This window comes from Pelomonas parva (genome assembly GCF_043555835.1).
Lineage (GTDB): Bacteria > Pseudomonadota > Gammaproteobacteria > Burkholderiales > Burkholderiaceae_C > Pelomonas > Pelomonas parva.
On sequence record NZ_JBIGHV010000007.1, the window covers coordinates 55,478 to 110,998 of the forward strand.

Here is a 55,521-nt window from a genome sequence, read left to right on the forward strand (position 1 = left end):
GCGGGATGTCGAGGCGAGGATCAACTGAGGCATCAGGCATTCTCGCCGGCCTAAACTTAGGGGTATGAAACCGCGCGCCTTTGTTCCCGAGAAGCTCGACCTCGCCGCCTTCATCCACGACGGCGCCAGCCTGGCGGGCGAATGGCCGGCCGCGTCGCTAGAGCGCCTGGCCGAGTCCGCCGCGCCGGATGCGCCCGCGCAGGGCTGGCCGGCGCTGCACTGGCGGCTGCAGGGCGAGACCCGTCCGGTCAAAGGCGGCAAGGCCCAGGCCTGGCTGCAGGTGACGGCGCAGGTTGAGGTCGCCTTGACCTGCCAGCGCTGCCTGAAGCCCGTCCATGAACATGTCGACATCGGTCGCTGGATCCGTTTCGTCGACACCGAGGCGGAAGCCGCAGCGCTGGACGCCGACAGCGACGACGATGTGCTCGCTATGCCGCGCCACCTGGACGCCCGCGAGCTGATCGAGGACGAGGTGCTGCTGGCCTTGCCGCTGGTGCCGCGGCACGAGGTCTGCCCCGAGCCGCTGATCCACGTGGACGATGCCGACGAGCCCGCCGGCGAGGAAGGCGAGGGCGAGCGCCCCAACCCCTTCGCGGCACTCGCGGCGCTCAAGCGCGGCGGCAGCGCCTGAGGACATGAGCCGGCGAGCCCTGCCGGATGCGTTGGCGGGCCTGGCTTGGCGATCGGTGCATTCGCTGCTACACTCGTGGGCTTTTCTGCGGCCTGGGGCTCGAGCTGTGTTCGCGCTTGAGACATTTCCGGGGGTCGCACACCCAAACCCCGCAGATTTCGGAGAATTTCATGGCTGTTCAGCAAAACAAGAAGTCGCCTTCCAAGCGCGGCATGCACCGTTCGCACAATGCCCTGGTCACTCCGGGCATGGCCATCGAGCCCACGACGGGCGAAGTGCACCTGCGTCACCACATCAGCCCGACCGGGTTCTACCGTGGTCGCAAGGTGCTGAAGAGCAAGGCCGACGCGGCCTGAGCTTGAGCAGGCCTTTGAGAGGCCTGAGGTCCCGCGCCGCCCCCGCTGCGGTGCACACCAAAGAATCTGCCGACCCGGCCTGCGCCACGCGCAGTGCCGGGTTTGGTCTTTTCTGATCATCTTCTGTCTCGATGACCCACGCGACACTGCCCGATCCCGTCCGCCTCGCCGTCGACTGCATGGGCGGCGACCATGGGCCGTCGGTCACGCTGCCGGCCTGTCGTGCATTCCTCGACAAGCACCCCGGCGCCGAGCTCATCCTCGTCGGCAAGCCCGAGGCCCTGACCGCTGCCGCCGCCTGGCCGCGTTGCCGCGTCGTCGCGGCCAGCGAGGTGGTGTCGATGGAGGATTCCGTCGAGGTGGCGCTGCGGCGCAAGCGCGACTCGTCCATGCGCGTCGCCATCCAGCAGCTCAAGGCCGACCGTGACGGCAGCCCCGCGCTGGCCCATGCCTGCGTCTCCGCCGGCAACACCGGCGCGCTGATGGCCGTGGCCCGCTATCTGCTGAAGACGCTGGACGGCATCGACCGCCCCGCCATCGCCACCGTCATGCCCAACCAGCTCGGCCGCTTCACGACCGTGCTGGACCTGGGCGCCAATGTCGACTGCACGGCCGAGCACCTGCTGCAGTTCGCCGTCATGGGCAGTGCGCTGGTGTCCGCCGTCGAAGGCATCGAGGAGCCCAGCGTCGGCCTGCTCAACATCGGCGAAGAGGCCATCAAAGGCAGCGAGACCATCAAGCAGGCCGGTGAGTTGCTGCGCGCCGCGGGCGCGGCCGGCCAGCTGAACTTCTTCGGCAACGTCGAGGGCAACGACATCTTCAAGGGCACGACGGACCTGGTCGTCTGCGACGGCTTCGTCGGCAACGTCATGCTGAAGACCTCCGAGGGGCTGGCAACCATGATTGGCGCCTTCATCAAGGAAGAGTTCAGCCGCAACTTGCTGACCAAGGCTGCTGCCGTGCTGGCCTTGCCGGTGTTGAAGGCCTTCAAGCACCGCGTCGACCACCGCCGCTTCAATGGGGCTGCACTGCTGGGCCTGCGCGGCCTCGTCTTCAAGAGCCACGGCTCGGCCGACGCCTTCGCCTTCGAGCAGGCGCTGGCCCGCGCTTATGATGCTGCCCGCAACCGGCTGCTTGACCGGGTCCACGACCGCATCGTCGCCACGCTGCAAGCCAGAGCGACCGATGCCGGAGACAACGCGGCGAACTCCGTCGCGCAGGCTGCATGAGCCCTTCAGCAAATACCTCTCCCCGTTTTTCCCGCATCCTCGGCACCGGCAGCTACCTGCCCGCCCAGCGGCTGACCAACCAGGATCTCGCGGCCCGCCTCGCGGCCGACGGCATCGAGACCTCGGACGACTGGATCGTCGAGCGCACCGGCATCCGCGCGCGCCACTTCGCGGCGGCCGACCAGGGCGCCAGCGACCTGGCGTTCCCGGCCGCGCAGGCAGCGCTTGAAGCCGCCGGCATCACCGCCGACGAGATCGATCTCATCATCGTCGCGACGTCCACGCCGGACATGGTCTTCCCGTCCACCGCTTGCCTGCTGCAGAAGAAGCTTGGCGTGTACGGCTGCGCAGCGTTTGATGTGCAGGCGGTCTGCTCGGGCTTCATCTACGCGCTCAGCGTGGCGGACTCGATGATCAAGACTGGCGCGGCCAGCAAGGCGCTGGTCGTCGGTGCCGAGGTGTTCTCGCGCATCCTCGACTTCAAGGACCGCACCACATGCGTGCTGTTCGGCGACGGTGCCGGTGCTGTCGTGCTGGGCGCCAGTGACGAGCCGGGCCTTCTGGCCACCGAGCTGCATGCCGATGCTCGCCATTCCGACATCCTCTGCACACCCGGCACGGTGTCCGGCGGTCAGGTGCTGGGCTCGCCCTTGCTGAGGATGGATGGCCAGGCCGTGTTCAAGCTCGCCGTCGGCGTGCTGGAGAAGGTGGCCCGCTCGGTGCTGGACAAGGCCGGCATGTCCGATGCCGACATCGACTGGCTCATTCCCCACCAGGCCAACATCCGCATCATGCAGGGCACGGCCAAGAAGCTGCGCATGCCGCTGGACAAGCTCATCGTCACGGTCGACGAGCATGGCAACACCTCGGCCGCCTCGGTGCCGCTGGCGCTGGACGTGGCGGTGCGCAGCGGCCGTATCCAACGTGGCGACACCGTGATGCTGGAAGGCGTCGGCGGCGGCTTCACCTGGGGCGCCGCCCTCCTCAAATACTGACAAGCATGACTGTTCCTTTTGCTGTAGTTTTCCCTGGCCAGGGTTCGCAGGCCGTCGGCATGCTCGACGCCTGGGGTGACCATCCTGAAGTCCGCCTGACGCTCGAAGAAGCTTCCACCGCGCTCGGCGAGGACGTGGCCGCGCTGATCCACGCCGGCCCCAAGGACCAGCTGGACCTGACCACCAACACCCAGCCTGTCATGCTGACGGCCGGCATCGCCTGCTGGCGCGCCTTCGTCGCCGAGACGGGTACCGTGCCTGTCGCCGCCGCAGGCCACTCGCTCGGCGAATACACGGCGTTGGTTGCCGCCGGCGCGCTGAGCCTGGCCGATGCGCTGCCGCTGGTGCGTTTCCGCGCCCAGGCCATGCAGGAAGCCGTGCCCGTGGGCGTCGGCGCGATGTACGCCATCCTGGGCCTGGACGGTGAGGCCGTGCGCGCCGGTTGCGCGCAGGCCGCTGCCGAGACGGGCGAGGCCATCGAGGCCGTCAACTTCAATGACCCCAAGCAGACGGTCATTGCCGGCAGCAAGGCCGGTGCCGAGAAGGCTGCCGAGATCCTGAAGGCCGCAGGCGCCAAGCGCGCGCTGCCGCTGCCGGTGTCGGCGCCTTTCCACTCCAGCCTGATGAAGCCGGCCGCCGAGCGGCTCAAGGAAAAGCTCGCAACGGTGCAATTCCTGCCTGCGGCCTTCCCGGTCATCAACAACATCGACGTGGCCGTCACCGACAACGTCGAGGCGCTGCGCGACGCGCTGTACCGCCAGGCTTTCGGCCCGGTGCGCTGGGTCGAGGTCGTGCAGGCGCTGAAGGCCCGTGGCGTGAACCACCTCATCGAAGCTGGCCCCGGCAAGGTGCTGAGCGGCATGGCCAAGCGCATCGACGCCGAGCTGCAGGCTGCCTGCGTCTACGACCCCGCCTCGCTGGCCGAGGCCCGCCATCTGCTGGGAGGCGGCTGATGACTGAATCTGCAAGCAAGGGCGTCGCCCTCGTCACTGGCGCCAGCCGCGGCATCGGCCGCGCCATCGCGCTGGCCCTCGCCCATGAAGGCTGGCGCGTCATCGGTACCGCGACGACCGAGTCCGGTGCCGCCGGCATCACCGAGGCGCTCGCCGCCCATGGTGGCCGCGGCATCGCGCTGAACGTGACCGACGCCGCCGCCAGCCAGGCGGCCGTCGACGACATCGTCGCCAAGGAAGGCGGCCTGCACGTCCTCGTCAACAACGCCGGCATCACGCGTGACACGCTGTCCATGCGCATGAAGGATGACGACTGGGACGCGGTGCTGGACACCAACCTCAAGGCGGTCTTCCGCCTGGCGCGCGCCGCGACCAAGCCGATGATGAAGCAGCGCTCTGGCCGCATCATCAACATCACGTCCGTCGTCGGCGCCTCCGGCAATGCCGGCCAGGCCAACTACGCCGCCGCCAAGGCTGGCGTGGCGGGCCTGACGCGCGCGCTGGCCCGCGAACTGGGCAGCCGCGGCATCACGGTCAACTGCGTCGCGCCGGGCTTCATTGCCACCGACATGACCGAGGTGCTGCCTGAGGCCCAGAAGGCCGCGCTGCTGTCGCAGATCCCGCTGGGCCGCCTCGGTGCGCCCGAGGAAATCGCTGCGGCGGTCGTCTTCCTGGCGTCACCCGGCGGTGCTTACATCACCGGGTCCGAGCTGCACGTCAACGGCGGCATGTACATGGCCTGAGCCCGCCGGGCTGCCCCAAAGGCGAAACCGGAGTGCAAAGCACGAAGGTCATCCGAAAGTTTGGCCCGGGCGCCCTGATTTAGGGGTGCCCATCTAGAGCCCTTAGAATGCTGGGCTGTTTTCTGCAAACCCCTCCTGGAGGAGTGTCATGAGCGATATCGAAGCACGAGTCAAGAAAATCATCGCCGAGCAACTCGGCGTGGCGGAAGCCGACGTCACCAACGAGAAGGCTTTCGTCGCCGACCTGGGCGCCGATTCTCTGGACACCGTGGAACTGGTGATGGCCCTCGAAGACGAGTTCGGCATCGAGATCCCCGACGAAGAGGCCGAGAAGATCACCACCGTGCAGTTGGCGATCGACTACGCCGTCAAGCACCAGAAGGCTTAATCAGCCTGCCTCTCTCGCAACTCTGATCCGCACCGCATGACCCGTCGCCGTGTTGTCGTTACCGGCCTTGGCCTCATCAGTCCCGTCGGCAACTCCGTTGCCGAGGGTTGGGCCAACATCCTCGCCGGGCGTTCCGGCATCGCCACCGTCACCCGCTTCGACGCCAGCAACCTGGCGTGCCATTTCGCGGGTGAGGTCAAGGGCTTCAAGATCGAGGATTACATACCCGCGAAGGAAGCCCGGCACATGGATACCTTCATCCATTACGGGCTGGCGGCGTCCTTCCAGGCGGTGCGCGATGCCGGTCTGCCGACTGGTGACCAACTGACCGAAGAGCAGGCCGAGCGCATCGGCGTGCTCGTGGGTTCGGGGATTGGCGGCCTGCCGCTGATCGAGGAAACCAAGACCGAGCTGATGAACCGCGGCCCCCGCCGCATCTCGCCGTTCTTCATCCCGGCCTCGATCATCAACATGATCTCGGGTCACGTCTCCATCAACTTCGGCTTCCAGGGACCCAACCTGGCGATCGCCACGGCCTGCACGACGGGCCTGCATGCGATCGGCGAGGCCGGCCGCCTCATCGAATACGGTGATGCGGACGTGATGGTGGCGGGCGGGGCCGAAGGTGCGGTGTCGCCGCTGGGCATTGGCGGTTTCGCCGCAGCCCGCGCGCTCTCCACCCGCAACGACGATCCCGCGACCGCGTCCCGCCCCTGGGACAAGGATCGCGACGGTTTCGTGTTGGGCGAGGGTGCCGGCGTGCTGGTGCTCGAAGAGTACGAGCACGCCAGGAAGCGCGGCGCCAAGATCTACTGCGAGCTGGCCGGCTTCGGCATGGGTGCGGACGCGTATCACATGACCGCACCCAACGTCGACGGCCCCAAGCGCTCCATGCGCGCGGCGCTGCGCAATGCCGGCCTGAATCCCGACCAGGTCCACTACATGAATGCCCACGGCACGTCCACGCCGCTGGGTGATGTGAACGAGACCAATGCGATCAAGCTGGCCTTTGGCGATCACGCCAAGAGCATGGTCATCAGCTCGACCAAGTCCATGACCGGCCACCTGCTGGGCGGCGCGGGCGGCATCGAGTCGGTGTTCACGGCGCTGGCCATCCGCGACCAGGTCGCGCCGCCGACGATCAATCTCTTCAACCAGGACCCCGAGTGCGACCTGGACTACTGCGCCAACGAGGCGCGGCCGATGAAGATCGAGGTCGCCGCGAAGAACAACTTCGGTTTTGGCGGCACCAACGGCACGCTGATCTTCAAGCGGGTTTAGGTTCAGGCCCGCCCGGCGATGCGCCGCACGCCGCCTGTCGTCGTGCATTTGCAGCCTCAGCCGGCCGTGCAGGCTCTTGTGGCTTTGTTCGCTGCGCTGGCCTCGGCTGGGTTGGGTGCCTGGGCGATCAGCCATCACTCATCGGCCTGGCTGGTGTTGCTTATCCTGCCTCTGGCCTCCGCCTACGCCTGGCGCGCCGCTGCGGTGCTGCCGCGCCGCCTGCGCTGGGATGGCCAGGCCTGGTGGCTGGCCGACGCCGATCGCGATGAAGAGACCGCCGTCCAACTCACCGTGCTGATCGACCTCGACGCCTGGCTGCTGCTGCGCGCCAGCGCCGGTCCGCGCTGGCTGCCGCTGGCGCGCCGCCAGCAGCCCCACTGGGGTGCGCTGCGTGCGACGCTGTTTACTGCACCGGGTGGTGCCTTGCAGCGATGAGTGCGGACGCCGACGCGCTGCTGGTGCGCGAGGCCCAGGCGGGCAATCGCAATGCCTTCGACATGCTGGTGCTGAAGTACCAGCGCCGCGTCGAGCGCCTGTTGTCCCGCAGCGTGCGCGACCCTGCCGATGTGGCCGATCTCTGCCAAGAGACCTTCCTCGCCGCCTACCGCGCGCTGCCCGCGTTTCGTGGTGACAGCGCCTTCTACACCTGGGTCTACCGCATCGCGATCAATGCCGCCCAGCGTCACCGTGCGCGCCAGCAGCCGCTTGAGTCCCTGGACGACGGCGAGGGAACTTTCGGCACTCAGGCGCATCCAACCGACGATGCGACCCCCGAAGCCCTGCTCGCCAGCCGTCAGCTGGCGCGCGGGCTCAACGAGGCGGTCGAAAGCCTGGCGGAAGATCAACGCCGGGCGTTGCTGCTGCGAGAGGTGGATGGCTTGAGCTACGACGAGATTGCCGATTTGATGGACTGCCCTGCGGGCACCGTGCGCTCGCGCATCTTCCGCGCGCGGGAGGCGCTGGCCGCGCGCTTGCGGCCGCTGCTGAGCGGGGGAGGGTGGCGATGACCGGCGAATCACTGAACGGGGCCCTTTCCGCCGTCATGGACGGCCGCGCGACGCCCGCCGAGTGGGCGCGCGTGAACGCGGCCTGGGCGGCCGACCCGGCGCTGCGCGAGCGCTGGGCGACCTGGCATGCGGCCGGCGACGGCCTGCGTTCGGCCGAACTGCCGGCGCTGCATCGCCAGCCCCAGGCCTTGCTCGACGCGCTGCATGCGCAGATGCCCGCGCCTGTCGCCGCGCACCCGCGTCGGCGCGACTGGTTCGCTCCCGTCGCCGTGGCGGCCAGCTTCGTCGCGCTGGCCTTCGGCGTCGGTGCGCTGCGGCCGCCCGCAGAGCCGGAGCCCGTCATCGCGGCTGCACCCTTCACGGCACCGCGCGCGCAGGGGCTTAGCGGCCTGAGCTTTGCGCAAACCGTCTCAGGCCCTACGCTGCCGGGCGCGGCGCGGGAGCCCGGCTTGCCGCTTGATCCGGCGCCGGAGATCATCGACTGGGGTCTGGCGCTGGCAGAGCCGCCGGCCTCACAGCCCCGTCCCTGAGTCCCACCGTCGCATCCCCCTCTTCTTGTTCCGTCACTGCGCTGTTCAAACCTGGAATGCCATCTATGCCCGTTGAGAACCGTCTCATCCCCGCTTATGCCAACCGTCTGCTGTCGGGCACCGCGCTGGCGCTCGCACTGGCTTTCGCGCACGTGCCCGCCACGGCGCAGACCCGTGGCCTGCCGGACTTCTCCGAACTGGTGGACCGCGTCGGCCCCGCCGTCGTCAACATCCGCACCGCCGAGAAGGTCAAGGTGCCTGAAGGCCAGGCGGAGATGAACGAGCAGATGCAGGAGTTCTTCCGTCGCTTCGGCATCCCCGTGCCCAACCAGCGCCGCGGTGCGCCGCGCGGCGGTGGCACGCCGGACGAGGACGGCCCGATGCGCCGCGGCGTCGGCTCCGGCTTCATCCTCAGCGCCGACGGCTATGTGCTGACCAATGCCCACGTCGTGCAGGGCGCCGACGAGGTCATCGTCACGCTGACCGACAAGCGCGAACTGAAGGCCAAGCTCATCGGTGCCGACCAGCGCTCCGACGTCGCCGTCGTCAAGATCGAGGCCACCGGCCTGCCGTTCGTGCAAGTCGGTGACAGCAACAAGGCCAAGGTCGGCGAATGGGTCATGGCCATCGGCTCGCCCTTCGGCCTGGAGAACACCGTCACGGCCGGCATCATCAGCGCCAAGCAGCGCGACACCGGCGACCTGCTGCCGCTGATCCAGACCGACGTGGCCATCAACCCCGGCAACTCCGGCGGCCCGCTGGTCAACATGCGCGGCGAGGTCATCGGCATCAACTCGCAGATCTACAGCCAGAACGGCGGCTACATGGGCATCTCGTTCGCGATCCCCATCGCCGATGCCGTCCGCGTCGCCGATGAGCTGCGTGCCGGCGGCCGCGTCGTGCGCGGCTACCTCGGCGTGCTGCCTGACGACATCACCAAGGAGATCGCCGAGGCCATCGGCCTGGGCAAACCGCAGGGTGCCGTGATCCGCTCCGTCGTGGCCGGCAGCCCGGCCGAGAAGGCGGGCGTCGAGGGCGGCGACGTCGTCACCAAGGTCGACGGCAAGACCGTGGACAAGGCGGCCGACCTGCGCCGCCTGGTGGCTAACGTCAAGCCCGGCGCCAAGACGACGCTGACGGTATTCCGCCGTGGCGCGACCAAGGAGATCGTCGTCACCATTGGCGAAGATGAGCGCAGCAAGAAGCCGGGCAGCGAGGGCAGTGCGGAGGCTGCGGCGGCCGCGACGCCCAGCGCCGCCCTGGGGCTGAAGGTGTCCGAGCTGACCGAGGCGCAGCGCAAGGACCTCAAGCTCAAGTCCGGCATCAAGGTCGACGCCGCCACCGGCGCCGCCGCCCGGGCCGGCCTGCGCGAGGGCGACCTCATCCTGTCGGTCGACAACGTCGAGGTGACGTCGGCCAAGGTCTTCCAGGCCCAGATCGCCAAGGCCGACAAGACCAAGGCCTTGAACCTCGTCGTGCGCCGAGACGATGTCACCAGCTTCGTGCTGCTGAAGCCTGTCCCCTGAATCTGCGTGGATAACAGGGTCGCCCACTCGGGCTTTCCGCGATGCGGCAAGCCCGGCGGGGTGGCCGCCGAAGGTTGTCCACCGTTTGGGAAAGTTGGCGCCGGCTAACTTTTGTTTGGCCGGCTGGATTGTTCGCGTCGGCCGCTAAAATGCCGCCCAGATGCACCTTGAAAGAGGTGCCTGGCAATGCAATCGTGGGCTACCGGCAACGTTTGGATTTGATCCACAGGCCATCCACAAGTTCTTGTGGATAACCTGTGGTTAAAAATCCTTGTTGGCGGCCTGCAACGGGCTTGGAACCAATGCTGGTGCGGCTTCCCGGCCGACCCTTTTGGCTACAATGAAGTCCCAACAAGCAGTTGCCAAACCTTTTGTTGGAAGGCACGTCGCCTCTTCGACGTGCCTTTTTTTTGCCTACCGCCGCGCGGTTTCACCGCGCTTAACTTCGCTGCGCGAAGTTAGCGTGCGGCGCAACGGCTGACGCCGTTGTGTCCTGCTCCAGATCAGATGAACCACATCCGCAATTTCTCCATCATTGCCCACATCGACCACGGCAAGAGCACGTTGGCCGACCGCATCATTCAGCGCTGTGGGGGCTTGAGTGACCGGGAAATGGAAGCGCAGGTGCTGGACTCGATGGACATCGAGCGCGAGCGCGGCATCACGATCAAGGCGCAGACCGCCGCCCTTCAGTACCGGGCCAAGGACGGGAAGGTCTACAACCTGAACCTGATCGACACGCCGGGCCATGTGGACTTCTCTTACGAAGTCAGCCGCTCGCTGTCGGCCTGCGAGGGTGCGCTGCTCGTCGTCGACGCCTCGCAAGGCGTGGAGGCGCAGACGGTGGCCAACTGCTACACGGCGCTGGACCTCGGCGTCGAGGTCGTGCCGGTGCTCAACAAGATGGACCTGCCGAACGCAGACCCTGAGAACGCGCGCGCCGAGATCGAGGACGTGATCGGCATCGACGCCGATGACGCCATCCCCTGCAGCGCCAAGACCGGCATGGGCATCGACGAGATCATCGAGGCGGTGATCGCCCGCATGCCGCCGCCCAACGGCGTTGTCGATGCGCCGCTGCGCGCCATGATCATCGACAGCTGGTTCGACAACTATGTCGGCGTGGTGATGCTGGTACGCGTGGTCGACGGCACGCTCAAGAAGGGCGAGCGCATCCGCATGATGGCGTCCAACGCTGTCTACCCGGCCGACAACCTGGGCGTGTTCTCGCCCAAGTCGGAACCGCGCGCAGAACTCAACGCCGGCGAGGTGGGCTTCATCATCGCGGGCATCAAGGAGTTGCAGGCCGCGAAGGTCGGCGACACCATCACGCTGGAAAAGAAGCTGCCCAACAACCTGGGCCCCGCCGAAGAGGCGCTGCCGGGTTTCAAGGAAATCCAGCCCCAGGTGTTTGCCGGCCTCTACCCGACCGAGGCCAGCGAGTACGACCAGCTGCGCGACGCGCTGGAGAAGCTCAAGCTCAACGACTCCTCGTTGCGCTACGAGCCCGAGGTGTCGCAGGCGCTGGGCTTCGGCTTTCGCTGCGGCTTCCTGGGCCTGCTGCACATGGAGATCGTGCAGGAGCGCCTGGAGCGTGAGTTCGACCAGGACTTGATCACCACCGCCCCCAGCGTGGTCTACGAAGTGGTGCAGGGCGACGGCACGGTGATCGAGGTCGAGAACCCGAGCAAGATGCCCGAGGTCGGCCAGATCCAGGAGATCCGCGAGCCCATCGTCACCGTGCACCTGTACATGCCGCAGGACTATGTCGGCCCGGTCATGACACTGGCCAACCAGAAGCGCGGCAACCAGCTGAACATGGCCTACCACGGCAAGCAGGTCATGCTGACCTACGAGATGCCGCTGGCCGAGATCGTGTTGGACTTCTTCGACAAGCTCAAGAGCGTGTCGCGCGGCTATGCCTCGATGGACTACGAGTTCAAGGAGTACCGCGCGTCCGACGTGGTGAAGGTCGACATCCTGATCAACGGCGACCGGGTCGACGCGCTGTCCATCATCGTGCACCGCGTGCAGAGCCAATTCCGCGGCCGCGGTGTGGCGGCCAAGATGCGTGAACACATCCCGCGCCAGATGTACGACGTGGCCATCCAGGCGGCCATCGGCGGCAACATCATCGCCCGCGAGAACATCAAGGCGCTGCGCAAAAACGTGCTGGCAAAATGCTACGGCGGCGACATCAGCCGCAAGCGCAAGCTGCTGGAAAAACAGAAGGCCGGCAAGAAGCGCATGAAGCAGATCGGCTCCGTCGAAGTGCCGCAAGAAGCCTTCCTCGCCATCCTGCAAGTCGACGATTGATCCCTTTTCGCCCCCCTCCCCCCGCCTTGAAAACCTCCCTGATGAGCGCTCTGACCGGTGTTTTGTATGCGGCCCTGGTGGCCTATCTTGGCGGCTGGTACCTGGGCCGCTGGACCGGGAACTTCGCGCTGCTGCTGTTCGTGCTGACCTCGGTGACCATGCTGTACTGGCTGGCCGAGCGCTTTCACTTTGCGCCGGCGCGCAACAAGGCGGCGCAGGACCTGCTCGACAACGACGCCAAGCGCCGCCAGACGCTGGCCGCGCAGGGCATCAACCGCGTGGACGGCGACATCGAGCCGGCCCGCCAGCAACTGCTGCAGCAGCCCTGGTGGCTGGACTGGACCGCCGGCCTGTTCCCGGTGATCCTCATCGTCTTCCTGCTGCGCAGCTTCCTGTTCGAGCCGTTCAAGATCCCCTCCGGCTCCATGGTGCCGACGCTGCTGGTGGGTGACCTGATCCTCGTCAACAAGTTCCACTACGGCGTGCGCCTGCCGGTCATCAACAAGAAGATCGTCGCCAACAACGACGTCAAGCGCGGTGACGTGATGGTCTTCCGTTACCCCGAAGACCCGAGCACCGACTTCATCAAGCGCGTGGCCGGCATCCCGGGCGACGAGGTCGCCTACGTCAACCAGAAGCTCTACATCAACGGCCAGCTCGCGCCCACGCAGCCGGTGGACAACTTCTACGACGACAGCGGCAGCCCGCGCGTCTACCGCCCGCGCTTCAACGAGAAGCTCGGCGACAAGCAGCATCAGATCCTCGTGCGGCCCGACGCCCAGGCCTACTTCCGCGCCGACCGCGCCGATGGCCCCTTCCCGTTCCAGGAGAACTGCCGCTACACGATCGAAGGCGTGACCTGCAAGGTGCCGGCCGGCCACTACTACATGCTGGGCGACAACCGTGACAACTCGCGCGATTCCCGCTTCTGGGGCTTCGTCCCCGACGAGAACATCGTCGGCAAGGCCTTCTTGGTCTGGATGAATTTCGGTAATCTCAAGCGCATCGGTACCTTCTTCAATTGATGCCCCAGATGAACCGCTGCCGCCGCCCCATGCCGTTGTCCTCACGCCGCCAGCGCGGCCTCTCGCTGATCGGCCTGCTTTTCTGGGGCGGGGTCATCGCCGTCGTGGCAGTCGTCGCCATGAAGGTCTTCCCGACCGTGCTGGAGTACTACACGGTCAAGGGCGTGGTCAACCGCATCGCTGCCGGCAACCCGTCGACGGTGCCGCAGGTGCGCCAGGAATTCGACCGGGCGACCGCCGTCGAATACTCCATCCAGAGCATCAAGAGCGGCGACCTCGTCGTCACCAAGGACAGCAACGACAAGGTCGTCATCGAGTTCGCCTGGGACAAGGAGATCGACATCTTTGGCCCTGTCTATCTGCTGATCAAGTACCGAGGCACGTCCGGTTGACTGAGTTGTTGCTGGCGCCCCAACGATGAACGCCGCTGCGCTCGACGCCCTGCAACACCGCCTCGGCCACCGCTTCCAGCGCTCTGAGCTGCTGTCCCGCGCGCTGACCCACCGCAGCTACGGCGCCGACCACAACGAGCGCCTGGAGTTCTTGGGTGACGCCGTGCTCAGCCTGGCCGTCTCCAGCCTGCTCTACGAGCGCTATGCCGGCTCTGACGAAGGCGACCTGACCCGCGTGCGCGCCCACCTGGTTCGCGAGGACAGCCTGCACCGGCTGGGCCTGGCCCTGGGCCTGCCGGCCGTGTTGAAGATGTCCGACGGCGAAGCCCGCGGCGGCGGTGCGCAGCGGCCGTCCATCCTGGCCGACGCCGTCGAGGCCCTGCTGGGCGCCGCCTACATCGACGCGGGGTACGAAGCGGCCCTGGCCATCGTGCGCCGCCTGCTCGCCGAGACCATCGACACGGCCGCAGGCTCCGGCGACTTCGGCAAGGACGCCAAGACCGCGCTGCAGGAATGGCTGCAGGCGCGCCGCATCGCCGTGCCCAGCTACCGTATCGTCGCCACGCGCGGCCAGGCCCATGCCCAGACCTTCGAGGTCGAATGCGCGGTGCCGGCCCTGGACGTGGCCGAACTGGGCGAAGGACGATCACGCCGCACCGCCGAGCAGGAGGCCGCCCGCCGCCTGCTGGACCGCCTGCAAGCCAGACACACCGCCTAACAAAGGCCAGCCATGACCACCGACGCCGTTCTCCCCGCCGCAGCCCCTGCTGACGGCCCCGCCCAGCGCTGTGGCCTCATCGCCATCGTCGGCCGCCCCAACGTCGGCAAGTCCACGCTGCTGAACGCGCTGGTCGGCCAGAAGGTCAGCATCACCTCCGACAAGGCGCAGACGACGCGCCACCGCATCACCGGCGTGCGCACGGTCGACGAGGCGCAGTTCGTCTTCGTCGACACGCCCGGCTTCCAGACCAAGCACAACGCCGCGCTGAACCGCACGCTCAACCGCACCGTGCACGGCGTGCTGGCCGACGTGGACCTGGTGCTGTTCGTCGTCGAGGCGGGCCGCTTCGGCCTGGACGACGCCAAGGTGCTTGGCCTGCTGCCCGAGGACAAGCCGGTCGTGCTGATCGCCAACAAGCTAGACGCGGTGCACCGCCGCGCCGAACTGGCACCCTGGCTCAAGGGCATGCAGGAGCGCCGCAACTTCACGGAGTTCGTACCGCTGTCGGCCAAGAAGGAGGCCGACGTGACGCGCCTCTTCAAGATCCTCAAGCCCTATCTGCCCGAGCAGGGCTGGTTCTACGCCGAGGACGCGCTGACCGACCGCAGCGAGAAGTTCCTGGCCAGCGAGATCATCCGCGAGAAGCTCTTCCGCCTGACGGGCGACGAGCTGCCCTACACCTCCACCGTCATCATCGACAAATGGGAAGACGAGGGCGAGCTGCGCCGCATCAGCGCCAGCATCGTCGTCGAGCGTGATGCCCACAAGGGCATGATCATCGGCCAGGGCGGCGAGCGCCTGAAGCGGATCGGCTCGGAGTCGCGCCAGGAGCTGGAGCACCTGATGGACGGCCGCGTGTTCCTGGAGCTGTGGGTCAAGGTGCGGTCCGGTTGGGCAGACACCGAAGAGCATCTGCGGTCCTACGGATACGAATGACGCGATGCGGCTGACGCGGCCGCCGGCGCTCCAGTCGGCCTACGTGCTGCACCAGCACGACTGGAGCGAGTCCAGCCTCATCCTGGATCTGTTCACGCGCGAGTCCGGCCGCGTTGCGGTAGCCGCCAAGGGCGCCAAGCGGCCCTACTCACAGCTGCGTGCGGTGCTGCTGCCGCTGCAGCGCATCTCGGTCTCCTTGAGCAAACCCGCCAAGGCCGACGGCGGCGAGGTGCAGACGCTGCGCACGGCCGAGTGGGGCGGGGGGGCGACGATGCCGGCCGGCGCCGCGCTGTTCTCCGGCTACTACCTGAACGAGCTGCTGATGAAGCTGCTCGCCCGCCACGACCCGCATCCGCGCCTGTTCGACGCCTACGCCGACACGCTGGCCGCGCTGGCGGAGGGCGACGCTGCGCTGCGCGCCTTCGAGCTGAAGCTGCTGCTGGAGCTGGGCCTGCTGCCCGACCTCAGCGTCGTCGCGACCACGCAGGCGGCCATCGACCCTGCTCGTCGCTACCAGCTCTCGCCTGAGTCCGGCGTCATCGCGCCTGCTGGCGATTCAAGCCTGCCTGGCACGCTGCTGATCCAGCTCCAGGCCGCGCTGCTGCACGGCAGCATGGCGGCGCTGCGCCAGGCCTGCGCCGCCGAGCCGCAAGGCCTGAAGACGACGCTGCGCGGCCTGCTCCACTACCATCTCGGCCACCAGCCGCTGCGCACGCGCGCGCTGATGGTCGACGTGCAACAACTGCTGGATTCATGAACCCCTTTGCCCACGCTGGAACCCGCTGCGCCCTGTCGGTCAACGTCAACAAGGTCGCGCTGCTGCGCAACACGCGCCACCTGGGCATCCCCAGCGTGCTGCGCGCGGCCGAGCAGTGCCTGCTGGCTGGCGCTCAGGGCATCACCGTGCATCCCCGGCCCGACGAGCGCCACATCCGCCCGGGCGACGTGGATGATCTCGCCGCCTTCTTGCGCGACTGGCCCCAGGCCGAGTTCAACATCGAAGGCAACCCGACGCAGAACCTGATGGACTTCGTGCGCCGACATCGCCCGCACCAGGTCACCTTCGTGCCTGACTCCGAAGAGCAGTTCACGTCCGACCACGGCTGGACGCTGCCGCAGGACGCCGAGCGACTGAAGCCGCTGATCCGTGAAGCCCAGGACCTGGGCGTGCGCGTCAGCCTGTTCATGGACCCCAACCCGGCCGCGATGGCGCATGTGGCCGAACTGGGCGCCGAGCGCATCGAGCTGTACACCGAGACCTTCGCCAGCGCCTTCGGCACCGAGCGGCAGGCTGAGGTGCTGGCAGGCTTCACGGCCACGGCCGAGGCCGCGCTGAAGGTGGGCCTCGGCATCAATGCCGGCCATGACCTGAACCGCGACAACCTGACGGCCTTTCTGAGCGCAGTGCCGGGTGTGCAGGAGGTGTCCATCGGCCACGCCCTGATCGCCGACGCGCTGGAGCTGGGCTACGGCGAAGCGGTGCGGGCCTATCTGCGCGCCATCGCCACGGCGTACACATGAGCTTCCTGCGCCGAGCCCGTCCGGACGACGCGCCCCGCCTCGCCGCGCTAGCCCAGTGGGTGTGGATGGACAGTTATGCCTCCGACGGCGTCGAGAACCGCTTCCTGCCTTTCATCGCTGCGTCGTTCACGCCGGCCGAGTTCGAGAGCTTGATTGCTCATCCTCAGCAAGCGATCTGGTTGCTGGAAGAGGGGGCCGCGTTGCAAGGCTTTGCTCAGCTCCGCCGCAGCGTGGCTGCGCCTGTCTATACCGCTTCGTCCGTCGAACTGGAGCGGCTCTATGTCGCGCCTCCCTGCACTGGTCGCGGGCTGGGGCCGCGATTGCTGCGGGCCGCCCGCGAGACCTGGCCGGCCGAGGCCTTGTGGCTCAGCGTCTGGGTCGGCAACAGCGGCGCTCAGCGCTTCTACGCCCGGGAAGGCGGCCAGGACATCGGCCAAACCGACTTCATGCTTGACGGCCAACCCATCAGCAACCGCGTCATCGCCTTCTCATGATTTACGGCATCGGCACCGACCTCTGCGACATCCGCCGCATCCGCGAAACCCTCGCACGGCGCGGCGAGCGCTTTGCCGAGAAGGTGTTGGGCCCGCATGAGCTGGCCGTGTTCCGCGAGCGCCACGCCAAGGTGGCCGCGCGCGGCGAGTCCTATCTGGCGACGCGCTTTGCCGCCAAGGAGGCGTTCTCCAAGGCCATCGGCATGGGAATGCGCATGCCCATGACCTGGCGCGCGATGGAGGTCGTCAAGGCCCCGAGCGGCAAGCCCGAGATCGCGCTGCATGGCGAGCTGGCCGAATGGTTTGCTGCCCGGGGCCTGAGCGCCCATGTGACGGTCAGCGACGAGCAGGACTACGCCGTCGCCTTCGTCGTCGTTGAGACGACGACGAAGGCCTAACGCCAAAGTCTTACGGCTTCTTCTTGGCCGGCGTCTTGGCGGCGGCCGGCTTGGCCAGCGACTCGCCCTTGGACACGACGACCATGTCCATGTCCATCAGCATGCGGCCGTTGTCGGGGCCGTTCATCGTCATCTTCATATCCATCGCGAGCCGGCTGGCCAGGGGCAGGCGGTCGGCCAGGCGCAGGGACGCCGTGCCCTTGCCGCTGCCGCCGATCTGCATCTGCAGCGTCTTGGCCGGCTCCGCTGCCGCGCCGGCGCTGTCGGAAGCTGCCGAGGCGGCCGATGCCGGGGCGCTCGGCAGCGGCGCGCTGATGTCCATCTTCAGGTCCATGTTCAGGTCGAAGTGCGCCACGCCGCGGTCCACGCGGGCCAGCGTGTAGCGCACATTGCCCTGCATCGCGCCGGCGCCGCCCGGCAGAGGCACGGGCAGGGCCATGGTCACCGGCACGTCGACGCTGTCGCCCACCTTCAGCGGGCGCTGGCTCAGCGCCTTGAAGAGCTGCAGGCTCTCGTTGATCATGGCGCTGCCCTGCGCCTTCATCGCTTCGGCCAACTGCGGCGAGGAACTTTGCACCTGCTGGAAGTCGAAGCTGAAGTCCTTGGGGTTGAAGCGCGCGCTGTAGCTCGCATTCATGGCCTGGGTGTCGGGCATGGGGATGGCCTTGCCGCCCATCTCCATCGAGCCGCCCTTGGACGCGATGGACACGGTCAGCGGCAGCCAGCCTTCGGCGTCGGCCTGCTCCACCTTCATCGTCTGCTCCATCTGCGTGGAGAACTTCATGGGGCCCATCTGGCTCATGCGTTGCGCCGCTTGCGCGATCTTGGCGCGCTGCTCATCGGTCGCCTCGGGCGCGGCTTCCACGCGCATCTTCATGACCGCCTTCAGGTCGATGAGCTGGCGCTGGTGCTGCCCGGCGCGCGGCGTCGTGTCGAAGCTGATGGCGGCGGGCGCAGGCGCCGCCTGGGCGGCGATGTTGAAGCCGAGCAGGGTGCCGAGCAGGGTCAGGCGAAGCGGGGAAGCCAGGTTAGCCAGGGTCAAGGGGAACTCCGAAAAATGCCGCCACGTTGGCGGCCGGCCGGCATGGTAGGTGCAGGACAGGCGGGCTGCGGCAGGGAGGCGGGTAATTTCACCCGGGCCGGTGCCGCTCAGCCGCGGCCCTGGAACAGCAACCGCTCCGCCAGCTGCCGCCGCGCCGGGGGCTGGGCCGGCAGGCGGTCCAGCATGGCGAGGACGGACTCGCAAGAGGCAGCGCCACCGCCAGCGGGTGCATCGGCCCACAGCCGCCCCAGCATGCCCAGGGCCGAGCTGCCGACCGAGCGGGTCAGCACTTCCAGCTCGATGGCATTCGGCGGTTTGGGCAGCCAGCGCGGCGGCTCGCTGTTGGCCACCTCCAGCAGCCACTGGGCCTCGTGCGCCTGGGCGTCCAGCGGCAGCAGCCGGCGGGCGGCCAGGTGGCCGTCAAGCAGGTCCCGGCAGGCGGCTCGCGCGCCAGGCTGGGGTGGCGTGCGCAGTGCCCGCAGCTGGTCGCCGACGATCTGCACATAACGCCGTCGCAGCACGGCGTCGGTGCCGCTGATCAAGGCCGGCATCTGGCGCGCCAGCAGCGGCAGGGCAGCCGCCTGCACGTCCTCGTCCGCCGCGCCGGCAGCGCGAGCCTCATGCATGCGCTGGGCCACGGCGGCGATGGTGCCCTCGGTGCGCCGCTCGAGCGCCTCCCAGACCGGATGCATGCGCAGCGCGTCGTCGAAGTCGGCCAGGCTGGCATTGGCGGGTGGCATGGGAATGGCCAGCGTGCGCGGCGACGGCGCGATCAGTGCATGCGCCTGCAACTCCTCGCGGGGCACGAACCACATGCTGCGCGCCGAGGTGCGCAGCGTCGTGTCGATCATGGACTCCGGCAGACCCAGCTCGCGGTAGGTCTTGGCCAGGTTCTGGTTGGCCAATTCCTCGAAGACCGGGTTGTAGGTGCCGGTGGAGGCGCGGTGGAAGCCCAGCTGCCCCTCCGGCGCCAGCTGGCGTGGGCTGCCGGCCAGGAAGACCAGCGTGCAGGCGCTGGCGCAGGTGCCCACGGCGCGGGCCTCGTGGCGGTGTGCCTTCATCGCGCTGGCCATGTGTTCCGCCTCGCGCACGCGGCCGCCGGGTGACGACAGCTCCACGCGCTTGAGGCCGCGGGCGGCCTCGCTGGCGAGCAGCGCGCGCAGGCGTTCACCGTCGCCCATGCCGATGACACCGTCCAGGCGCAGGCTGCGGCCGTCGGCAGAAAAACTGAACTTGGCCTGGCCGATGGGGTCGATGCCGCGCGCCATCTGCCAGTACTCGCCGACGTTGGGCAGCAGGCCGAACAGCACCGAGGCCAGCAGTTGCAGCGCGCCCAGCACGAGCGTGATGCGGGCCAGCCAGCCCCACAGCACCGAGCCGTGGTCGCGCAGATAGGTCGTCGCCGCGCGCCAGGTGCCGACGATGCACCAGGTGTCCAGCGCCAGCAGCAACGGGAAGCCGACCAGCATGATGATGGCGCTGACCTGCAGCGAATCGCCCTTGACGCTGATCCAGCTCATCAGCCCTGTCAGCAAGAACGCGAGCGGCGCCGCGACGAGGAAGTTGTTGAGCCAGTAGCTGCGCACCAGGCTCTGCTCGCCGCGCCAGTGGCTGCCGAAATAACCTTTTCTGGGCGCCGAAGTGACCCGCGCGCGCGGGCGAGCTGCGGTGCGCGGCCGGTGCGAGGCCTGCTGCCAGGCGGCGGGCGCCGGCTCCGCGCTGGGCGTCGGGGCGGCGGGGGCGTTGTGGTCGACCTGCGTGGGGTCGACGTAGGGGCGGGGCTTGCGAGCGTCGGTCATGGCCGCCGCAGCTTAATGAGGAAAACGGTGCCGGCCGACGTTGCTATTCACGGCGGCGAGGCGGGCTCAAGCAGAAGGCAAAAAAATGCCGCCCGGCGCGGGCCGGGCGGCATTCATCGGCGCAGGTCGTGATCAGGCCTCGAAAGGCAGCTTCACCTGGCTGAGGTCCTTGCGCGTCTCGACAAGCACCAGCGGGCCTTCGTCGACGACGACCACTTCGGCCGGTTCGCGACCCAGCGGCGCCGGCGCCGGCTCGGCGGCGATGGCGGCCTGCGCGGCGGCGATCTTGTCGGCGTCGGAGTTGACCCACTGCAGGCCCACGCCGTCGGCGACGGCTTGCAGTTCGGCCAGCGGCAGCTTGAAGGCCTCCACGACCGGCGCAGGTGCGGGTGCGGGCACTGGGGCTGGCGCGGCGACGACCGGCGCGGGCGCCTGAACGGGTGCGTGGACAGGCGCCTGGACTGGCGCTTCAGCCGGCGCCTCTGCCGGCGCGGCGCTGGCCATCGCGGTCTCGATCAACGAGCCCTGCAGCGGCGTGTCGGCCTGCTCGCCGGCCGGGGCTTCCTGCCCGTCGACGGCGCCGTCCTCGCGGCGGTTGCGGTTGCGATTGCGGCCGCCGCGGCGGCTCTTCTCGCGGCCCTGGCCTTCGCCGGTGTCGTCGCCTTCGGCGGCGGGTGCGGCGTCGGTCACGGCATCAGGCGCGGCTTCGGCGGACGCCTCGGTGCTGCCTTCGGCAGCGGCTTCATCGCCGGCCGTCGTGCCTTGCTCGTCGGCGCGGTCGCGGCCACCACGGCGGCGGCGGCGGCCACGGCCCTGGCGCTCCTCGCTGGACGTCGTGTCACCGGTCGTCGGCAGGCCGGCTTCGGCCTGGCTGTCGACGAAGGCGGGCGGCGCGTCGTGGATGGCGACCTGGTCGTCCGTCAACGGTGCGGCCAGCGGCAGGGCGGCCTCGACGGGTGCCTTGTCCGGTCGCTCGCCACGCGGGCGGCGCTCGCCGCGTTCCGGGCGCTCACCGCGCTCGGGGCGTTCCGCGCGCTCGGGGCGCTGTTGCTCGGGCTTGTCGCCGCCTTCGCTGCGCGGCTTGCGGTCACCGCGCTCGGCGCGATCACCGCGTTCTGCTCGCTCGCCACGGGCTTCCTGCGGCTTACCGTCCCGGCGGCCGCCTTGGCCGCCTTGACCGCGTTCGCCACGCTCACCGCGCTCGCCGCGTTCACCACGACGGCCACCGTCGCGGCCGCGGCCGTCACGGCCACCTTCGCGCTTGGGCTTGTCAGTGGCTGCTGCTGCCGGCGCGGGGGCCTCGACAGCCGGCGCCGGCGCCGGTGCGGGGGTGTCGCCACCACTGAAGAAGCTGACCAGGCGGCTGAAGAAGCCCTTGGGCGCCGGGGCGGGCGCGGCCACGACCGGCGCGGGCGCGGGTGCTGCGACCACCGGAGCGGGTTCGGGCTTGGGCGCCGCGACCGGGGCCGGCTGCTCGGGCAGGATGCCCTTGATGACCGGCTCCTGCTTGTTCTTCTTCTCGACGTCGCCACGGCGCGTGATGCCGACCTCGTCGGTCGGCTCCTCGATCATCGTGTAGCTGGCCTGCAGGTTCTCCAGACGCGGGTCGTCGTGGCGCAGGCGCTCCAGCTTGTAGTTGGGCGTCTCGAGGTGCTTGTTGGGCACCATCAGCACGGTCACGCGCTGCTTCAGCTCGATCTTGGTGATCTCGGTGCGCTTCTCGTTCAGCAGGAACGAGGTCACTTCCACCGGCACCTGCACGTGCACGGCGGCGGTGTTGTCCTTCAGCGCCTCTTCCTGGACCATGCGCAGGATCTGCAGCGCCGAGGACTCGGTGTCGCGGATGTGGCCGGTGCCGTTGCAGCGCGGGCAGGTGATGTGGTTGCCTTCGCTCAGCGCCGGGCGCAGGCGCTGGCGGCTCATTTCGAGCAGGCCGAACTTGCTGATGGAGGCGAACTGCACCCGGGCGCGGTCGCTGCGCAGCGCGTCGCGCAGGCGCTGTTCCACGTCGCGGCGGTTCTTGCTCTCCTCCATGTCGATGAAGTCGACCACGATCAGGCCGCCCAGGTCGCGAAGGCGCATCTGGCGGGCGATCTCGTCGGCCGCTTCGAGGTTGGTGCGGGTCGCGGTTTCCTCGATGTCGGTGCCGCGCGTCGAGCGGGCCGAGTTGACGTCGACCGAGACCAGCGCTTCAGTGTGGTCGATGACGATGGCGCCGCCCGAGGGCAGGTTGACCGTGCGGCTGTGGGCTGTCTCGATCTGGTGTTCGATCTGGAAACGGCTGAACAGCGGCGCGTCGTCACGGTAGCGCTTCACGCGATGGCCCTGGTCGGGCATCACGTGGTTCATGAACTGGTGGGCCTGCTCGAACAGGTCGTCCGTGTCGATCAGGATCTCGCCGATGTCGGCGGTGAAGTAGTCGCGGATCGCGCGGATCACGAGCGACGACTCCTGGTAGATCAGGTAGGCGCCCTTGCCGCCCTTGGCCGCGTCATCGATCGCGGTCCAGAGCTTGAGCATGTAGTTCAAGTCCCACTGCAGCTCGGGCGCCGAGCGGCCGATGCCTGCGGTGCGCGCGATGAGGGACATGCCCTTGGGGTACTCGAGCTGGTCGAGGTTTTCCTTCAGTTCCTCGCGGTCCTCGCCCTCGATGCGGCGCGACACGCCACCGCCGCGCGGGTTGTTGGGCATCAGCACCAGGTAGCGGCCGGCCAGCGACACGAAGGTCGTCAGCGCCGCGCCCTTGTTGCCGCGCTCTTCCTTCTCGACCTGGACCAGCAGTTCCTGGCCTTCCTTGATCGCGTCCTTGATGGTCGCGTTCTTGACGTCGGTGCCTTCGCGGAAGAACTGGCGCGAGATCTCCTTGAACGGCAGGAAGCCGTGGCGGTCTTCGCCGTAGTCGACGAAGCAGGCTTCGAGCGAAGGCTCGACCCGCGTCACGACGGCCTTGTAGATGTTGCCCTTGCGCTGCTCGCGGCCTTCGATTTCGGTCTCGAAGTCCAGCAGCTTCTGGCCATCAACGATCGCGAGGCGCCGCTCTTCCGGCTGCGTCGCATTGATCAGCATGCGTTTCATGTCATCTCCTCGCGCGCCGGGCGGCTCATGGGCCGCCGCAAAACGCGCACGTTCATCGCGCCGCCCGAAGGCGGCATCCAGATGCACGGGCGATGGCTGAGAACCGAGGAAGGAATCGCCCTGGACCGAAAGCGCGACTGACCGGGGGGTCAGCGCGCAGTCGGCGTTGGCGCGTGCGCCGCAGCAGCTGACATGCGAGCCGAGCCGCCGGCTCCCGCGCGCACCCGCCCAGCCAGTGGCTGGGGCAGGGCGGCCACACCGGCATCAAGCCGGGGCCGCAGGGGTGCGTGTGGGGGGAGGGGCATGCTCATCCGCGTGGGCTGCTGGACGCTGGTGACAGCTCACTTGGGCCGGGGCCTGAGCACTCTGTCGCCATGGAAACCTTGTTGTCTGCGAGCGCCCTGTGCTTGTCGGCGGCGGGGCTCGCGGGGTTCTTGTGTCATCGCTCTGCCGCGTCTGACAGCGGGCCGTTCACTCACTCGGGGAGGAAACCTGCCGGCCATCGTTCGCGTTGCATCGCCTGTGGCCGCCGGGCATTTGCCGCGTCAGCCACACGTTGCCGCCGCTAAAATCAACCAAATCAAATACTTACGGCAGCAACGTGGTGAAAAGGATTATAGGGGCAGGCCCTGAGGCCCCTGCCACGGGGTTGACAGCCGCTCAAGGTACAGACAAACCCGCAGTTCGGCGGGTGGTCGTGGATGAGGGATCGGCCGGCCAGCGGCTGGACAACTTCCTGCTGCGGGAGCTGAAAGGCGTGCCCAAGACGCATGTCTACCGCGTCATCCGCGCCGGCGAGGTGCGGGTCAACAAGGGCCGTGCGCAGGCCGATACCCGGCTGGAGATCGGCGACGAGGTTCGCATCCCGCCCGTGCGCCTGCCCGGGCGCGCTGCCCAGCCGGAGGCGCCGGCGCGCGAGTTTCCGGTCGTGTTCGAGGACGAGTACCTGCTGGTCATCGACAAGCCGGCCGGCGTGGCGGTGCATGGCGGCTCGGGCGTCAGCTTTGGCGTCATCGAGCAACTGCGCCGCGCGCGGCCGACGGCCAAGTTCCTGGAGCTGGTGCACCGACTGGACAAGGAGACCTCGGGACTGTTGATGATTGCCAAGAAGCGCAGCGCGCTGGTGGCGCTGCAGGACCAGCTACGCGAGCGTGAAACCGGCAAGACCTACGCAGCGCTGGTCTGGGGCGACTGGCCGGCCAAGCTCAAGGTCATCGACGTGCCGCTGGTGAAGTTCGTCGGCAGCGATGGCGAGCGGTGGGTGAGGGCGGGCAAGGCGGACGAGGCGGAGGCCAAGCGGTCGATCAGTCTGGTGAAGGTTGTGCAGCGAACCGCGCAGTTCAGCCTGCTCGACGTGACCATCAAGACCGGACGCACGCATCAGATCCGCGTGCACCTCCAGCAAGCCGGTCATTCAATCGTTGGTGATCCCAAGTACGGGGATTTCGAGCGCAACCGCGAGTTGGCACGCGGGCCGGCGAAGTTCGACCGGATGTTCCTGCATGCGCGGCGGCTGCAGGTGCAGCATCCCGCAACTGGGGAAGCGCTGGTTTGCGAAGCGCCGTTGCCTATGAGCTGCATCCAGTTGGTGAAATGCAGCGCATGAATTGGGGAAGGAAGGTGTGCAAACCGACGAGCCCTTGATGGCGCAACACGTTTGCAACACAATCAGAGCATGAAGACCGCCATCCTTCCGCAAGTGCGCGTTGAGCCCCAACTGCGAGCCGACCTCGAAGCAGTGTTGCGCGAAGGCGAAACACTGTCCGACTTCTTGGAGGCGACCGTGCGCAAAGCGGTGGATTACCGGCGCATGCAAGCTGAGTTTGACGCCCGTGCGGATGCCGCTTGGCTGCGGTACCAGCAGACGGGTGCGGGTGTGCCGGCCGAAGAAGTGGTTGCTGAGATGCGTGTTCGGCTGGAAGCCCGGCGCAGCGAGCTACAGGGCAAGCGCCGAACGACTAAAGCATGACCTTCTCGGTCGTTGTCGATCCAGAAGCAAAGGCAGACCTGCTGAGGCTGTACGAGTACCTTCTCGAGCGAGCGGAGTACGTCGAAGATTTGGATGTTGCGGATCGTGCGCTTCAAACAATCGACGAGGCGATGGCTTCGCTGGCTAGGGCGCCCTTCCTGTTCCGCAAGGATGTCGGATCGCGCAGCAGCCTTCGCCGGGAGCTTGTTGTCCCATTCGGAACTTCAGGGTACGTGCTGAAGTATGAAATCGCGTCCCCTCAGCAGGTGGTAGTGCTGGCCGTTCGGCATCAACATGAATCTGACTATCACTGAGACTGACAGCCGGGTACGTTCCCGACGACTTCCCTCAATCGGCGTTCGCTCATGCGCGCCAGTGACACGAGCCTCGACAATCCCCTCCATGAGTTCTCGCCCCCAACGCTTCGACCTGATCGCCTTCGACTGGGACGGCACCCTGTTCGACTCCACCGCGCTGATCGCCCGCTGCATCCAGCGCGCCGCCGTGGACATCGGCCTGCCCGAGCCCGAGTTCGAGAACTGCCGCTACGTCATCGGCCTGGGCCTGCGCGATGCGCTGGAGCATGCCGTGCCCGGCCTGCCCGAGGAGCGCTACCCCGAGCTGGGCCTGCGCTACCGCCACCACTACCTGGCCTCCGAGCACGAGCTGTCGCTGTTCGAAGGCAGCCTGGCCATGCTGGAAGAACTGAAGGCCCGTCACCACTGGCTGGCCGTGGCCACCGGCAAGAACCGCGTGGGCCTGGACCGGGTGCTGGCGTCGAGCGAACTGGGCCATCTGTTCGACGGCACGCGCACGGCCGACGAGACGCGCTCCAAGCCGCATCCGCAGATGCTGCTGGAGCTGATGAAGGAGTTCGGCGTGGAGCCCGAGCGCACGCTGATGATTGGCGACACGACGCATGACCTGCAGCTGGCGGTCAATGCCGGCGCGCCTTGCGTGGCGGTCAGCTTTGGCGCACACGACCACGCGACGTTTGCGGAGTTCAACCCGCTGTTCGTCGCCCATTCGACGCGCGAGCTGCACGACTGGCTGATCGCGAATGCCTGAGCTGGACGCCGCGCCACCGCAGCGCCTGTGCGCGTCGGCCGAACTGCAGGAGCGCGGCAAGGCGGTCAGCTTTGACGTCATCCAGTGGCGCGAGCCGGTGCGGGCCTTCGCGCTGCGCTTCGACGGCCAGGCCGTGGCCTACCTGAACCGTTGCGCGCATGTGCCCACCGAGATGGACTGGCAGGAAGGCGAGTTCCTGGACGGCGACAAGCGCTTCATCATGTGCAGCATCCATGGCGCGGTCTACGAGCCCTCGACCGGCCATTGCGTCATGGGCCCGTGCACACGCGGGCGGCTGACGAAGATCGAAGTCACCGAGCGCGACGGCCAGGTCTACTGGCACCCCACGCGCGACACCAAACCCGCTTTCGAAGGTTGACATGAGCAGCAATTCCGACAACGACACCTTGCCGCCGCCCATGCAGGACCCGGTCGGCGTGCCGCCCCTCGTCACACCGGCCGCCGAGCCGCTGCTGGCCCAACTGGCGCAGGACTTCCTGCGCGAGCGCCGCGCGGAGCGCCGCTGGCGCACGGTGTTCCGCCTTTTCTGGCTGCTGCTGGCCGGGCTGCTGGTCTACAGCCTGTGGCTGCAGGGCCGGCATGTGGCGGCGACGACCACGCCGCACACCGCCCTGGTCGAGGTGCGCGGCGAGATCGCGGCCGACACCGAGGCCAGCGCCGAGATGCTGCTGGCCGCGCTGAAGGACGCCTTCAAGGACGAGGCGGCCGAGGCGGTCGTGCTGCGCATCAACTCGCCCGGTGGCAGCCCCGTGCAGGCCGGCATCGTCCACGACGAGATCAAGCGGCTGAAGAAGAAGTACGACAAGCCGGTCTATGCCGTCGTCGAGGAGATGTGCGCCTCGGGCGCTTACTACATCGCTGCGGCGGCCGACGAGATCTATGTCGACAAGGCCTCCCTCGTCGGCTCCATCGGCGTGCTGATGGACGGCTTCGGCTTCACGGGGCTGATGGACAAGGTGGGCGTCGAGCGCCGGCTGCTGACGGCCGGCGACAACAAGGGCATGCTGGACCCGTTCAGCCCCGTGTCGCCCAAGCAGCGCGCCTATGCGCAGGCGATGCTGGACCAGATCCACCAGCAGTTCATCACCGTCGTGCGCGAGGGCCGCGGCAAGCGGCTGAAGGAGACACCGGAGACCTTCTCCGGCCTGTTCTGGAACGGCGAGCAGGCCGTGGAGATGGGCCTGGCCGACCACTACGGCAACCTCGACTACGTGGCCCGCGAGGTCGTCAAGGCCGAAGACGTCATCGACTACACGCCGCGCGACAACGTCGCTGAGCGGCTGGCCAAGCGTTTCGGCGCAGGCGTGGGTGCCGGTGCCGTGAAGGCGCTGCGGGAGCTGGCGCCGATCCGCTGATCAGGCCTTGCTGCGGCGGCTATAGCCAACCGCAGCCAGCGCGAGGCCGACGAGGGCCAGCGATGCCGGCTCCGGCAGGCGTTGGACTTGCGCGCCGGGCGTGGTGGACGGGCTGGTGACGAAGAAGGGCATCGGCGCATCGTTGACCTGCACGCTGCTGTTCCAGTCCTTCACGACGACCTGGCCGTTGATCTGGCCCCAGCCATGGCCGACGCTGGCGTTCACGGCCAGCAGCGACGCGTTGATGCCGCCGTTGAGCGCGATGCCGGTGGCCTCGGGCAGGTTGAACACCACCTGGCCCTTGTTGAAACCGGTGTAGCCGTGGTTGCCGAAGTCCACGAAGGCGCCGTGGATGTTGATGAGCACCTGCGCGCCGTCGCCCAGGCCGGTGATCTGCATGTTCTTCAATGCGTCGACCGCGAGGATGTCGAAGACGGCCAGCATCTGGCCGGTGGCGTCGAAGTTCAGCGTGCCCCACTGGTCGACGACGGCGCCGGTGTTGGCCAGGCCGTCGAACGACGACGACAGCGTGCCCAGGCGCTGCTTCTCGCTGGCGAAGTCAAAGCCGTGGCCGCTGGCGGTACCGCCGATCACGTTGCCAGTGTTGTTGGGCGTGTAGCTGCCGCCGACGACGGCGCCGCCCCAGATGGAGCCGTTGGTGAAGGCGAGGTCACCGCCCACCACCAGGCCCGTGCCTTGGTAGAGGGCGCTGGAGCCGGTCTTGGTGTTGATGGAATAGCCGTTGATCGTCGCGTTGCCGCCGACCGCGACGCGACCTTCGACGTCGCTGCTGCCGACGGTCATGTTGCCGAAGGCGAGCAAGTTGAGGCTGGGGTCCAGGCCCAGGCTGATCGGGGCCGCTTGGACGGCCGTGGCGGCGAGAAGCGCGGTGGCGAGGGAGAGAAGGCGGGGGAGAAACTGCATGCCCGGCAGTCTAGGGAGCAGGCCGTTTTTGCGTCACGCCCTGTCGTGGGGGTTGGCGGGGCGCTTCGCGAAGCAGTTCACGGGTGGCGGGCACCAGGCGAGAAAGATGCTTTGAGCGTCAGACCTCGCGGCCGATTTGGTATCGGCTCAAGATATCGAGCTGATAAGGCAACATTGACTTGAATGCGGCAGAATCGGCTCACATCATCGAGCTGATTCATGCCTTACGACGACCGTTTGACTTCCGAGGCGGTGCTGCGAGCCATCGCCACGCTTGCGTCTGCGGGGCAGGGTACAAGGTCGTGATGGAGTCCATGGGCTAGCCGGACCCCTTCCGAGTCAACTACCGGGAAGCGCTGAGCGAAGCGGTGGGGCTGGTGGTTCGAGGCCGCAGATCCGTAGCGCAAGCGCTGGCTGGCTTGGGCTTGCCCGCTGAGGATGCAGCGAAGTTCGAGCAGTTGCTGGCCCAGGAACTTAAAGCACTTGCCGTCTTCAACTGCGCGCGCTACCGGCTGGGCAACACGGAAACGCAGGCCTGGATTGATGCGGGTCGACCGCAGGGCTAGCGATTCCCCGACGGCCGATGGCGCTGCAACGCCGTGCGCCGCGCAAAATCAGCCTCCATGACTACCGCACCTCGCTTCGACTGGACCGCCGGCTACCCGAGCCGGCGCAGCCCGCTTTTCGCGCGCAACATCGTCTCGACCTCGCATCCGCTCGCGGCGCAGGCCGGGCTGCGCGTGCTGAACGCCGGCGGCAACGCGGTGGACGCGGCGATTGCTGCGGCAGCCTGCATGACGCTCGTGGAGCCCTGCAGCAACGGCCTGGGCTCGGACGCCTTCTGCATCCTCTGGGACGGGCAGCAGCTGCACGGCCTGAACGCCTCAGGGCCGGCGCCCGCCGCCTGGACGCCCGGGTTTTTCGAGGGTCAGGCCATGCCCAAGCGCGGCTGGGGTTCGGTCACCGTGCCAGGCGCGGTGGGCGGCTGGGCGGCCTTGAGCGAGCGCTTTGGCAAGCTGCCGTTCGCAGACCTGATGCAGCCGGCCATCGAAATCGCCGAGCGCGGCTATGCGGTGCCGCCCATCGTGCAGGGCAAGTGGGCCATGGCGGCGGCCATCGGCGAGCTGACCTCGCAGCCTGGCTTTGCGCAGGCCTTCCTGCCCAAGGGCAGGGCACCGGAGGTCGGCGAGCTGTTCCGCTTTGAAGATGCGGCACGCAGCCTGAAGCTGATCGCCGAGTCCAAGGGCGAGGCCTTCTATCGCGGCGAGATCGCGCAGGCGCTGGCCCGCTTTGCGCGCGAGACCGGCGGCGCGCTGACTGAAGGCGACCTCGCTGCCTATCAGCCCGAGTGGGTCACGCCGCTGGCCAAGGACTTTGCCGGTCACACGTTGCACGAGATCCCACCCAACGGCCAGGGCATCGCCGCGCAGATGGCGCTGGGGTTGCTGGAGCACTGCAACGTCACGGCCCATGCGGTCGACAGCCCCGAGGCCCAGCACCTGATGATCGAGGCGATGAAGCTGGCCTTCGCCGATGTCTACCGCTTTGTGGCTGAACCCGGCGCGATGACGGTCAGCCCGGCCCAACTGCTGGACCTCGACTACCTCGCCGAGCGCGCCAGGCTCATCGACCCGTCCCGCGCCCAGGTCTTCGGCGCCGGCAACCCCGTCAAGGGCGGCACCATCTACCTGACCGCCGCCGACGAGAGCGGGATGATGGTCAGTTTCATCCAGAGCAACTACATGGGCTTCGGCTCCGGCCTGGTGCTGCCGGGCTACGGCATCAGCCTGCAGAACCGCGGCCACTGTTTCACGTTGGAGCCGGGCCACCCCAACCAGGTCGCGCCCGGCAAACGCCCCTTCCACACCATCATTCCGGCCTTCCTGTCCAAGGACGGCGCGCCGATCATGAGCTTCGGCGTCATGGGCGGCAACATGCAGCCGCAAGGCCACATGCAGACGCTGGTGCGCATGCTCTGCTACGGCCAGAACCCGCAGGCCGCCTGCGACGCGCCGCGCTGGCGCTTCAACGAAGGGCTATCGATCAACATCGAGCCGCACATGCCTGCGGCCACCATCGAGGCCCTGCGCGCGCGCGGCCACGAGATCGGCGACATCCACGACAGCTACCAGGACTTCGGCGCCGGCCAGTTCATCTGGCGGCTGGGTGACCCGGGCGTGGAAGGCTACGTGGCCGCCAGCGATCCGCGCCGCGACGGCGCCGCCGTGGGCTGGTGACGATGCAGCCGCTGCGCCTGCATCCCGGCGACGACCTGCGTGCCGCGCTCGGCACCTTCACCGGCTTCGTCATCGCCGGCATCGGCAGCCTCGTGCAGGCGGAGCTGCGCTTCGCCGGCGAGCCTGGCCCTACGCACATTGATGGCCCCCTGGAGGTCCTGACGCTGAGCGGCAGCCTGACGCCCGCCGGCGCCCACCTGCATGTGAGCGTGTCGGACGCCTCGGGCCGCGTGCTCGGCGGGCATGTCTGCGCCGGCTGCATCGTGCGCACGACGGCCGAGCTGCTGATCGCGCCGCTGCCGCCCGGCAGCCTCGGGCGCGAGTTCGATGCCGCCACCGGCTACACCGAGCTTGCCGTCCACCCTCGCTGCTAGCATTGGTGCCCATGACCAAGCTGCTTGACCTCGACTGACGGCGTTTTTGCGCGTCTTCCCTTCGCGGGCCGCTGCCCGCGCGTCGAGCTTCAACACCAGCCAGCCATGTGGTCACGCTTCATACAGTTTTTCATCCTCGCGCCCGGCGACCTGCTGCGCGATGCCGTCTACCGGCGCTTGTGGACCTCCATCCTCTGCTCCTCGCTGGGTGGCCAGATCACGCTGCTGGCGCTGCCGCTGACGGCCGCCGTGCTGCTGGACGCCACGCCCACGCAGATGGGCCTGCTGCAGGCGCTGGAGGTGCTGCCGTTCGCGCTGTTCTGCCTGCCTGCCGGCGTGCTGCTGGACCGGGTGCGCAAGCTGCCCGTCTACATCGGCGGCGAGGCCATGATGGCGCTGGCCGTCGTGTCGGTGCCCGTCGCCGCCTGGCTGGGTGTGCTGGACATGATGTGGCTGTACGTCGTGGGCTTCATCATCGGCACCGTCCACACGACGGCCGGCAGCGCCGCGCAGATCGTGCTGACCCAGGTCGTGCCGCGTGAGCGGCTGGTCGAGGCGCATGCCAAGAACGCGCTGGCCTCGTCGGGCGCCGATGTGGCCGGGCCGGGCGTGGCGGGCCTGCTGATCAAGCTGGTGGGTGCGCCGATGGCGTTGGTGGTCGACGCGCTGATGCTGGCCGGCTCGGTGTTCATCCTGCGCGGCATCCGCGTCAACGAAGTGCTGCCGCCGCGCAAGGTGCAGAACTTCTGGGCCGAGCTGAAGGACGGCCTGCGCTTCGTGCGCGACCGGCAGCTGCTGGTCAGCATGGCCATCCTGATGGCCAGCTGGAACCTCTTCCACAACGCGGCGCTGGTCGTGCAGATCCTGCTCGCCACGCGCGAGCTGAACATGCAGCCGCAGACTGTGGGCTGGTCCTACGTGGCCATCGGCGTCGGCACGGTGCTGGCCAGCATCTTCGGCACGCGCATCAGCCGGCGCCTCGGGCCCGGGCCCTGCCTGGTGCTGGGCTACTCGCTGTGCGGCCTGGCCTGGCTGCAGCTGGCGCTGGCGCCGGCAGGGCCCTGGGGCGTGCTGAGCTTCGCCTTCATGCTGTTCACCTGGGGCGTGGGTGCGGTGCTGATGTTCATCAACTTCTTATCGCTGCGTCAGGCCGTCACGCCCGCGCCCATGCTGGGCCGCATGACCAGCACCGTGCGCTGGCTCATCCTGCTGCCCGCCGCGCCCGGCGCGCTGCTGGGTGGTTGGCTGGGCGAGCACCTGGGCCTGCGCGCTGCGCTGGGTTTTGCCGGCGTGGGCTGCGTGCTGATGGCCGTGTGGGCCTGGAACCACCCGGTGCTGCGCGGCGTGAGGGAGTTGCCCAAGCCGGTGGAGGTGGTGACGGTATGAGTGATCCGGTCCTGATCGACATTCCCGAGCGGCTGGACGGCCAGCGCACGGTGCTGCAGGCGCCGCGCGCCGGCCTGGGTGCGGAGATGGCCGTCGTCATCACGCAGTCCTTGTCGCACCTGCGGCCGTGGATGCCCTGGGCGCAGGAGGCGCCCACCGCAGAAAGTTCGGAACTGGTCGTGCGCCGCATGCAGGCCGACTTCATCGTCCGCCGCGACCTGTGCTTCCAGATCTACGCCCGCCGCCCCGACGGCACGCCGGGCCGCCTGCTGGGCGGCACGGGTCTGCACCGCATCGACTGGGCGTTGCGCAAGTTCGAGATCGGCTACTGGATACGGCCCGAGGCGGCCGGCCAGGGGCATGTCAGCGAGGCCGTGCAACTATTGACGGCGCTGGCCTTCGACACGCTAACCGCGCGGCGCGTGGAGATCCGCTGTGACACGCGCAACCTGAAGAGCCGCGCCGTGGCGGAGCGCTGCGGCTTCGAGCTGGAAGGCGTGCTGCGGCGCGACGCGCTGGGCGTGGACGGCGCGCCGCGCGATACGGCCGTCTACGCCCGCATTGCAGCTTGACCGCAATTCGCTGCCATCGAACGTAGCTGCACGCTAGACGTTGATCCTTGCTGGCATGATCAAGTCCGATTTGATCGGTGGCAATCTGCCACATACACTGGGCCATGGCTAAGTCAGTCCGCATCACCGATGAGCTTTACGGCTTGGTCGAGAAGACCGGTGCCAGCATGTCTCGCTCGCTCGCTCAACAGTTGGAACACTGGGCGCGCATTGGCGCAGCGCTGGATGCCTCGGGCCTGACGACTGACCAGGTGCTCAAGCTGATGGGGCGTGATAACCCGCTCGCCGAGCAGGTGCTGGCGATGATGCTGGTGAATGCACACAAGCACAGAGGCGCAGCTGAGGTCGTGAAGCGCCACGCGGCGGACGAAGCGGCCGTCAGGGTGGGGCGCAAGCAGGCTGAGGACCTGTTTGTTTTTCCGACGGGATTTCTTCGCAACGCGCGGACGGCGCGGGTCAGCAAAGCGGCCGCCGGCGCAGGCTGGTAGGCGGCAAACACAGCCATTGCTGTGTCGAAGCGATCCGAAGCGGCGACGCCGCCTGAGGTACTCAAGCGACTGTTGACTGTCGCCACGGAAGAGGTGCTGATCGGTGGACAGGCGCTCGCCGTGTGGCTGGATCACTATGGGCTGACTCTTCCGGCGGGAGCGCCGTCGGCGATTTCGAATGATGTCGATTTCCTGGCTCGGTCTGCCGCAGCTGCATCCCGTGTCCATGCTTTTGCGAAGGCGATCGGAGGGAAAGTGCACCTCCCGAACGAGCGCGCCCTCACGGCGTTGGTTGGCCAGGCCTACCTCGACATCTCTGACGAGGAGTACTTGAACGTCGACGTGATGTTCAAGTTGGTGGGCCTGACCGCGGACGAGGTGAGACGCGAGACCGTGAAGTTCGATGTGGATGGGATGTCGTTCCTCGTCATGCATCCGCTTCACGTACTGCGGAGCCGACTGGTCAACCTCCACAAACTTCCCGAGAAGCAGAATGACAAAGGCGAACTGCAGTTGGTGCTGGCCATCGCAGTCGCTCGGGAGTTCCTGAGGAGGGCGGTGCTGACGGAGGCTTTGGAAGATGTTGCGACTGGGCGCAGTCCGATTCAGCGCTACGTCAATGACGTCGTCGTGATGGCTCGCGGTGACGCTGGCAAGAAGGTCGCCAAGCGCTTGGGCATCCGCGTGGCCGACGCGATCGATCCTTCATTGATCCCCGCAGGGCCGTTCTGGGACAAGGCGTGGCCTCGCATCCGGCCGCTGATGTCGCCCGAATGGGCGAGTCAGTTCTCTGTTCCTGAGTAAGAAGCAGCTGACCCCGCGCGCATCCTCACCTGCCTTGACGGGCAAAGATCAAGGCCGGTGAGGAGTGGCCCCAGGGGCTGGTCAAAGCCGGGTCTAGGTACTGCCTGCCGCAGCCCAGCGCCCACCCAGCGCCCGAAGCAGCGTGACGCGGTTGGCCTGCTCGGCCTGGCGCAGCGTCACCAGGGCCTGCTGCGCGGCGGCCAGCTGGCGCTGCGCATCCAGCAGCTCCAGCTGGCTGCTGCCGCCCAGGCGGTAGCTGTCCTCGGCGAACTTCAGCGTCTGCGCGGCGGCGGCCACCTGGGCCTGCTGCGCATCCAGCCGCTCGGCCAGGCCGTCGCGCACGGCCAGCGCGTCGGCCACCTCGCGGAAGGCGGACTGCACCGCGCCCTCATACGTGGCCAGCGCCTGGCGCCGGCTGGCCTGGCTGACCTCGACCTGCGCCGCGCGGGCGCCGCCGTCGAACAGTGGCAGGTCCAGCTGCGGCAGCACGCTCCAGAAGCCGGTGCCGCTCTTGAACAGGCCGTCCAGCTCGGGGCTGCGCGTGCCGGCGCTGGCGGTCAGCGTCAGGCGCGGGAAGCGCGCGGCGCGGGCGGCGCCGACGTCGAAGGCCGTCGCCTGCAGCTGCTGCTCGGCGGCGCGCAGGTCGGGGCGCTGCAGCAGCACCTCGGCCGGCAAGCCTGCAGGGATGGCGGGAAGGGCGGTGACGGCTTGCAGGTCCTGAGCCAGCGGCAGCAGCGTGTCGGGCAGCGGCTGGCCGGCCAGCAGCTCCAGCGCGAGGCGGGCCTGCGTGACGGCACTTTGCGCGCGGGTCGACTCGCCGCGAGCCGCCTCGAAGGCGGTGCGGGCACGGGCGCGCTCCAGGCCGGACGCGGCGCCCAGCTGGTGGCGCTGTTCGGTCAGGTTCAGCGTGCGCTGCTGGCTTTCGCGCAACTGTTGCGCGAGGGTCAGGCGCTGCTGTTCGGCGGCCAGCGTCAGCCAGGCGTTGCTGACCTCGGCCACCAGGTTCAGCTGCGCGCTGCGCTGCGTTTCCTGCTGGGCCAGGTAGCGGGCCAATGCTGCGCCTTCCAGGCTGCCCAGGCGGTTGAACAGGTCGATCTCGTAGCTGGCCAGGCCCAGGTTGACGGCGTAGCTGCTGGTCGTCGCGCCGCCGGCGACCTGCTGGCGCGTGGCCGAGGCGCCGGCGTTGAGGTCGGGAATGCGGTCAGCCTCGGTGATGCGGTACTGCGCGCGCACCCGCTCCACGGCGGCGGCGCTGGCGCGCAGCGTGCGGTTCTGCGCCAGCGCGATGCCCACGACCTGGCGCAGGCGCGCGTCGGCGAAGAAGCCGTCCCATTCGTTGGCAGCAGCGGCTGTCGTGTCGGCCGGCGTGGCGCTCACGCGGAAGTCCTCGCGCAAAGGCGGCGCGATCTTGGTCGTAGCCGGCACCAGGCTGCCGCAACCGGCCAGCAGCGCCGCAGCGGCGATGAGGGTCAGGTGTTGCGCCTTCATGCCTTCACCTCGCTGGCGGCTGCCGCAGGCTTGGCCCGCGTGAACCGCCGCTGCACCCACAGGTAGAACAGCGGCACGAAGAAGATGCCCAGCACCGTGGCGCTGGCCATGCCGCCCAGCACGCCGAAGCCGATGGCCTGCTGCGAGCCCGAGCCGGCGCCGCTGGAATAGGCCAGCGGCAGCACGCCCATCATGAAGGCCAGCGAGGTCATCAGGATGGGCCGCAGCCGCTGCCGGCTGGCCATCAGCACCGCGTCCATCAGGCTCATGCCGCGGGCCAGCAAGGTCTGCGCGAACTCGACGATCAGGATGGCGTTCTTGGCCGACAGCCCAACGGTGGTCAGCAGGCCGACCTGGAAAAACACGTCGTTGTTCTGCCCGCCCAGATGGCTGGCCGCCAGCGCGCCCAGGATGCCCAGCGGCACCACCAGCATGACGCTGAAGGGCACCGACCAGCTCTCGTACAGGGCGGCCAGGCACAGGAAGATGAACAGCACCGACACCGCATACAGCAGCGGCGCCTGGTCGCCCGACAGGCGCTCCTGGTAGCTGCGGCCCGACCATTCGTAGCCAATGCCCGGTGGCATCTCGGCCAGCACTTCTTCCATCGCCTTCATGGCCACGCCCGAGCTGACGCCTGGCGGCACGTCGGCCTGGATTTCGTAGGCCGAGCTGCCGTTGTAGCGCACCAGCTGGCGCGGCCCGTTGATCCAGCTGCTGGACGCGAACGCGGCGAACGACACCATCTGCCCGGCGGTGTTGCGCACATACCAGTGGTTGATGCTGTCTGGCGCGGCGCGGTAGGCGCCTTCGCCCTGCACCAGCACGCGCTTGACGCGGCCGCGGTCGATGAAGTCGTTGACGTAGGCGCCACCCAGTGCGATGGACATGGTGTCGTTGATGACGTTGGGCTGCACGCCCAGCACGCCGGCCTTGTGGTCGTCGATGCTGATCTGCAGCTGCGGCGTCTCGGTCAGGCTGTTGGTGCGCGTGCGGCTGAGTTCGGGGCGCTGGTTGGCCAGCTCGATGAGCTGCTCGCGGGCCTCCACCAGCTTGTCCTGGCCGAGGCCGCCCAGGTCTTGCAGAAAGAGCTGGATGCCGGCGCTGCCGCCCAGGCCGCGCACGGTGGGCGGCTGCAGGATGAAGACGTTGGCGTCGCGGATGCGCCGGCCCAGCTCGCGCGTGAAGCGCTCGGCAAGCGCGCCGGCCGCCTGCTCGGGCGTCGTGCGCTGGGCCCAGTCCTGCAGGCGGATGAAGCCCTGGCCCGAGCCCTGGTCGCCACCGGCGCCGCGCACGACGTTGTAGAACTGCACTTCCTTCTGCTCGGCCAGGTAGGCCTCCAGCTCCTGCATCACCAGCTCCAGCCGCTCGCTGGTTGAGCCAGGCGCCATGCGGACCTGAATCTGCAGGCCACCCTGGTCTTCGTCGGGCAGGAAGGAGGTGGGCAGGCTCTTGTACATCCAGCCCATGGCCGCAATCACGGCCACGTAAACCGCAAAGCTGCGCACGCCGCGCCGGCTCATCCAGCCGACGCCGCGCACATAGCGCTCGGTGAAGGCATCGAAGTTTCGATTGAAGCCGCCAAAGAACCAGTCCAGCTGTTTGCCGAAGGGCCCGCCGTGGGCCGCATGTTCGCCCTTGTGCACGGGTTTCAAGACCGTGGCGCAGAGGGCGGGCGACAGCGTCATCGCCACCAGCACCGACAGCACCATGGCGCTGACGACCGTGATCGAGAACTGCCGGTAGATGATGCCGGTGGAGCCGCCGAAGAAGGCCATGGGGATGAACACCGCCGACAGCACGACGGCGATGCCGACCAGCGCGCCGGTGATCTCCTGCATGCTCTTGCGCGTGGCGTCCTTGGGCGACAGGCCCTCCTCGCGCATCAGGCGCTCGACGTTCTCGACGACGACGATGGCGTCGTCCACCAGCAGGCCGATGGCCAGCACCAGGCCGAACATCGTCAGCGAGTTGATCGAGAAGCCGGCCACCGCCAGCACGCCGAAGGTGCCCAGCAACACCACCGGCACGGCGATCGCCGGGATCAGCGTGGCGCGCAGGTTCTGCATGAACAGATACATGATGGCCACCACCAGCAGGATGGCCTCGATCAGCGTCTGCACCACGCCCTCGATGGACACGCGGATGAAGGGCGTCGTGTCGAAGGTGACCGTGGCCTTGTAGCCGGGCGGGAAGAAGGGCTCCAGCTCCTTGATCTTGGCCTTCACCGCGTCGCCGGTGGCCAGCGCGTTGGCACCGCTGGCCGGGAAGATCGCCACGCCGGCGGCGGTGCGGGCGCTGGAGCGCACATTGGTGGTGTAGCTGTCGCGGCCCAGCTCGACGCGGGCCACGTCGCCCAGGCGCAGCGCGGAGCCGTCGGCCTGCACGCGCAGCACCACGTTCTTGAACTCCTCGGCCGTGGTGAGCTTGGAGCGCGCCGTGATGATGGCCGTGAGGCGCTGGCCCTCAGGCACCGGTTGGGCGCCGATCTGGCCGGCCGAGACCTCGGTGTTCTGCTGCTGCAGTGCGGTGCGGATGTCTCCGGGCACCAGCGCGTAGCGCTGCAGCTTCAGCGGGTCCAGCCAGATGCGCATCGCATAGCCGGAGCCGAACACGTTGACGTCGCCCACGCCCTCGACGCGGCTGATGATGTCGACCAGCGTGCTGTTCAGGTAGTCGCCCAGGTCGCCCGACGTGACCGCCGGGTCGTCGCTGGTCAGCATCATCACCATCAGGAAGTCGGTGCCCGACTTGGTGACGCGCACGCCCTGGGCCTGCACCGCCTGCGGCAGCCGGCTGATGATGGACTGCACCTTGTTCTGCACCTGCACCTGGGCGGTGTCGGGGTTGGTGCCGGCGATGAAGGTCAGCGTCGTGCTGGCGTTGCCGGCGGCGCTGCTGCTGGACTCGATGGACAGCAGGCCGTCGATGCCCTTCAGGCTTTGCTCGACGATCTGCGTCACCGAGTCCTCGATGGCCTTGGCCGAGGCGCCGGGGTAGCTGGTGTTGATGGACACGCGCGTGGGCGCGATGTCGGGGTAGCGCTCCAGCGCCAGCTGGTGGATGGCGCCGCCGCCGGCCAGCATGATGACGATGGCGATGACCCAGGCAAAGATGGGCCGGTCGATGAAGAAGGATGCCATGGCTTTAGCCGCCCTTCGCCGCCGACGCACCGGATGCAGCACCCGATGCTGCGCCGGCCGGCGGCCTGCCCTCGCCCTTCTTCTTCGCCGCCGAGCCCGCCGGAACCGGCTTCACCGGCTGGTTGGGCCGGGCGCGCTGCAGGCCCTCGACGATGAGCTGGTCGCCCACCTTCAGGCCGCTGGTCACCAGCCACTGGTTGCCCACCGCGCGCTCCAGCACCAGGCGGCGGCGCTCGACCTTGTTGCCCTCGCCGACGACCAGCGCCGTCGCGTCGCCCGTGGCCGAGCGGCTGACGCCTTGTTGCGGCACCAGGATGACGCCGCTGTCCACGCCGGCCAGCAGCTTGGCACGCACCACCATGCCGGGCAGCAGCGTGCCCTTGGGGTTGGGCACCGTGGCGCGCAGCGTCACGGCGCCGGTGCCACGGTCCACGGTGACACCGCTGACCTGCAGCGTGGCGGGCTGCGGATGCACGCTGCCGTCCTCCAGCATCAGCTTGACCTGGCGGCTGCCGCTGCCCCCTTCGAGCTGGCGGCGCAGTGTCAGCATCTCGGCGCTGCTCTGCACGATGTCGATCTGCATAGTGTCCAGCTGCTGCACGGTGGTCAGCGCCTGGGTCTGGTTGGCCGTCACCAGCGCGCCGGCGGTGACGGTGGAGATTTCCACGCGGCCGCTGATGGGTGACGTGATGCGGGCGCGGTCTAGCTGCACGCGGGCGGCGTCCAGCGCGGCGCGGGCCACGGCCACGTCGGCCTCGCCCTGCTTGAGCAGGCCGGCGCTGTCGTCGGCAGCCTGGCGGCTGATGGCGTCGGCCTTCAGCAGCTCGGCGTCACGCGCGGCCTTGCTGCGCGCCACGGCCAGCGAGGCCTCGGCCTTCAGCAGCGCGGCGGCGGTGCGGGCACGCTCGGCCTCGAACGTGGCAGCGTCGAGCTGGTACAGCGGCTGGCCGGCCTTGACGGTTGCGCCTTCTGTGAACAGCCGCTTGACGACGATGCCGCTCACCTGGGGGCGGATCTCGGCCACCTGGCTGGCCGACAGCCGGCCCGGCAGCTCCAGTTCCAGCGGTGCGTCCTGCGTGCTGACACTGACCACGCCCACTTCGGGCGGGCCGCTCTTGGCCGGTTCGGGTTTCTTGTCCTGGCAGGCGCCCAGCAGCAGCAGCAGTGCGGCGAGTGCGGAGAGGGTGAGGGTCTGGGGGATAACGTTCGTCGCCATGGGGGCGCATGCTGCCATCAGAAAGCGGCTGGCGCAGGCTCCAGGGCTTGCTGATAAAAAACTTTGCTCGTTTGTAATGTTCAGCGGCACCACGCCGCGCGGCGCCTCATTTCATGCCCGTGGCGCGCGTGAGCGCATGCCCCAGTCCCAGAGCTTCTCGCTGGGCAGGGGCAGGACCATGAACCAGTGCTCCAGCAGGGCCAGGCTGAGCAGCATGGCGACGAAGCTGCTGGCGGTCGCCTCGAAGGCGCCCAGGCTCATCGAAACGGCGCTGTGCCAGGCGGCCGCGGCCAGCGCGGTGACGGTGATGACGCTGACCGGGAACAGCCCGTTGCCGGGCCGCTGGCGGAAGTAGCTGTGCATGTAGCGCAGATGCTCGGGCAGAAACTGCTCGTTGAGGTTGCGCACGCCCAGGAACACATTGAGCTTGGCCGACAGCCGCATCAGCCACAGCACGCCGAAGGTCCACAGTGCCAACTGGTTGGGCTGGCCCCAGGTCAGCGCCAGGATGGCCGCGCCCAGCACGATCAGCGCCAGCTCGTGATACAGGATGGCCATCACCGCATGGCCCACGCGCCGCCAGCCGCGCGCACCGGGCGGGCAGGGCAGGCGGCGCGGGCCGGTCACGTAGCCGAGCAGGAAGCCGACTTCCTGCCAGGCCCAGACCATCAGCGCTGCGGTGAAGGCCAGATACGCGCCGCTGACGCGGGTGTCGGACGCGGACACCGCCACGCCCAGCAGCGACACGCCCAGCAGCACGGTGGCTGAGGCCATCGTCCATTTGTGCGTGGCCCTCGGCAGGCCGTTCAGGTACAGGATGACGCCCGTGCTGAACCACCACAGCAGCAGCGTGTAGAGGGCGGGCCAGCCGTGTTGCATGTCAGTTGTCCATGGCGCCGAAGCGCAAGAAACCTGCGGGCCGAGCGACGGGCCGCTCCCAAGCCGGCCCGCGCTGGCGATGTGCTTGCGGCTCAATGCAGCGAGCATCGCCGTCCCCTCGGGGGACCGACTGGGCTTGCGCGCGTTCAGCGCCGCGAGACCGGGCGAGGGGCATCTTGCCCTACCAGCTCGGCGCCACGCGCATGTCTCGCGGCAGCTCGTGGGTCTTGGTGGGCAGCAGGTAGAGCCTGCCAAAGCACAGCGCCGCGCGGGCAGCGCACAGCCCCTGCTGGACACGCCCGGCCAGCCCGCCACGTGCCTTGGCCCGCTCGGCGGCCGCCGAGATCTGGCACAGCCGGTCCATGCCGGCGCGAAAGACCGGGTGGTCGGTGTCCAGGCTCAGCGGGAAGACCTGGCGGGTGATCTCCGTCGTGATGTCGAACACCTGGTAGTCGTAGTCCGTCGGGTCCATGCCCAGCGCCTCGCTGAGCCAGGGCCGCGTGTGGTCGCGCACGTACATGGTGGCGTAGACGGCCAGCAGGAAGAAGCGGATCCACAGCTTGTTGCCGCCCTGCAGCAGGTGGGGCTGGGCGCGCATGATCAGCGCGAAGGATTCGCCGTGGCGGAACTCGTCGTTGCACCAGCGCTCGAACCAGCGAAAGATCGGGTGGAAGCGCTTCTCGGGGTGGCGCTCCAGCTGGCGGTAGATGCTGATGTAGCGCGCGTAGCCGATCTTCTCGGACAGGTAGGTCGCGTAGAAGATGTACTTGGGCTTGAAGTAGGTGTAGGCCTTGCTCTGCTTGAGGTTGACCAGGTCCACACCCAGGCCGAAGTCCTTCAGCGACTGGTTCAGGAAGTTGGCATGGCGCGATTCGTCGCGCGTCATGTAGCGCATCAGCTGCTTGATGTCGGGGTTGCTGACGTGCTTCTGGATCTCGTTGTAGAGCACGCAGCCCGAGTACTCGCTGGTCAGCGAGCTGACGAGGAACTCCTGGAAGTCACGCTTGAGCTGCGGTGACCACTGGGCCGACAGCTCGGCCACCTCGGCGGCGAACTCGGGGCCGCGCTGGAAGTGGTCGTGGTTGTTGTCGCCCTCGTACTCGGCCAGCATCGCGTCCCACTCGGCGCGGATGGGGCTCATGTCCAGCCTGTCCATGGCGGCGTAGTCGGTCTTGTAGAAGCGCGGCGTCAGGACCGTCTCGGCCTTGGCCAGGCGGGCGGCGTCCTCGGGGCTGTGCAGTTCAGCGGTGTGCGACATGTTCGGCTCCGGAAGCGGTGGGCAGCAGCGCGGCGAACACCGCCGAGTTGGTGGTGCCGAAGGATTCGAGGTCGACGCGCCGGCCGGTGCCAGGGTCGACCAGCGTCAGCCGGCCATCGACTCGGCCCAGCAGATCGAAGGGCAGCTCGGGGCCCAGCCCCTGGCGTTTGCGCTCCCGCACCAGGCCGCGCATGGTGCTGCGCAGGAAGCCATTGGTGCCGGGCGCCACCGTCGTCAGCAGCGCGCCGTTGACGGCATCCAGCACGGCGATGCCACCGTCGTCGCGGTCCTCGAAACGCAACTGGCGCGTGCTCAGCGTGGCCGCGTCGGCCTGCTGCTGGGCACTCATGCCGGACAGTCGCACGGCGCTGACGCCGACCAGGCAGCTCAACACCAGGGCCGCCATCGCCATCAGCGGAGCTAGGGGCAGTTTGGCTTGCAGGCTCGCGTTCATGATCGTCCTCAGGCGGCGTGGGCCAGCGGGTTTGCAACCAGGGTGGGCACGCCGCTGCGGGTGTCGAACGCGCCCACGGCGCGCACCGGCAGCGCATGGCGGGCGGCTTCGGCTTGCTGCAGCGCGGTCGCCAGCGTCTCGGCGACCGCCTTGGCGTTGCTCAAGCCACGCAGCATGGGTTGCGTGCGCTTGAGCTGCCAGGGCCGCGCATGCGGCCACAGGTGCAGGTAGGCGATGCGGTCGGTGCCGGCCAGGCTCAGCACGATGTCGCCGCCGTGCTCGCCACGCGGGCGCCAGCCAGCGGAGGCGATCTGCGCGAACGGCAGGTTGAAGGTGATGCTCAGCACCACGCCCACGCGCATGACGACGCGTTTGCTGGTGATGGTGTAGACCGTCGTGCGCGCCATCAGCCAGGCGATGCCACCCAGCAGGGCCAGCGCCAGCACGATCATCGGCAGCATGCCGGCCAGCGCGATCAGCGTCTGGCCGAGGGTCGCGCCGTCGTAGGCGCTGCCAATGCCGCGCCAGGCGAGCAGGGCGCCGAAGTAGACGATCACGAGGTCGACATGCAGCGCCTGGCGCGCCAGCAGCCACGCATCCGGGCTGCCTTGCCAGAGCTGCGTCTCGTGGGCCGGTAAGGCCTCGGGTAGGCCGGGCGTGGCCTCGAACTCGTGCTCGTGGGCCGGGGCCAGCACGTTGACCAGCGTGGTCGCGGCCCTCACAGCAGCGGCTCCTGGCGGCTGGGCGTGGCGTAGAGCGTGCCGGCGCCGTAGTAGGCCATGATCTTTTCCTCTTCCAGCAGCGTGACCTGGTCGGGCGAGCGGGTCTTGGGCACGCGGGCGAACTGGTGGCTGAGGATGGACTTGACGCGGATGCGGCGCTGCTCGACACGGGCGAAGTTCATCGGCAGCAGCACATGGGAGCCGCCGCCCACATCCACCTCCAGGTAGCGGAACAGCATCTCCGAGCGGTCCACCCAGAGGTCCACCACGCGACCGCCCTCGGCGCCGTCGTCACCCAGCACCGGCAGGCCGCGCGGGTCGACGTCCTGCGGCGCTACCCCGAAGCCCGCCGCCACGCGCAGCGGCACGATCTTGGGCAGGCCCTCGTAGGTCATGTCGGCCACGTCCGCGCGGTCGCTCCAGCTGCCCGGGCCAACGCCCGCGAGCAGCAAGTCGTCGGTGGCCTCGTCCGGTTGCAGCGGTGCGCCACGGTAGGCGCCTTCGTGCAGCGGTGGCTGGTTGTCGCGGCGTGCGTTGGGCGCCTGAACGGTGTCTCCGTTGGCCATGCGGTAGGTCTTGGGATCAGGCACCGACGGCCAGCCCTGCACGGTGATGGACCCGGAGCGGTCCGACTCCAGCGGATAGCCCTCGCGCTTGTTCTCGCGGTGCAGGTAGTAGATCAAGCCCGCGAAAAAGATCCAGAACGCGTAGAGCACGAGCTGGGCGACGTCGATATAGCCCGTGATGGCACCGGTTTGCATGGAGGCCTCCTAGCCTGGGAACTCGGCCAGCCCGAAGCGCTGGCGTGATGAATGGCGCGCGCCCGTGGGGCGCACCAGGGGACCGATGGCGATCAGCGTGCCGAACAGCAGCGCGATCTCCAGGTGATAGACGACGCTGTAGGCCACTTGCGGCTCGGACATCGCCGTGCCCAGCCAGCCCTGGGCGGCCAGCGCCTCGAAGCCGTCGCGCAGCGTGCCGCCCAGCGCCACGGCGATGCCGCCGGCGCCGGCCTGCATGGCGCCCCAAGCGCCGAGCGCCAAACCTGCGCAGCCCTTGTTCTCCAGCCCCATGGCCACCACCAACGTGCTGACGGCGAACAGGCCGCCGCCCAGGCCGATGAGGAAGGTGCCGAAGCGGAACAGCACGCCGGAGTCCAGCGGCGCCGCGAAGATGACGGCCGAGAACGCGCAGATGCCGATCAGCAGGCCGATGGACGCGAGGCGATAGGCGTCGAAGCCCCGCTGCAGCAGCCGCGCCGCGATGGCGAAGGCGGTGAACGAACCCAGCGCCATGCCCGCAGTCAGCAGGCTGGTGGCCGCGACCGACAGCTTCAGGATCGCGCCGCCGTAGGGCTCCAGCACGATGTCCTGCATGTTGAAGGCGGCCGTGCCCAGGGCCACGGCGACGAGAAAGCGGCGCGTCTGCGGCTGGGCCGAGAAGCGGCGCCAGACCTGGCGGAAGGGCTCCTGCGGCGCCGCGTCGGGCGAGCGCTTCACAGTGCCCCGCGCCTCCTGCTTCCACAGCGCGATGGTGTTGAGCAGCATGGTCACGATGGCCGCGCCCTGCACGACGCCTACCAGCCGCGTGGCCGTGAAGTTCTGCAGCACCAGGCTGAACACCACGCTGGCCAGCACCATGCCCAGCAGCAGCATCACGTACATCAGCGCCACGACGCGAGGACGCGCGTCCGGCGTGGCCTGGTCCGTCGCCAGCGCCAGGCCGGCGGTCTGCGTCGTCTGCATGCCGGCGCCGACCATCAAGAAGGCCAGCGCGGCCGCGATGTGGCCGATGACGACGCCGCCCGGCTGGGCGCTGGCCTCGGCGCCGGGCTGCAGCAGGATCAGCGCGAACGGCATGATGGACAGGCCGCCGAACTGCAGCAGCGAGCCGAACCACAGATAGGGCACCCGCCGCCAGCCCAGCGCCGACAGATGCGTGTCCGAGCGATAGCCCACCAACGCTCGGAAGGGCGCGGCCAGCAGCGGCAACGCCACCATCAGCGCCACCAGCCACGCCGACACGCCCAGCTCGACGATCATGACCCGGTTCAGCGTGCCCACCAGCAGCGCATAGGCCATGCCCACGGACACCTGGAACAGCGCCAGGCGGAGCAGGCGGGACAGCGGCAGCTCGGTGCTGGCGACATCGGCAAAGGGCAGGAACTCCAGGCTCAGCCGGGACCACTTCAGGGCCAGGCGCTGGTTGAGCTGGAGCACCGATTTCATGACCGCACCAGCTCCATCGCCTGTGAGGTGTAGAAGCCGCTGGAGATGCGCTGGCTGCGGCGGGCGTCCCAGGCCAGCAGGCGGGGGTGGTCATCCAGGCGGCGCTGCAGGTGGTGCTCGGCCACCGGCACGATCGACGGCGAGCGGTTGCCGCGCGGGAAGAGCTTGCCCACGGCCTTGAACACCTCGAGCGCGGGGCTGCTGGGCGCGAACGTGAACAGCAGCGAGTGGCGGGTGCGCGCGGCCAGGCCGGCGATGACCTCGACCGCGTCGGCGGGCTCGTAGTGGATCAGCGAGTCCATGCCCACGACATGGTCGAACTCGCCCAGCGCCGGGTCCAGCATGTCGCCTGAGCGGAAGTCGATGCGGCCGCCGCTGCTGAACACGGGCTGGCGCTCACGGGCCAGGTCCACGAGCGTGGGCGACAGGTCAATGGCCAGCACGTCGGCACCGCGCCGGGCGGCTTCCACCGCCAGTGCGCCGGTGCCGCAGCCGGCGTCCAGCAGCCGCCGGCCGCGCAGGTCCTCGGGCAGCCAGGACAGCAGCGTGGCGCGCATGCGGTCACGGCCGGCGCGCACGGTGGCGCGCACGCGGCCGACCGGAGCGTCCGACGTCAATCGCGCCCAGGCATCAACCGCAGTGCGGTCGAAGTAGGTCTCGATCTCGCCGCGACGTTCGGTGTAGTTGGTCGTGTTCATCAGTCGAAGCCCAGCAGGTCGAAGATGTCGCGGTCCTTCATCGGCACGCAGCTGTAGGGCTCGCCGCCCAGCCACAGCGCGGCGGCCAGGCGCATGTATTCCTTCTGCACGCGCTCCAGCTCGGGGGAGTACTCCATCTCGAACAGCGTGGACTTCTTGAGCCGGCTGCGGCGGATGACGTCCAGGTCCGGGAAGTGCGCCGCGAGCTTGAGGCCGATCTTGTCGTTGTACTTGTCGATCTGGTCGGTGGCCGCGCTGCGGTTGGCAATGACGCCGCCCAGCCGCACCTTGTAGTTCTTGGCCTTGGCGCCGATGGCCTGCACGATGCGGTTCATCGCGAAGATGGAATCGAAGTCGTTGGCGGTGACGATGAGCGCGCGGTCCGCGTGCTGCAAGGGTGCTGCGAAGCCACCGCACACGACGTCGCCCAGCACGTCGAAGATCACCACGTCGGTGTCTTCCAGCAGGTGGTGTTCCTTGAGCAGCTTGACCGTCTGGCCCACCACGTAGCCGCCGCAGCCGGTGCCTGCCGGCGGGCCGCCGGCCTCCACGCACATGACGCCGTTGTAGCCCTCGAAGACGAAGTCCTCGACGCGCAGCTCCTCGGAGTGGAAGTTGACCGTCTCCAGCACATCGATGACGGTGGGCAGCATCTTCTTGGTCAGCGTGAACGTGGAGTCATGCTTGGGGTCGCAGCCGATCTGCAGCACGCGCTTGCCCAGCTTGGAGAACGCGGCGGAGAGGTTGCTGGACGTCGTGCTCTTGCCGATGCCGCCCTTGCCGTAGATCGCAAAGCACTTGGCCGTGCCGATCTGCACGGTGGGGTCCATCTGCACCTGCACGCTGCCCGCGCCGTCCGGTTGGCGTCGGTTGCCGATCTCGAGGATCGGGACTTCGGTGGTGGTCATCATGCGGCTGCCTTTTCCTTCGCAGGGGTCACGCCTTCCAGGCGGTCTTCCAATTCGTCGCCGGCCTGGCGCAGGGCTTCAAGGGTGTCGGCATCGGGCTGCCAGTAATCGCGTTCATAGGCTTCCAGCAGCCGGTTGGCCACGCGTGCGGAAGCAGTGGGGTTCAGCTGGGCCAGGCGCTCGCGCATGGCCGGGTCGAGCATGAAGGTGGCACTGAGTTGCTCGTACACCCAGGGCGCGACCTGGCCCGTGGTGGCCGACCAGCCCATGGTGTTGGTCACATGCACCTCGATCTGGCGCACGCCCTCGTAGCCGTGCTTGAGCATGCCCTCGTACCACTTGGGGTTGAGCATGCGGGTGCGGGTCTCCAGCGCGACCTGCTCGCCCAGCGTGCGCACGGTGCCGCCGCCGAAGCTGTCTCGGGTCTGGTCGCCGATGTAGACCGGGGCCATCTGCGCGCTGTCACCGTCCTTGCGCACCTTGGCGCGCTTGATGGCGCGGCTGACGCCGCCAAGGGTGTCGAAGTAGGTGTCCACCGTGGTGACGCCCAGTTCCACCGAGTCGAGGTTCTGGTAGGCCAGCTGCACGTCGGCCAGCACGCTCTGCAGCAGCTGGGGGCTTTGGATTGGCCGGCCACCGCGGCCGTAGGCAAAGCCCTTGCGGCGGCTGTAGGTCTCGGCCAGCTCGTCGCCGTCTTCCCAGCGGCTGTTGTCGATGAGGCTGTTGATGTTGGCGCCATAGGCCCCTTCGGCATTGCCGAAGACGCGCAGCGAAGCCGTCTCCAGGTCGCCGCCATGCTCTGCCTGGAAGGCCAGCGCATGCTGGCGGATGAAGTTCTGCGCCAGCGGTTCGTCCGCCTGTGCGGCCAGGAAGGCCGCTTCTGCCAGCAGCTTGATCTGCAGCGGCAGCAGGTCGCGGAAGATGCCCGACAGCGTGATGACCACGTCGATGCGCGGCCGGCCCAGTTCGGCCAGCGGGATCAGTTCCGCACCGGCGAGCCGCCCATAGCTGTCGAAGCGCGGGCGTGCACCCATCAGCGCCAGTGCCTGGGCGATAGGGCCGCCTTCGCTCTTCAGGTTGTCCGTGCCCCACAGCACCATGGCGATGGACTCGGGCAGCGGGTTGCCGGCGCCCATGTGCTTGGCGAGCAGCCGCGCGGCCTGGGCGAAACCGTCCTTCACCGCGTAGGCGCTGGGGATGCGGAAGGGGTCGAAGCCATGAAGGTTGCGGCCCGTGGGCAGCACGGCCGGCGTGCGCAGCACGTCGCCGCCGGGGGCGGGGCGCAGGAAGCGGCCGTCCAGCGCGCGCAGGATGCCGTCGATCTCGCGGTCCTCGGCCATCAGGTCGTCCATATCGCTGAGCTGCTGCAGCAGGGCCAGGTCTTCCAGGTCGTCGTCGGTGGCGGGCATGCCGTTGGCCACCAGCGCCTCGATGGCCGCGCGCTCCGGCCGCACGCCGTGCGAGGCCTCGGCGCAGGACAGCAGCAGGTCCACCCGCTCGGCCGGGCTGGGCGCCTGGCCGACGATGTGCAGGCCGTAGGGGATCAGCGTGTACTCGACCTCCAGCACCGCTTCGCTGAGCCGGGCGATGCGGTCTTCGGCGGCGGCTCCCCAGGGCGGCTCGGCGGCGGCGAGGTCGAACTCGGCGGCCTGGGCCTGGATCATCAGGCTCAGCTCGTTGCGCTCGGCTTGCGCTTCGGGTTCCAGGCTGCGGTAGCGGGCCAGCGTTTCCTTCAGCTCGACGAGGCCCTGGTAGAGGCCGGCCTCGGCGACCGGCGGCGTCATGTAGCTGATCAGCGTGGCCGCAGCGCGGCGCTTGGCAATCGTGCCCTCCGACGGATTGTTGGCGGCGTAGAGATAGAGGTTGGGCAGGTCGCCGATCAGGCGGTCCGGCCAGCAGCGGGCGGACATGCCGGCCTGCTTGCCCGGCATGAACTCCAGCGCACCATGCGTGCCGAAGTGCAGCACGGCGTGTGCATTGAAGTCCTCGCGCAGCCAGCGGTAGAAGGCCGAGAACGCATGCGTGGGCGCAAAGCCCTGCTCGAACAGCAGGCGCATCGGGTCGCCCTCGTAGCCGAAGGCGGGCTGGATGCCGACGAACACATTGCCGAAGCGCTCGCCCAGCACAAAGATGTGGCTGCCGTCGCTTTGCTGCTTGCCGGGCGACGGGCCCCATTGCGCCTCGATTTCCTTGAGGTACTTCTCGCGCCGCAGGTGCTCGTTGGCCGGGATGCGGTGATGCACGTTCGCCATCGCGCCGAAGCGCGCCGCGTTGCCTGTGATGAGGCTTTCGCGCAGCGCATCGACCGATGCCGGCATGTCCACCGTGTATCCCTCGCGCGCCATGGCGGCCAGCGTGTTGAACAGCGACTCGAAGACCGACAGGAAGGCGGCCGTGCCGGTGGCGCCGGCATTGGGCGGGAAGTTGAAGATGACGGCGGCGACGCGGCGCTCGCCGCGCTGAGCGCGGCGCAGGTCCACCAGCTTGCCCACGCGGGCGGCCAGCGCGTCGGCGCGCTCGATGCAGCTGTGCATGTCGTGGGCGTCGATCTCGTTCTCGAAGCGGCAGGCATGGCTGCAGCCGGTGCAGGCGATGTGGGTGGCGTTGGCGCGGCCGCCGAACACCATCGCGCCGGTGGCGCCGTCCAGCTCGGGGATGGCCACCATGATGGTGGACTCCACCGGCAGCAGGCCGCGCGGGGAGCCGCCCCACTGGTCCAGCGTCTGGAACTCGATGGGGTGCACGGCGAGGTAGGGCACGTCCAGCGCGGCCAGGATGTCCTCGGCCGCCTTGGCGTCGTTGTAGGCCGGGCCCCCCACCAGCGAGAAGCCGGTCAGCGACACCAGCGCGTCGATACGCGTGCGGCCGTCGGCGCCCTGGAAGTAGGCGGCGATGGCCGGGCGCTGGTCTAGCCCGGTTGCGAACGCGGGGATCACGCGCAGGCCGCGGGCCTCCAGCGCGGTGATGACGCCGTTGTAGTGGTCGGCATTGCCGGCCAGCACATAGGAGCGCATCAGCAGCAGGCCCACCGTGCCGCGCGTGCCGGTGGTGGCGACCTTGGGCAGGGCGTCCAGCGACGTAGACATCATGCCCACGGCACTGGGGTGGCTCATGCGCGGGTGGTAGAGCCCAACCTCGGGGTACTCGATGGGCTGCTGCGGCTTGGCGGCGGTGCGCATGGCCTTGCGCGGGCCATCGGCATAGCGCTCCACCAGCAGGCGCACCATGTTGTCGATGTTGCCTTGCGAGCCGGCCAGCCAGTACTGCAGCGTCAGGAAGTAGGCGCGCACGTCCTGGGCCGTGCCGGGGATGAAGCGCAGGATCTTGGGCAGCATGCGCAGCGTCTTCATCTGCTGCGCGCCTGCCGTGCCCTTGTTGCCATCGTCCTTGCCCGGCGGCTTGCCGCGCAGGCGCTTCAGGAAGGCCATCGCGCCGGTGGCGGGTGCCGACATGTCGAAGCGGCCCATGCGGGTGAGCTTGGTGACCTCTGCGGCGGACATCGCGCAGACCATCGCGTCGCAGTGCTCACGGCGGGCCTTCAGGTCCGCCAGGATGGGCGTGAAATGGTCTTCCAGGAAGAGCATCGAGGCGATGACGATGTGCCCCTGGGCGATATCGGCCTTGCAGCGGGCGAGTGCTGCGGGGTTCTCGTTCCACTCGGCGGCCGCATGCACGGTCAGGCGCAGGCCGGGCAGGGCTTTGGACAGCGTCGCGTTGGCGCGTTCGGTGGCGCTGGCGAGGTGGCTGTCCATGGTCACGATGACCACGTTCATCGCAGCCCGATGCTTAACGACTGAAATGGGCTTTGGCGTCATAGAGGGTCTCTACGGTGATCACTGGCACGCTCATGCTCAATGCATACGCTTCGGTGTTGCGGCGGGCCTTGCCGCGCACGAAGAAGGGGATCTTGCGGAGCTCCTTCTCGGCGTCTGGAGCCCAGGCTGCCGGGATCGCGGCGGCTGGGCTTTCTTCGTTGTGTTGTGTTGGCACTTCGATCAGCGCAGGCGCTGTCGAAGCTTTGTTGGCGGGGCCGCCGAGGTGCGATGGCGCGGCGTCCTCGTGGAACTCGAAGTCGCCGCGGAACATGCCGATCAGGTGTTCCTCCAGACCCATCATCAGCGGGTGCACCCAGGTGTCGAACAGCACGTTCGCGCCCTCGAAACCCATCTGCGGTGAGTAGCGCGCGGGGAAGTCCTGCACATGGATGGGCGCCGAGATCACCGCGCAGGGCAGGCCCAGGCGCTTGGCGATGTGGCGCTCCATCTGCGTGCCCAAGACCAGCTCCGGGCCGGCGGCGGCTATTGCCCCTTCCACTTCCAGGTAGTCGTCGCTGATCAGCGGTTCGACGCCGTACAGCGCCGCGGCCTCGCGCACATCGCGGGCGAACTCGCGGCTGTAGGTCCCGAGGCCGACGACCTTGAAGCCAAACTCGCGGGCCGCCACGCGCGCGGCGGCGATGGCGTGGGTGGCGTCACCGAACACGAAGACGCGTTTGCCGGTCAGGTAGTTGGAGTCCACCGACTTGGCATACCAGGGCGAGCGGGACTGGGCTTCAGCCGCAGCGACGTCGGGATCGATGCTGGCCAGCGCTGCGACTTCGCGGATGAACTCGCGCGTGGCGGTCGCGCCGATGGGGATGGTCTTGGTGGCGGGCAAGCCGAGGTTGCGCGTCATCCAGCTGGCGGCGGTTTGAGCCACCTCGGGGTAGAGCACGACGTTGAAATCGGCGTTGGCCAGCCGGGCCAGGTCGGCGGGCGAGGCGTCCAGCGGCGCGGTCACGTTGACGGTCACGCCGATCAGTTCCAGCAGCTGGAGGATCTCGCGCACGTCGTCGCGGTGGCGAAAGCCCAGCGCCGTCGGGCCCAGGATGTTGCAGCGGGGCTTGTCACCCTTCACCCGGGGCTGCGGCGGCTTGACCGCCAGGTGGCGCACCAACTGGTAGAAGGTCTCGGCCGCGCCCCAGTTCTCCTTCTTCTGGTAGGCCGGCAGCTCCAGGGGAATCACCGGCACCGGCAGGTTCAGCGCCTGCGTCAGGCCGCCCGGGTCGTCCTGGATCAGCTCGGCGGTGCAGGACGAACCCACCAGCAGCGCCTGCGGCTTGAAGCGCGCGTAGGCGTCGCGTGCGGCGTCCTTGAACAGCTGCGCCGTGTCGCCGCCCAGGTCGCGGGCCTGGAAGGTCGTGTAGGTGACCGGCGGGCGCTTGTTGGCGCGCTCGATCATCGTGAACAGCAAGTCGGCGTAGGTGTCGCCCTGGGGCGCGTGCAACACATAGTGCACGTCGCGCATGGCCGTGGCGATGCGCATCGCGCCGACGTGGGGCGGGCCTTCGTAGGTCCAGAGCGTCAACTGCATGTCAGGCCGCCAGCAGCGTGCGCCGCGTGAGAGGACGGGTGAACAGCCCCGCGAGATCGCCGGCCTGCTCGAAGCCCTGGATAGGCGTGAACACCAGCTCGATGGACCACTTGGTCGTGAAGCCCTCTGCCTCCAGCGGATTTGCCAGGCCCAGGCCGCAGACCACCATGTCGGGCTGCGCGGCACGGCAGCGGTCCAGCTGCTTTTCCACGTCCTGGCCCTCGGACAGCTGCGTGCCGGTCGGCAGCCAGGCCAGCTCCTCGGCCAGGTGCTGGCGGTGCAGATAGGGCGAGCCCACCTCGGTCAGCCGCATGCCCAGCTCGCGCGCCAGGAAGCGCGCCAGCGGCACTTCCAGCTGCGAGTCGGGGAAGAAGAAGATGGACTTGCCGGCCAGCGACGCGCGGTGTGCGGCCAGTGCAGTTTCAGCCCGCTGGCGAGCAGGGGCGATGGCTTGCTCGACGGCGTCGGCGCTCAGGCCCATGGCCGAGCCGGCCGCCTGCATCCACGCGGCGCTGCCTTCGGCGCCGAGCGGGAAGGGCGCGGGCACTCGCGTGGCGCCACGAGATTCCAGCGCCTTCGCGGTGTCACCCAGGAAAGGCTGTGCCAGCAGGACGCGCGTCTGAGGGCCCACAGCGGGCAGGGCTGTCGAGCTGCGTGAAGGGAAGAAGGCGAAGCGCTTGACGCCCATCGCGGTGAACAGCCGGCTGAACTGGTCTTCCACCACGTCCGCCAGCGCGCCGACGATCAACAGCTCGGGTTCGTGCTGCTGCGTCGAGATGGGCAACACCGGCACCAGCGCAGCTAGGCAGGCGTCCTCACCCTGCGTGAAGGTGGTCTCGATGCCGCTGCCCGAGTAGTTCAGCACCCGCACCTGCGGCATGAACTCCTGGCTCAGCCGGGCGGCGGCACGCGACAAGTCCAGCTTGATGACCTCCGACGGGCAGGAGCCGACCAGGAAGAGCAGGCGGATGTCGGGCCGGCGCTCCAGCAGGCGCTTGACCACGCGGTCCAGCTCGTCCTGTGCATCGGCCAGACCGGCCAGGTCGCGCTCGTCCAGGATGGCGGTCGCGAAGCGCGGTTCGGCAAAGATCATCACGCCGGCCGCCGACTGGATCAGGTGAGCGCAGGTGCGCGAGCCCACCACCAGGAAGAAGGCGTCCTGCATCTTGCGGTGCAGCCAGATGATGCCGGTCAGGCCGCAGAAGACTTCGCGCTGGCCGCGCTCCATCAGCACGGGCGAGTCCGTGCAGCCGGCGTCGGCGTGGATCGGGATGACGGCGGTCACTGATGCACCCTTCGGCCTGCGGCCTGTCCCGCCAAGCGGGAGCGAGCTTGCTTGGGGCGGCCCGGCGCGGCGCTCATGCCGCCACCCCCGCAGCCAGACCTGCCGCATGGTCCAGCCGCGCCATGCGCAGTTTCCAGATGAACTGGGCCGCGTTGATGCAGTAGGTCGCATACGCCGCCAGCGCCAGCGCCATCTGCTGCGGCGTGCTGAGCCAGCCGGTGAACCAGGCCACCACATAGGTGGTGTGCAAGGCCATCACCAGCATGCTGAAGACGTCCTCCCAGTAAAAGGCCGGCGCGAACAGCCAGCGGTCGAAGACCACCTTCTCCCAGATGCAGCCGGTCACCATGATGGTGTAGAGGGTCAAGGTCTTGACGAGCACCGACACCGCAGCGACCTGCTCGCCCTGGCCAGTGGCCAGGTAGCGCAACACCAGCGCCAGGCTGACCAGGAAGACGACGAACTGCACCGGGGCCAGCACGCCCTGGATCAGCGTCCAGACGCTGGCGTCGCGGCGGGCGCGCTCCTGCGGCGTGTACAGCGGGGCGCGTACCGGGCGCTGCCTCAGGGGGGTGGGCGAGGCGGCTTGGTGGGGCATGGGGCGAATCTAGGCCTGCGGTTTGCGACTGTCAATCGGAATTGACGTAAACAAAACTAGACATTTCTTGCGCGATCGGGAAAATCAGCTTGACTCGAGCCGAGACGACGCCGACATTGCTTGGACGGTCTGTCAACGCAAGCTGACTGAACCTGTCGCAGTCCTCAACAAGAACGCAGATCACGCGAAACAAAACGGTTAGCAGTAGCGATTTCTGACGCTGCCCAGCGCCGAGGACCGGAGCCGATGCTCTCCGGCCGCTCACATGGAACCCTTGCTGCCAATCAGCCCACGAGGAGACACGTGGTGGCTGGATGGACGATCAATCGGCTGGCCAAGCGCCAGCAGGCGCCGCGCGCCATGGCTGCGGCTTCCCGAGGCGCGGCAAAGGGTGAGGTGCTGTTCCAGGCCGATCCGCTGACTCTGGCCGAGTTGCTGGCCATCAAGAGTGCCGAGCTTTCGGCCAAGCTCGCGCCCCTGGGCGATGACGAGCGGCCGCGGCTGACCGCGCCGCATCTGGTGTCCAGCAACACCTCGCAGGACATGCAGCTGTCGCGCATCGTCGAGCTGGAGATCATCCCGCGCCTGATGCTGATGCACAGCACCCAGCCGCTGCAGGACCGGCCGCCGTTGCCACCGCTGGCGCTGACGACGGAGCATGTGCACACGCTGGCCCGCCTGGCCGCCGAGGGCGACGCCGACAGTGCCAGCAGCTATGTGCGCGCGCTGCTGGATG

Annotated in this window: 55 protein-coding genes (2 of these 55 only partly in view); 35 read left to right on the forward strand and 20 right to left on the reverse strand. The window is 68.4% G+C overall.

Annotated features, from left to right (window positions below; translation table 11 throughout):
- Nucleotides 1–33, reverse strand: the 5' end (the start) of a protein-coding gene (locus tag ACG00Y_RS18690) for a Maf family nucleotide pyrophosphatase (RefSeq protein WP_394481441.1). Its footprint begins 543 nt before the window's first position; 33 of the gene's 576 nt are visible here — the first part of the coding sequence; it begins with the start codon at nt 31–33; its stop codon lies off the left edge, out of view.
- A gap of 31 nt (nt 34–64) precedes the next feature.
- On the opposite strand from ACG00Y_RS18690, the gene ACG00Y_RS18695 reads away from it, so the two are divergent.
- The 21 genes from ACG00Y_RS18695 (at nt 65) to acpS (ending at nt 17,442) form a co-directional block, all read left to right on the forward strand.
- Nucleotides 65–631, forward strand: a complete 567-nt coding sequence (locus ACG00Y_RS18695; protein ID WP_394481443.1) for a YceD family protein — start codon at nt 65–67, stop codon at nt 629–631.
- A 170-nt stretch (nt 632–801) separates the two neighbouring features.
- Nucleotides 802–987 carry a 50S ribosomal protein L32 gene (gene rpmF / locus ACG00Y_RS18700; protein ID WP_394481445.1) on the forward strand — a complete coding sequence of 62 codons (186 nt, stop codon included), beginning with the start codon at nt 802–804 and terminating at the stop codon, nt 985–987.
- A gap of 131 nt (nt 988–1,118) precedes the next feature.
- A complete protein-coding gene (gene plsX, locus ACG00Y_RS18705) occupies nt 1,119–2,216 on the forward strand; it encodes a phosphate acyltransferase PlsX (RefSeq protein WP_394481447.1) in 1,098 nt (365 codons plus the stop codon).
- Entirely contained in the window at nt 2,213–3,211 is a 999-nt protein-coding gene (locus ACG00Y_RS18710; protein ID WP_394481449.1) for a beta-ketoacyl-ACP synthase III, read from the forward strand. Before plsX ends, ACG00Y_RS18710 begins: the two co-directional genes overlap by 4 nt.
- A 5-nt stretch (nt 3,212–3,216) precedes the next feature.
- Nucleotides 3,217–4,164: an ACP S-malonyltransferase gene (gene fabD / locus ACG00Y_RS18715; protein ID WP_394481451.1), complete on the forward strand. Its 948-nt coding sequence runs from the start codon at nt 3,217–3,219 to the stop codon at nt 4,162–4,164.
- Nucleotides 4,164–4,907, forward strand: a complete 744-nt coding sequence (gene fabG / locus ACG00Y_RS18720) for a 3-oxoacyl-ACP reductase FabG (RefSeq protein WP_394481453.1) — start codon at nt 4,164–4,166, stop codon at nt 4,905–4,907. The genes fabD and fabG overlap by 1 nt, the downstream gene beginning before the upstream one ends.
- Nucleotides 4,908–5,055: 148 nt before the next feature.
- Nucleotides 5,056–5,295, forward strand: a complete 240-nt coding sequence (acpP, locus tag ACG00Y_RS18725; RefSeq protein WP_056204266.1) for an acyl carrier protein — start codon at nt 5,056–5,058, stop codon at nt 5,293–5,295.
- Between the two features lie 36 nt (nt 5,296–5,331).
- Complete coding sequence (gene fabF / locus ACG00Y_RS18730; RefSeq protein WP_394481455.1) at nt 5,332–6,576, forward strand: beta-ketoacyl-ACP synthase II; 1,245 nt, start codon at nt 5,332–5,334, stop codon at nt 6,574–6,576.
- Nucleotides 6,577–6,654: 78 nt separating this feature from the next.
- Nucleotides 6,655–7,011 carry a hypothetical protein gene (locus tag ACG00Y_RS18735; RefSeq protein WP_394481456.1) on the forward strand — a complete coding sequence of 119 codons (357 nt, stop codon included), beginning with the start codon at nt 6,655–6,657 and terminating at the stop codon, nt 7,009–7,011.
- Nucleotides 7,008–7,583 carry a sigma-70 family RNA polymerase sigma factor gene (locus tag ACG00Y_RS18740; protein ID WP_394481458.1) on the forward strand — a complete coding sequence of 192 codons (576 nt, stop codon included), beginning with the start codon at nt 7,008–7,010 and terminating at the stop codon, nt 7,581–7,583. The genes ACG00Y_RS18735 and ACG00Y_RS18740 overlap by 4 nt, the downstream gene beginning before the upstream one ends.
- Entirely contained in the window at nt 7,580–8,113 is a 534-nt protein-coding gene (locus ACG00Y_RS18745) for a sigma-E factor negative regulatory protein (protein ID WP_394481460.1), read from the forward strand. Before ACG00Y_RS18740 ends, ACG00Y_RS18745 begins: the two co-directional genes overlap by 4 nt.
- A gap of 65 nt (nt 8,114–8,178) precedes the next feature.
- Entirely contained in the window at nt 8,179–9,639 is a 1,461-nt protein-coding gene (locus tag ACG00Y_RS18750; protein ID WP_394481462.1) for a Do family serine endopeptidase, read from the forward strand.
- 507 nt (nt 9,640–10,146) lie between these two features.
- Nucleotides 10,147–11,955: a translation elongation factor 4 gene (lepA, locus tag ACG00Y_RS18755; protein ID WP_394481464.1), complete on the forward strand. Its 1,809-nt coding sequence runs from the start codon at nt 10,147–10,149 to the stop codon at nt 11,953–11,955.
- Between the two features lie 41 nt (nt 11,956–11,996).
- Nucleotides 11,997–12,980: a signal peptidase I gene (gene lepB / locus ACG00Y_RS18760; RefSeq protein WP_394481466.1), complete on the forward strand. Its 984-nt coding sequence runs from the start codon at nt 11,997–11,999 to the stop codon at nt 12,978–12,980.
- Nucleotides 12,981–13,009: 29 nt separating this feature from the next.
- The gene (locus ACG00Y_RS18765; protein WP_394481468.1) at nt 13,010–13,372 is read left to right on the forward strand and encodes a DUF4845 domain-containing protein; all 363 of its coding nucleotides are present in this window, start codon (nt 13,010–13,012) and stop codon (nt 13,370–13,372) included.
- Between the two features lie 25 nt (nt 13,373–13,397).
- Complete coding sequence (gene rnc / locus ACG00Y_RS18770; RefSeq protein WP_394481470.1) at nt 13,398–14,090, forward strand: ribonuclease III; 693 nt, start codon at nt 13,398–13,400, stop codon at nt 14,088–14,090.
- 12 nt (nt 14,091–14,102) lie between these two features.
- Entirely contained in the window at nt 14,103–15,029 is a 927-nt protein-coding gene (era, locus tag ACG00Y_RS18775) for a GTPase Era (protein WP_394481472.1), read from the forward strand.
- Between the two features lie 4 nt (nt 15,030–15,033).
- Nucleotides 15,034–15,786 (forward strand): DNA repair protein RecO, encoded by a 753-nt coding sequence (recO, locus tag ACG00Y_RS18780; RefSeq protein WP_394481474.1) that lies wholly within the window; start codon nt 15,034–15,036, stop codon nt 15,784–15,786.
- Complete coding sequence (locus ACG00Y_RS18785; protein WP_394481476.1) at nt 15,783–16,550, forward strand: pyridoxine 5'-phosphate synthase; 768 nt, start codon at nt 15,783–15,785, stop codon at nt 16,548–16,550. The genes recO and ACG00Y_RS18785 overlap by 4 nt, the downstream gene beginning before the upstream one ends.
- Complete coding sequence (locus ACG00Y_RS18790; protein WP_394481478.1) at nt 16,547–17,044, forward strand: GNAT family N-acetyltransferase; 498 nt, start codon at nt 16,547–16,549, stop codon at nt 17,042–17,044. The genes ACG00Y_RS18785 and ACG00Y_RS18790 overlap by 4 nt, the downstream gene beginning before the upstream one ends.
- Entirely contained in the window at nt 17,041–17,442 is a 402-nt protein-coding gene (gene acpS / locus ACG00Y_RS18795; RefSeq protein WP_394481480.1) for a holo-ACP synthase, read from the forward strand. Before ACG00Y_RS18790 ends, acpS begins: the two co-directional genes overlap by 4 nt.
- Before the next feature lie 10 nt (nt 17,443–17,452).
- Here acpS and ACG00Y_RS18800 read toward each other — a convergent pair whose 3' ends face one another.
- The 3 genes from ACG00Y_RS18800 to ACG00Y_RS18810 all read right to left on the reverse strand — a co-directional run bounded on the left by ACG00Y_RS18800 (nt 17,453) and on the right by ACG00Y_RS18810 (nt 23,358).
- Complete coding sequence (locus ACG00Y_RS18800) at nt 17,453–18,484, reverse strand: hypothetical protein (protein ID WP_394481482.1); 1,032 nt, start codon at nt 18,482–18,484, stop codon at nt 17,453–17,455.
- Nucleotides 18,485–18,591: 107 nt separating this feature from the next.
- Complete coding sequence (locus tag ACG00Y_RS18805) at nt 18,592–20,283, reverse strand: COG3904 family protein (RefSeq protein ID WP_394481483.1); 1,692 nt, start codon at nt 20,281–20,283, stop codon at nt 18,592–18,594.
- Nucleotides 20,284–20,415: 132 nt separating this feature from the next.
- Nucleotides 20,416–23,358, reverse strand: coding sequence for an Rne/Rng family ribonuclease (locus ACG00Y_RS18810; protein ID WP_394481484.1), 2,943 nt, complete (start codon nt 23,356–23,358; stop codon nt 20,416–20,418).
- A gap of 604 nt (nt 23,359–23,962) precedes the next feature.
- Here ACG00Y_RS18810 and ACG00Y_RS18815 point away from each other — a divergent pair.
- The 6 genes from ACG00Y_RS18815 (at nt 23,963) to ACG00Y_RS18840 (ending at nt 27,771) form a co-directional block, all read left to right on the forward strand.
- Entirely contained in the window at nt 23,963–24,964 is a 1,002-nt protein-coding gene (locus ACG00Y_RS18815) for an RluA family pseudouridine synthase (RefSeq protein ID WP_394481485.1), read from the forward strand.
- A 69-nt stretch (nt 24,965–25,033) separates the two neighbouring features.
- Entirely contained in the window at nt 25,034–25,327 is a 294-nt protein-coding gene (locus ACG00Y_RS18820; protein ID WP_394481486.1) for a YlcI/YnfO family protein, read from the forward strand.
- Complete coding sequence (locus ACG00Y_RS18825; RefSeq protein ID WP_394481487.1) at nt 25,324–25,641, forward strand: type II toxin-antitoxin system RelE/ParE family toxin; 318 nt, start codon at nt 25,324–25,326, stop codon at nt 25,639–25,641. Before ACG00Y_RS18820 ends, ACG00Y_RS18825 begins: the two co-directional genes overlap by 4 nt.
- A gap of 88 nt (nt 25,642–25,729) precedes the next feature.
- On the forward strand, nt 25,730–26,395 hold the full coding sequence (locus tag ACG00Y_RS18830) for an HAD family hydrolase (protein WP_394481488.1): 666 nt from the start codon (nt 25,730–25,732) through the stop codon (nt 26,393–26,395).
- Complete coding sequence (locus ACG00Y_RS18835; protein WP_394481489.1) at nt 26,388–26,774, forward strand: Rieske (2Fe-2S) protein; 387 nt, start codon at nt 26,388–26,390, stop codon at nt 26,772–26,774. The genes ACG00Y_RS18830 and ACG00Y_RS18835 overlap by 8 nt, the downstream gene beginning before the upstream one ends.
- Before the next feature lies 1 nt (nt 26,775).
- Nucleotides 26,776–27,771: a S49 family peptidase gene (locus tag ACG00Y_RS18840; protein ID WP_394481490.1), complete on the forward strand. Its 996-nt coding sequence runs from the start codon at nt 26,776–26,778 to the stop codon at nt 27,769–27,771.
- Here the strand turns inward: ACG00Y_RS18840 and ACG00Y_RS18845 are convergent, their stop codons facing one another.
- Nucleotides 27,772–28,695, reverse strand: coding sequence for a choice-of-anchor A family protein (locus ACG00Y_RS18845; RefSeq protein WP_394481491.1), 924 nt, complete (start codon nt 28,693–28,695; stop codon nt 27,772–27,774).
- 425 nt (nt 28,696–29,120) lie between these two features.
- On the opposite strand from ACG00Y_RS18845, the gene ACG00Y_RS18850 reads away from it, so the two are divergent.
- The 7 genes from ACG00Y_RS18850 (at nt 29,121) to ACG00Y_RS18880 (ending at nt 34,556) form a co-directional block, all read left to right on the forward strand.
- Complete coding sequence (locus ACG00Y_RS18850; RefSeq protein WP_394481492.1) at nt 29,121–29,261, forward strand: hypothetical protein; 141 nt, start codon at nt 29,121–29,123, stop codon at nt 29,259–29,261.
- 57 nt (nt 29,262–29,318) lie between these two features.
- Nucleotides 29,319–30,932, forward strand: coding sequence for a gamma-glutamyltransferase family protein (locus tag ACG00Y_RS18855; RefSeq protein WP_394481493.1), 1,614 nt, complete (start codon nt 29,319–29,321; stop codon nt 30,930–30,932).
- 2 nt (nt 30,933–30,934) lie between these two features.
- Complete coding sequence (locus ACG00Y_RS18860) at nt 30,935–31,306, forward strand: PPC domain-containing DNA-binding protein (RefSeq protein ID WP_394481494.1); 372 nt, start codon at nt 30,935–30,937, stop codon at nt 31,304–31,306.
- A gap of 105 nt (nt 31,307–31,411) precedes the next feature.
- Nucleotides 31,412–32,692: an MFS transporter gene (locus tag ACG00Y_RS18865; protein WP_394481495.1), complete on the forward strand. Its 1,281-nt coding sequence runs from the start codon at nt 31,412–31,414 to the stop codon at nt 32,690–32,692.
- On the forward strand, nt 32,689–33,264 hold the full coding sequence (locus ACG00Y_RS18870; protein ID WP_394481496.1) for a GNAT family N-acetyltransferase: 576 nt from the start codon (nt 32,689–32,691) through the stop codon (nt 33,262–33,264). The genes ACG00Y_RS18865 and ACG00Y_RS18870 overlap by 4 nt, the downstream gene beginning before the upstream one ends.
- Before the next feature lie 104 nt (nt 33,265–33,368).
- Nucleotides 33,369–33,752 carry a TA system antitoxin ParD family protein gene (locus ACG00Y_RS18875; protein WP_394481498.1) on the forward strand — a complete coding sequence of 128 codons (384 nt, stop codon included), beginning with the start codon at nt 33,369–33,371 and terminating at the stop codon, nt 33,750–33,752.
- A gap of 72 nt (nt 33,753–33,824) precedes the next feature.
- Nucleotides 33,825–34,556, forward strand: coding sequence for a hypothetical protein (locus ACG00Y_RS18880; RefSeq protein ID WP_394481500.1), 732 nt, complete (start codon nt 33,825–33,827; stop codon nt 34,554–34,556).
- Nucleotides 34,557–34,649: 93 nt separating this feature from the next.
- Here ACG00Y_RS18880 and ACG00Y_RS18885 read toward each other — a convergent pair whose 3' ends face one another.
- The 15 genes from ACG00Y_RS18885 to bchF form a co-directional block, all read right to left on the reverse strand.
- A complete protein-coding gene (locus tag ACG00Y_RS18885; protein ID WP_394481502.1) occupies nt 34,650–36,044 on the reverse strand; it encodes an efflux transporter outer membrane subunit in 1,395 nt (464 codons plus the stop codon).
- A complete protein-coding gene (locus ACG00Y_RS18890; RefSeq protein WP_394481504.1) occupies nt 36,041–39,187 on the reverse strand; it encodes an efflux RND transporter permease subunit in 3,147 nt (1,048 codons plus the stop codon). The genes ACG00Y_RS18885 and ACG00Y_RS18890 overlap by 4 nt, the downstream gene beginning before the upstream one ends.
- Before the next feature lie 4 nt (nt 39,188–39,191).
- On the reverse strand, nt 39,192–40,403 hold the full coding sequence (locus ACG00Y_RS18895) for an efflux RND transporter periplasmic adaptor subunit (RefSeq protein WP_394481506.1): 1,212 nt from the start codon (nt 40,401–40,403) through the stop codon (nt 39,192–39,194).
- Nucleotides 40,404–40,514: 111 nt separating this feature from the next.
- Entirely contained in the window at nt 40,515–41,282 is a 768-nt protein-coding gene (gene puhE, locus ACG00Y_RS18900) for a putative photosynthetic complex assembly protein PuhE (RefSeq protein ID WP_394481508.1), read from the reverse strand.
- 181 nt (nt 41,283–41,463) lie between these two features.
- Nucleotides 41,464–42,540 carry a magnesium-protoporphyrin IX monomethyl ester (oxidative) cyclase gene (acsF, locus tag ACG00Y_RS18905; RefSeq protein WP_394481510.1) on the reverse strand — a complete coding sequence of 359 codons (1,077 nt, stop codon included), beginning with the start codon at nt 42,538–42,540 and terminating at the stop codon, nt 41,464–41,466.
- Nucleotides 42,524–42,994, reverse strand: a complete 471-nt coding sequence (gene puhC, locus ACG00Y_RS18910) for a photosynthetic complex assembly protein PuhC (RefSeq protein WP_394481512.1) — start codon at nt 42,992–42,994, stop codon at nt 42,524–42,526. The genes acsF and puhC overlap by 17 nt, the downstream gene beginning before the upstream one ends.
- 8 nt (nt 42,995–43,002) lie before the next feature.
- Nucleotides 43,003–43,716: a photosynthetic complex putative assembly protein PuhB gene (puhB, locus tag ACG00Y_RS18915; protein ID WP_394481514.1), complete on the reverse strand. Its 714-nt coding sequence runs from the start codon at nt 43,714–43,716 to the stop codon at nt 43,003–43,005.
- Nucleotides 43,713–44,477: a photosynthetic reaction center subunit H gene (gene puhA / locus ACG00Y_RS18920; RefSeq protein ID WP_394481516.1), complete on the reverse strand. Its 765-nt coding sequence runs from the start codon at nt 44,475–44,477 to the stop codon at nt 43,713–43,715. The genes puhB and puhA overlap by 4 nt, the downstream gene beginning before the upstream one ends.
- A gap of 9 nt (nt 44,478–44,486) precedes the next feature.
- Nucleotides 44,487–45,944, reverse strand: a complete 1,458-nt coding sequence (locus ACG00Y_RS18925) for a BCD family MFS transporter (RefSeq protein ID WP_394481518.1) — start codon at nt 45,942–45,944, stop codon at nt 44,487–44,489.
- Nucleotides 45,941–46,642, reverse strand: coding sequence for a magnesium protoporphyrin IX methyltransferase (bchM, locus tag ACG00Y_RS18930; RefSeq protein ID WP_394481520.1), 702 nt, complete (start codon nt 46,640–46,642; stop codon nt 45,941–45,943). The genes ACG00Y_RS18925 and bchM overlap by 4 nt, the downstream gene beginning before the upstream one ends.
- Nucleotides 46,642–47,550, reverse strand: coding sequence for a ferredoxin:protochlorophyllide reductase (ATP-dependent) iron-sulfur ATP-binding protein (gene bchL, locus ACG00Y_RS18935; RefSeq protein WP_394481940.1), 909 nt, complete (start codon nt 47,548–47,550; stop codon nt 46,642–46,644). Before bchL ends, bchM begins: the two co-directional genes overlap by 1 nt.
- Nucleotides 47,550–51,323, reverse strand: coding sequence for a magnesium chelatase subunit H (locus tag ACG00Y_RS18940; protein ID WP_394481522.1), 3,774 nt, complete (start codon nt 51,321–51,323; stop codon nt 47,550–47,552). Before ACG00Y_RS18940 ends, bchL begins: the two co-directional genes overlap by 1 nt.
- 13 nt (nt 51,324–51,336) lie before the next feature.
- The gene (bchB, locus tag ACG00Y_RS18945; protein ID WP_394481524.1) at nt 51,337–52,902 is read right to left on the reverse strand and encodes a ferredoxin:protochlorophyllide reductase (ATP-dependent) subunit B; all 1,566 of its coding nucleotides are present in this window, start codon (nt 52,900–52,902) and stop codon (nt 51,337–51,339) included.
- A 1-nt stretch (nt 52,903) separates the two neighbouring features.
- Complete coding sequence (locus tag ACG00Y_RS18950) at nt 52,904–54,187, reverse strand: ferredoxin:protochlorophyllide reductase (ATP-dependent) subunit N (RefSeq protein ID WP_394481526.1); 1,284 nt, start codon at nt 54,185–54,187, stop codon at nt 52,904–52,906.
- A gap of 73 nt (nt 54,188–54,260) precedes the next feature.
- A complete protein-coding gene (gene bchF / locus ACG00Y_RS18955) occupies nt 54,261–54,785 on the reverse strand; it encodes a 2-vinyl bacteriochlorophyllide hydratase (protein WP_394481528.1) in 525 nt (174 codons plus the stop codon).
- Between the two features lie 306 nt (nt 54,786–55,091).
- On the opposite strand from bchF, the gene ACG00Y_RS18960 reads away from it, so the two are divergent.
- On the forward strand, nt 55,092–55,521 hold the 5' portion of the coding sequence (locus ACG00Y_RS18960; RefSeq protein ID WP_394481530.1) for a cobalamin B12-binding domain-containing protein. It continues 575 nt past the right edge of the window; 430 of the gene's 1,005 nt are visible here — the first part of the coding sequence; the start codon lies at nt 55,092–55,094; its stop codon lies beyond the right edge, outside the window.

Excerpts from the sequence above, each read along its gene's own strand:
- ACG00Y_RS18695 (WP_394481443.1), top strand. The coding sequence starts at position 65 with ATGAAACCGCGCGCCTTTGTTCCCGAGAAGCTCGACCTCGCCGCCTTC.
- rpmF (WP_394481445.1), top strand. The coding sequence starts at position 802 with ATGGCTGTTCAGCAAAACAAGAAGTCGCCTTCCAAGCGCGGCATGCAC.
- plsX (WP_394481447.1), top strand. The coding sequence starts at position 1,119 with ATGACCCACGCGACACTGCCCGATCCCGTCCGCCTCGCCGTCGACTGC.
- ACG00Y_RS18710 (WP_394481449.1), top strand. The coding sequence starts at position 2,213 with ATGAGCCCTTCAGCAAATACCTCTCCCCGTTTTTCCCGCATCCTCGGC.
- fabD (WP_394481451.1), top strand. The coding sequence starts at position 3,217 with ATGACTGTTCCTTTTGCTGTAGTTTTCCCTGGCCAGGGTTCGCAGGCC.
- fabG (WP_394481453.1), top strand. The coding sequence starts at position 4,164 with ATGACTGAATCTGCAAGCAAGGGCGTCGCCCTCGTCACTGGCGCCAGC.
- acpP (WP_056204266.1), top strand. The coding sequence starts at position 5,056 with ATGAGCGATATCGAAGCACGAGTCAAGAAAATCATCGCCGAGCAACTC.
- fabF (WP_394481455.1), top strand. The coding sequence starts at position 5,332 with ATGACCCGTCGCCGTGTTGTCGTTACCGGCCTTGGCCTCATCAGTCCC.
- ACG00Y_RS18740 (WP_394481458.1), top strand. The coding sequence starts at position 7,008 with ATGAGTGCGGACGCCGACGCGCTGCTGGTGCGCGAGGCCCAGGCGGGC.
- ACG00Y_RS18745 (WP_394481460.1), top strand. The coding sequence starts at position 7,580 with ATGACCGGCGAATCACTGAACGGGGCCCTTTCCGCCGTCATGGACGGC.
- ACG00Y_RS18750 (WP_394481462.1), top strand. The coding sequence starts at position 8,179 with ATGCCCGTTGAGAACCGTCTCATCCCCGCTTATGCCAACCGTCTGCTG.
- lepA (WP_394481464.1), top strand. The coding sequence starts at position 10,147 with ATGAACCACATCCGCAATTTCTCCATCATTGCCCACATCGACCACGGC.
- lepB (WP_394481466.1), top strand. The coding sequence starts at position 11,997 with ATGAGCGCTCTGACCGGTGTTTTGTATGCGGCCCTGGTGGCCTATCTT.
- ACG00Y_RS18765 (WP_394481468.1), top strand. The coding sequence starts at position 13,010 with ATGCCGTTGTCCTCACGCCGCCAGCGCGGCCTCTCGCTGATCGGCCTG.
- rnc (WP_394481470.1), top strand. The coding sequence starts at position 13,398 with ATGAACGCCGCTGCGCTCGACGCCCTGCAACACCGCCTCGGCCACCGC.
- era (WP_394481472.1), top strand. The coding sequence starts at position 14,103 with ATGACCACCGACGCCGTTCTCCCCGCCGCAGCCCCTGCTGACGGCCCC.
- recO (WP_394481474.1), top strand. The coding sequence starts at position 15,034 with ATGCGGCTGACGCGGCCGCCGGCGCTCCAGTCGGCCTACGTGCTGCAC.
- ACG00Y_RS18785 (WP_394481476.1), top strand. The coding sequence starts at position 15,783 with ATGAACCCCTTTGCCCACGCTGGAACCCGCTGCGCCCTGTCGGTCAAC.
- ACG00Y_RS18790 (WP_394481478.1), top strand. The coding sequence starts at position 16,547 with ATGAGCTTCCTGCGCCGAGCCCGTCCGGACGACGCGCCCCGCCTCGCC.
- acpS (WP_394481480.1), top strand. The coding sequence starts at position 17,041 with ATGATTTACGGCATCGGCACCGACCTCTGCGACATCCGCCGCATCCGC.
- ACG00Y_RS18805 (WP_394481483.1), bottom strand. The coding sequence starts at position 20,283 with ATGACCGACGCTCGCAAGCCCCGCCCCTACGTCGACCCCACGCAGGTC.
- ACG00Y_RS18810 (WP_394481484.1), bottom strand. The coding sequence starts at position 23,358 with ATGAAACGCATGCTGATCAATGCGACGCAGCCGGAAGAGCGGCGCCTC.
- ACG00Y_RS18820 (WP_394481486.1), top strand. The coding sequence starts at position 25,034 with ATGAAGACCGCCATCCTTCCGCAAGTGCGCGTTGAGCCCCAACTGCGA.
- ACG00Y_RS18825 (WP_394481487.1), top strand. The coding sequence starts at position 25,324 with ATGACCTTCTCGGTCGTTGTCGATCCAGAAGCAAAGGCAGACCTGCTG.
- ACG00Y_RS18830 (WP_394481488.1), top strand. The coding sequence starts at position 25,730 with ATGAGTTCTCGCCCCCAACGCTTCGACCTGATCGCCTTCGACTGGGAC.
- ACG00Y_RS18835 (WP_394481489.1), top strand. The coding sequence starts at position 26,388 with ATGCCTGAGCTGGACGCCGCGCCACCGCAGCGCCTGTGCGCGTCGGCC.
- ACG00Y_RS18840 (WP_394481490.1), top strand. The coding sequence starts at position 26,776 with ATGAGCAGCAATTCCGACAACGACACCTTGCCGCCGCCCATGCAGGAC.
- ACG00Y_RS18845 (WP_394481491.1), bottom strand. The coding sequence starts at position 28,695 with ATGCAGTTTCTCCCCCGCCTTCTCTCCCTCGCCACCGCGCTTCTCGCC.
- ACG00Y_RS18855 (WP_394481493.1), top strand. The coding sequence starts at position 29,319 with ATGACTACCGCACCTCGCTTCGACTGGACCGCCGGCTACCCGAGCCGG.
- ACG00Y_RS18860 (WP_394481494.1), top strand. The coding sequence starts at position 30,935 with ATGCAGCCGCTGCGCCTGCATCCCGGCGACGACCTGCGTGCCGCGCTC.
- ACG00Y_RS18865 (WP_394481495.1), top strand. The coding sequence starts at position 31,412 with ATGTGGTCACGCTTCATACAGTTTTTCATCCTCGCGCCCGGCGACCTG.
- ACG00Y_RS18870 (WP_394481496.1), top strand. The coding sequence starts at position 32,689 with ATGAGTGATCCGGTCCTGATCGACATTCCCGAGCGGCTGGACGGCCAG.
- ACG00Y_RS18875 (WP_394481498.1), top strand. The coding sequence starts at position 33,369 with ATGGCTAAGTCAGTCCGCATCACCGATGAGCTTTACGGCTTGGTCGAG.
- ACG00Y_RS18885 (WP_394481502.1), bottom strand. The coding sequence starts at position 36,044 with ATGAAGGCGCAACACCTGACCCTCATCGCCGCTGCGGCGCTGCTGGCC.
- ACG00Y_RS18890 (WP_394481504.1), bottom strand. The coding sequence starts at position 39,187 with ATGGCATCCTTCTTCATCGACCGGCCCATCTTTGCCTGGGTCATCGCC.
- ACG00Y_RS18895 (WP_394481506.1), bottom strand. The coding sequence starts at position 40,403 with ATGGCGACGAACGTTATCCCCCAGACCCTCACCCTCTCCGCACTCGCC.
- puhE (WP_394481508.1), bottom strand. The coding sequence starts at position 41,282 with ATGCAACACGGCTGGCCCGCCCTCTACACGCTGCTGCTGTGGTGGTTC.
- acsF (WP_394481510.1), bottom strand. The coding sequence starts at position 42,540 with ATGTCGCACACCGCTGAACTGCACAGCCCCGAGGACGCCGCCCGCCTG.
- puhC (WP_394481512.1), bottom strand. The coding sequence starts at position 42,994 with ATGAACGCGAGCCTGCAAGCCAAACTGCCCCTAGCTCCGCTGATGGCG.
- puhA (WP_394481516.1), bottom strand. The coding sequence starts at position 44,477 with ATGCAAACCGGTGCCATCACGGGCTATATCGACGTCGCCCAGCTCGTG.
- ACG00Y_RS18925 (WP_394481518.1), bottom strand. The coding sequence starts at position 45,944 with ATGAAATCGGTGCTCCAGCTCAACCAGCGCCTGGCCCTGAAGTGGTCC.
- bchM (WP_394481520.1), bottom strand. The coding sequence starts at position 46,642 with ATGAACACGACCAACTACACCGAACGTCGCGGCGAGATCGAGACCTAC.
- bchL (WP_394481940.1), bottom strand. The coding sequence starts at position 47,550 with ATGACCACCACCGAAGTCCCGATCCTCGAGATCGGCAACCGACGCCAA.
- ACG00Y_RS18940 (WP_394481522.1), bottom strand. The coding sequence starts at position 51,323 with ATGAACGTGGTCATCGTGACCATGGACAGCCACCTCGCCAGCGCCACC.
- bchB (WP_394481524.1), bottom strand. The coding sequence starts at position 52,902 with ATGCAGTTGACGCTCTGGACCTACGAAGGCCCGCCCCACGTCGGCGCG.
- bchF (WP_394481528.1), bottom strand. The coding sequence starts at position 54,785 with ATGCCCCACCAAGCCGCCTCGCCCACCCCCCTGAGGCAGCGCCCGGTA.